Consider the following 57671-nt stretch of genomic DNA (forward strand, 5'->3'; position numbering starts at 1 on the left):
CGACTTTCATAATACTTCTAAAGGACAAAAGTGAACCGATCCATGCCATGACCAAAATCAATCCGCTGTTTAACAGGATCATGCCAGAGGATAATTCAAACGGGACGCCTCCGGGAATGAGTTGTGTCAATCCATACGTAAGGGTATTCCCTGCCAGGATCCCAAGTACGGCAAGAATGGATATCTGAAGGAACAGGGCTCGTAGAAGAATGCCTGCCTTTGCTCCGATTGCTTTCAGTACACCGTATTGATGAAGCTTTTGCAGGGTCATGACATAGAAGAACGTTGCCAGGACAATCGCCGAAATGATGAGCAGAAAGATGACCATCATCTTTAAAGAGCCCTGTTCCGCCGAATAACCCGGTACGTTTGACAGAATGTCCTCTTTTGGTGCTGCTTCCAGTTTGGAAGGAATGTCCACTCCACCCTTATTTGTGAAGAGGAGTGCCTGGTACGTAATATCATCTCCATGGAGATCTTTCCACGTTTCCATCGATGTGAACATGGCCGGGGTATGGCCGTAACTGAAACGTTTTTTTGTAAAACCCTTAATGATCCATGTTTTCCCTTGGTACGTGAAAGAGTCTCCGGACTGATATCCTTCTTTTAGTAAGCCGGGATCCGCAAGTACCTCGTAAGGCGCGAGTTTCACACTTTCTTCTGCGTCCGGCATGAAAGTGCTGGTTGGATCTAAGGCAAATAGGCTGATATTCACGGCTTCTCCTTCATGAGTCATTTCGACCATCTTCAATGCCAGTGGAGAGCCTCCTTTTACGGTGGATCTATCAGCAGCTGTCATATTTGATCGCTCAAGCTGATGCGAGTCGCTTTTTTCAACAATATATGTTTCTGCAGACAAATTTTTAATAGCAGAGGCATTATCAACGGATAAGCCGTTGGCAAGCCCGGATATTGACAAGACGAGACTTGTGATCAGTGTGATGATGCCTGTGATCAGTATGAATTTCATTTTGGCATAGCGGATTTCTTTCCATGCGAGAAACAAAAAAATCACCTTCCCTTTCATAACTTCTCTTTCATGATAAAAGGGAAGTATGAACGGAAGATGAACAACGGATTAAGGAAGGGTCACCTTGAAAGTGGTTCCTTCATTTGGATCACTCTCCACATGGATTTCCCCATGATGGAGGCTGATGATCTTTTGGACGATGGATAGACCAAGGCCGCTGCTGTCCCGTTCGTGACTCCGGGACTCGTCCACTTTGTAGAATCGGTCGAAGATCTTCTCCATATGCTCCGGTGGGATACCGATTCCAGTGTCCTGGATGGTAAACGTGATACCCTTTGATTCTGTAAGGAGGGTTATAATAATTTCCCCACCTCTGGGAGTATATTTAATGCTGTTGGATAATAGGTTCTCGAAAGCCTGGTACAGCAATTCCCCATGTCCGTTGTAGGTCACCTCATCCGCTTCAAAGGATAAAGAAAGATCTTTTCCTTCCCACAACCATCGGGTCTGACTGATGAGAACTTGCACCATCGATGTCAGTTCTACAGGTTCTAATTTGATCACCCCTTGATCCTTATCAAGGGAGGCAAGGGTCAATAGCTGTTTACTCAGCTTTGATAACCGCGTACTTTCGGATTCGATCACCTTTGTATAATATTCCTGATCTTCTTTGGATAAGGAAGGGGATCGTAACAGATTCGCATAGCCTTTCAAAGAAGAAAGTGGTGTTTGAATTTCATGTGAGACATTGGAAACGAACTCCTGACGCATATTTTCCACCTGCCTGAGCTGACGGCTCATGCTCGTAAATGATTTGGCAAGGGTCCCGATTTCATCCTTGCGATTTTCATGCAGCTGTATGGAAAAGTCTCCACCGGCTATCTTCTTCGTGGCAGCGGTAAGTTCCCTGATCGGCTTTACCAAGTACCGTGTACTGAAAAATACAATCATCATACTGAGCACAATCGTCAATAGGAGAAGGACGGACAGGAGAATATGTATTTCATTGAACTGCTGCTTGACGTTCGGCCTCATGAACAACGCATGTGGTTTCCCGTCGATTTCAATCGGGACACCGATAGAATTGGATAATTCATTAGAGAAAAACCCCGTCACAAACGTGGTGGAAGGATATTCAGCCATCCCGTGATACGTTGTCCCGTTCAGAACGCTTCGTATTACTTTGGGAGATAGAGTGCGATCACGAAATTCCTCCCCATAAAATGTCCCTGTTCCTTTTCCATCGGTCACATAAAACTGATAGCTTAACCTTGCCGTCTTTTCAAAAAAAGTGGATTCCTCCATGGAAGCTGCCTCATAAAGTTCCACAACGTCCCGGGCGATTTCGGTATTTTTTTCATCATTGGAAGGCTTTAAAATACTTTGATAATAAAGATTCGAACCGATAAAGGCGATCACACTGCTTACGATCATGATCAAGAGGGTGACGACGACGATCCGGATATAAAGGGTTTTCATTTATGTACCTCCAATTTGTAGCCGACTCCCCGTACGGTTGTGATCGTGAAGGTATTGGTGGAACCTCGAAACCGTTCACGCAGTCGTTTAATGTGCACATCGATGGTCCGGTCGTCCCCTACAAAGTCCATTCCCCATACATGCTGGATGAGTTCATCGCGCGTAAATGTCCTGTTCGTAAAGCTTGCAAGATAATAGAGCAGTTCGAATTCCTTGAGGGGAAGGATCATGGTCCTATTCCCGGCTTTCACCTCATAAGACCGTTTATCAAGAGTCATGTCTCCCAAGCGGATGGTTTGGGAACCTGCCCTGTCGAATCGTCTCAGGATTGCCTGTACCCGGAAAAGGAGTTCTTCTTTTTCAAAGGGTTTCACCATATAATCATCGGTTCCGGACTGAAATCCTTTCGCTTTATCCGTCATGCTGTCCCTCGCAGTCAGCATGATGATGGGGATATCATAGTCTTCCCTTATCTCACTTGCCAACTGAAATCCATCTTTATTCGGCATCATCAGGTCGATAATGGCAAGGTCGATGGTTTGATGGAGAAGAATGACGGAGGCAGCTTCGCCATCCGGTGCTTCTGTCACCAGGTATCCGTTCTGCTCCAAATATACGCGGACGAGCTTTCGCAGATGGGGGTCATCATCAACGACAAGAATTGATATCATAAGGGCACCTCATTTCAGTAAACGATTTTTTATGATTTTACTTTAGCACAAGTGACGGAGAGGAAACCAATTTATGACGAATACTCCTCTCCTTGGATATAATGAAAATAAAATATGCTTTTACCCATATCTTTTTCTGTTACTTATCCGTTATAGCCATGAGAGGATGCAAAGGAGTGAAGATAATGCAAATGAGATCGGTATTCAACCTGGACGAAGAAGGGATCGAAGAAATGGTTCCAAAACTGTTCCGGTATTGCTATTTTCTGACAAAGGACAAATGGGACGGGGAGGATCTTGCCCAGGAATCTGTTTATAAAGCCCTCACCCGCTACCCGGATCGTCAGGATTGGAGTCCTGCTTTACTGAAGAAAATGGCCTATCATCTGTGGATCGACAAGGGCCGGAAAGAGAGCAGGGAAACAATCGGATCTGTGCCTGACTCTTGTGAGGAAAATCATCCAAAAGAGTGGATAAGTCCTGAGATGATTGGCATGCTTTCTAACAGATTGACTCCCAAGCAACTGGTTGCCTTCGTATTAAAGGAAGCCTTTCAGTACAAAATTTCTGAAGTGGCCGTACAACTAAACCTGACAGAAACAGCTGTGAAGGCTTTATTGAACCGGTCCAGGGCCAAACTGAAAAAGATCTCCGTTGATGATGAATGGGGAGGAAGTGACACATTCGGGGATGAAAATCTCCAAAAAGAGCTGAACGCCATTTTATATCGGAGCCTGAAAGCACAGGATCCGAGTCTCCTCCTCGTCTACATCCCGACGCTGCTTGCCAATGGTACCACAGTCCACATGGTGGCACCTGCATCTCCATCGTCTTCAAACGTCCTCTCAATGGCAGCATAACGAATGAAGGAGGAAATATATATGAACGCAATACCTTATGTAATTGAACAATCAAGTAAAGGAGAACGTTCCTACGACATTTACTCACGGTTATTAAAGGATCGGATCATCATGGTGAGTGACGAAGTGAATGATCAGTTGGCCAATAGTATCGTGGCTCAATTGTTATTTCTCGCCGCGGATGATCCCGAAAAGGATATCTCTTTGTATATCAACAGTCCGGGGGGATCGACTTCCGCAGGGTTCGCCATCTTCGATACGATGGAGTACATCAGCCCCGATGTCCGGACGATCTGCACGGGCATGGCGGCATCATTCGGCGCGATGCTGCTCTTGGCAGGCACGAAAGGAAAGCGATTCGCCCTGCCTAATAGTGAAATCATGATCCATCAGCCGTTGGGTGGCGCCAGGGGGCAGGCGACAGACCTTGAGATATCAGCGAAACGCATCCTGAAGTTAAGGGAGCATATCAATGAAATCATTGCTGAGAAAACGGGGCAATCGGTTGAGAAAGTTGCATTTGATACGGACCGTGACTACTTCATGAGTGCCTATGAGGCAAAGGAATATGGGATCATTGATGAGATTATCGAGAAGAAGAAGTGATAGATGTGGGGACGGTCTTGATGGCCGTCTTCTTTTAATTCAGCTGCTGAATATTTGGATGATTTCAGCAGCTGAATTAAAAGAACGAATACAGGTGGATGATTGTATACCCCTACACTCATCACAAGATATATCAAAACAAGATAAGTATATGGTAAAATAAACCACAAATGACTGGGGGGTAACAAGTGACATTATTTTTCATTTTGGGTATTGTCGGACTTTTCTTTTTTTCGAAAATCCCGAGAGAGAGACTCAATATATTTAAGTGGATTCAATCTCTAAATAAGTTTAATTGGTTTCAGAATCCCTGGTTAGTCGGTGTATTCTTGTTTGGGATGAATCTATTATTATTCGGTGCAACCGGGCTGCTATTGTACGGTACGACTCTACTGATGATTCCATACGTTCACCTCATTATTATGGTGCTTGCCACTGTGTTGAGTCTTCTCGTATGGAGTTCACTTGTGCGCACAAAAGTGTGGGGGAATGGGGAACGATGGAAAGCAGGAACGGTTGGAAGCAGTTTTTATTTGGGTCTTTTTTTGTTTATCCTGTACCAATGGAACACGTATGTACCCCAGTATCCAGGTGAAGACGGATTTATGGCATTCATCGGTTTTTTCCTTGGGTTAGTGGTGACGGGTATGGCGTTCCTCATATGTTTTATGATGATTGTCTTTCTTCCAGTTGATAAGCGTGTATAAGGGATGCGATTGCTTTCCTTTTCCAATCCATTCTATTATCCTTGTAGAATAGATTCTGATGAAAATGAGGTTTTAGCATGAAAACAATACATAGCGATGTGATTCAATTTCGCGGTTCCCATTATGACTTCGGGTTTATGCAAGGGGAACGGATAAAGGATTCCATAACGGTTAGAAATCGGGAGAATCAGTGGAAGGTACGAAAACCAAGGTTTTCTATCAGTATTGAAGAAACAAAGACTGCGATCAGAAGATTTGCCCCAAGGGTCTGGGATGAACTCCTTGGGTTACAAGAAGCCCTCCAGTGGCCGATGGAGCGGGTGCTGAAGGAGTTTGGCGGCTACCGGGTGGATTATGTGAAGTCCGGCTGCTCGATCGTGACGGGTAAAGACTACTTGATCAGGAATTATGATTATCATCCGAAAACGTATGAGGGACGTTATACGTTCTTTCAGCCAACGGATACAGGATATGCGATCATCGGCCCTAGCCAGCGCGTGACGGGCAGGATGGACGGGATGAACGAACATGGCCTCTCATTGGGGTATAACTTCATGCACCGCAAGAATCCAGGAGATGGTTTCATTTGCTGCATGATTGGTCGGTTGATCCTTGAGTCCTGTAAAGATGTTACCGAGGCCGTAGACATGCTGAAGGAAATCCCTCATAGGCATTCGTTCAGTTATGTGGTGTATGATCGAAGTGGGGAGACGTATATCGTGGAAACCTCACCACGTGGAGTGGCGACTCGGCAAGCCAAGGCATGCACCAACCATTTTGAAATGATGACCGATGAGAACAGAAATCACCTGGTCGATTCCAAGCGGCGATTGAGCATCATCAAGGAAACGGGGGATCAAGACGCTCATAGTGCATTCCGATTAATGAATGATACGGGTAAAGGGGTGTTCTCGGATCTTTACGGCAGCTGGGCCGGCACGATTCATACATCGGCTTATTTTCCGAAAGAAATGAAAGCATGGTTTGCTCTTGGCGGAGACCGGGATCCTGTTATCTTCGATTTTGCCGAATGGTTAAAGGGAAAGGATGTTGAACAGGAAAAATTGTTGGGGAATGTGGATACTGATATTCCGTTTGTTCATATGGATGAGGGGGCGGATTGGTTCAGGAACTAAATATAGGACTTCAGGTTTACTCCTGGAGTTCTTTTTTTATGAATGGACGGGGACGGAAATTCCATTTTACTAGAAGAATTTTTCTGATTTTTCCTTAAATGTAGGGCTTTTAGTCGGTTTTACGATATTTTGCAATAGTGACAAAATAGTCACATAGTTTTTGAATATTGAATCAGTATAATAGAACTAGAAAGGTTTTGTAGGAGGGATGCGAATGAGTCATCAAAAGAGAAATTGGCTAGAGAGACTAAGAAAAATGAAGGGGTATAGCCAAGAAGACATTGCCTATTTAGTTCACATTGACAGATCTTATTATTCAAAGATTGAAAGTGGTGTAAGAATTCCAAGTAAGCGGCTTGCAGAGAACTTGGCAGACTTATTGAAATTTCATGTTTCCATCTTCGAATTAGAAGAAAGTCCCTTTTATTTTGCCCTCCAAGATTCTCCTATGGTGATTGCCCATTTTGATTTGGATCTAAGATATACGTGGATTTTCAACCCGAATCCTGAACTTGACCCCGTAACTGTGATTGGAAGAAACGATGTGGAATTAGGGGACAACCATGGTACGAGGGAATTAATGAAAGTAAAACAAGAAGTAATAAAGAACCGTACATCATTAAGAAAGGTTATCGTATTCCCGATAGCTGATCAATTGTATGAGTATGATGTAAACTGCCATCCGCTATTTAATCATAAAGGAGAGCTGATCGGGGGGAGTTCGGCCTCTACACAATTGATAAAAGAGGAAAATCGGATCTCTGATTATGAAATTCACTCCTGACAAAGGTTGCCGATTGAAATGAGGGAGGGGTGTTTATTTGCATGATTCTGTCTTAACGAACTTATTAATGAACTTTTTATTTATTCTAGTGGGACTACTCCTTTTCGCCCTTTATTATGACGCCACAAAGAAGCACCCTTCAAAAAAGATTGTCATCATCTTTTCCACTGTCACGATTCTATTATGTGTGATGTTCAGTCATAAGCTGGCAAATGGCGTCTATGTAGATTTGCGAAGGATCCCCTTTTTTCTGGCCAGTTTATATTTCGGCCCGGTCGTTTCCTTCGTTCTAATGGTCATGATCATAGCGCTACGGTATTTCATCATTGGGAGTGGTCTTATCCATTTAGTGATTCTCAACTATTTTGTCACTTTTTTAATTTTGGCAGCCTTTTCAAAAGGATTTCTGCGTGCTAAGAAAAAAGTGAAAGTATTCTTCATGATTATCATCTGTTTCAGTATGACGATATTTAACCTTCTGTTTGGGTATATTCATCAAGCTGAAATCACGATGGATGAGTATCTGTATCTCGTTTTCATTCCGCTGGCAGCGACTGTTATATCAGTGATGATCGCGGAAATGATACGGAAATTGATGGAGCTGAAAAAGACTTTGTCTCAACATGAGAAGCTTCAGCTTGTGAGCCGGTTGGCAGCGAGTCTTTCCCATGAAATCCGAAATCCATTGACTTCATCTAAAGGATTTCTGCAGCTTGTACAAGAAGAAAAAGACATAAAAACACAGAAAGAATTTATAGAGTTGTCTTTAAAAGGGATTGATCAGGCCACTCATGTTATAGAGGAATATTTGACGTTTACCAATTCAACGCCAGAAAGGTCGGAAAGTATCGATGTAAAGGATTCACTTATGGAGCTGATTGAAATCGTCAAACCAAAGGCTACACATATCTCCTTCCGATATCAACTTTTAGACGGTATTCATGTAGAAGGGCAACGCCATAATTTTATTAAATGCATGGGGAATATCATGACCAATGCTATAGAGTCCATGCCTCGGGGTGGACAGATATCGATTGGGATGGTTGAGAAGGAGAACGTAATCATTTCCATTTCTGATTCAGGTAAAGGAATGACCGATGAGCAGATTCGACGTTTCGGTGAACCGTTCTTTACAACAAAGAATGAAGGCACTGGCCTCGGAATGATGGCAGCCACGATCATTGTTCATTCCATGAAGGGGAAAATTGAAGTGGAAAGTGAACTGAACAAAGGGACAACGGTAATGATAGAATTGCAAAAAGCCATTAAGACAGAAGCAGGCTAACAAGAGAAAAAAAGGAATCCCGACGGACGCGGGATTCCTTTCATTTATTTATACGAACTTCACGATATCCTCAAATGGTCGACGGGATTTCGGTGCTGGATCCTTGACCCGGTAACCGAAAGCCACCATGACGGAAATACCGAAGTGACCGTCTTCAAGCAGGCCTTCTTCATTCAGTAATGTATTCATCTTCTCAACATCAAATCCTTCGATCGGGCAGGAATCTACACCAATCTGGGCAGCGGCGGTCATCATATTGCCAAGGGCAATATACGTCTGCTTTCCGGCCCAGTCGTATAGAGGACGGTCTCCTTCAAGTAAATCGAAATCAACCTTCTGGAACTGTTCGATCCGTTCTAAATACTTTGCCAAATGATCTTCAGGCATCTTCTTCTTATTTTTGAAATGATCCTGTAAATAGTCTGAATCGTACTTGGTATCTTTCTTGGTCCTTGCAAGGATCACGACGAAATGACTGGCTTCCGGAAGTTTTCCGTAGGCTCCCCACGCGGTGTTCTTGATCTTTTCCCTCAGTTCAGGATTTTGGATGACCACAAATCTCCAAGGTTCGAACCCGAATGAGCTCGGTGACAATCTCCCCGTTTCCATAATGAACCTGAAGTCGTCATCGGAAACCTTCTTGTCCGGATCGAATTCCTTGGTGGCATGTCTGAAATGGTAAGCATCAAGTATGTCTTGCTTGATCTGGTCTTTTGTAGACATTGAATATTCACTCCTTAATCCATAAATTCCAACATGTTTAATTTACCATAAGTTCAGGAGGTTAATCATGTGATGTGTTTGGTGGAACTTTTTTCGATATGGTGAAATAAATGGTTCATTGTATCCGTAAATAAGGAAAAGAGTTGATTATACATGGGAGGGAAGAGAGGTTGAATACTATTGAAATAAGAACAGTTTCAGAATTTGATCTAAACGGCAACATTCAAGATCACTTGCAACGGTTATTATGTGAGTGCTTCGGTGGGGATTATCCTGTGAACAGGATCTATTTCAAACAGAAACCTCACTTAAGATTTCTGGCATACAAAGAGGATCGTTTGGTTGGGCAGATTGCATGTGATTATCGGGTGATGAATCTGAATGGAAAGCCTATAAATGTGTTAAGCCTTATAGATGTGTGTGTTTCATCCAATATGCGTTCCAAGGGGATCGGATCTCACTTATTGAAAAAAACGGATGAATTTTGTCATGATCGGGACATTGACCATATTGTGTTATTCGCTGATGACCCTGATTTATATGAACGAAACGGGTTCCAAAGGGTACAGAATCGATGCAAGTGGTTAAAGATCAACGATAAGAATCAAACGACATACGGGATCGGACATGAAGTCATCAATGAACTCATGGTTAAAGCGGTTGGTGAGAAAGGTTGGGAAGAGGGAGAGCTTGATCTAATGGGGTATCTTGGTTAATAAGTGCTTTCCATATGTCTGTTTCAAAAAGGGGTATCTGGCTGCCAGATGCTTCTTTTTTTATGTCATAAATGGACGTCCACTTAAAAAATCTATAAAAATATGAAACTTTGTTTGACATTTTTGGGGTGAAGGGAATAAGATGAACATATAATTTGCACAAGGGAAACTTTTTAATATAAAGACAATATAATTTACCGGAGGAATGAAATATGTCCGAAGTCAAGAAGCTGCTTCTTTCAGAATGTAAACCAGGTGACCGCGTTCTTATAACATCACTATCATTAGAAGGTACCATGAGAAGAAGATTATTGGATTTAGGGTTTGTAAGGGGGTCCGAGGTAGCGGTCGTTCAAAAAAGTCCACTGGGAGATCCGATGGCTTTTCGAGTGAGTGACACCACGATTGCCCTTCGTAAAGAAGAAAGTTCAAGGATTCATGTTGAGAAAATAGGAGGTGCGTAAAGATGGAATCATACAGAATTGCTCTTGCAGGAAATCCGAATACAGGGAAAAGTACCTTATTCAATCTGTTGACAGGTTTAAGGCAGCACACAGGGAACTGGCCGGGGAAAACGGTCATTCACGCAGAAGGAGAGTTCAATCACAAGGATACGGATTTCACTATCGTCGATTTACCGGGGACGTACTCTCTTTATTCCAATTCAGCGGATGAAGAAGTGGCCCGGGATTATATCATTTTTGATAAACCTGATGTGACGCTGGTGGTACTGGACGCAACGTCCCTTGAGAGAAACATGAACCTCGCCCTTCAAGTGATGGAAATGACGGATCGAGTGATCGTAGCCCTCAATTTGATGGATGAAGCGAAGAAAAAAGGCATCGAAGTCAACAGTGAAGCACTAAGCAAAAAACTGGGCGTACCGGTTGTGAAGATATCGGCAAGAAATAAAACGGGCATCAAGGAGTTATTGGATATCGTACACGGAATGGCCCAAGGGAATGTACCGACCACTCCATACCGCATGACCTATTCAGAGGATATCGAAGCAAAAATAGAAGAGCTTTCTCCAAAAGTACGCCAAATGATCGGGGATGAGTTTCCGATTCGCTGGATTTCCCTGCGATTATTGGATGGAGACGAAAGCATACTCAACTCGTTGAATGATTATTTCCGGAGGGAACGAAAGAGAGGAGGAATTTCCAATGTCTCAGTCAATGCAACCACATAATGGTGATCAGGGCCTTGCGTTTTTATTCAATCAAGCGAAAGGGATGTCGAGTGACAACCTGCGGGATGAAATTGTAGAAAACATTTATTCGACGAGCAGAGGGATTTGCAAAGAAGTCGTAAAATACAAAAACAAAGAACGGATCCATTCTGAAAAGCTGGATAAAGTGCTGACTTCACCTATTTGGGGATTCCCCATCATGCTTGCCATGCTTGGAGCGGTTTTTTATCTGACGATTGCGGGGGCGAATATCCCATCCAGCATGCTTGCGGAAGGATTTGCCTGGATGGAAGGGAAGTTGACCCTGCTCTTTAACGCCATGAATGCACCAGCATGGCTTCACGGTGTGCTCGTTCTGGGATTTTTCAGGGGTACCGGATGGGTGATCAGCGTCATGCTTCCTCCGATGGCCATTTTCTTCCCGGCTTTTGCTCTTCTGGAGAATTACGGGTATTTACCCCGTGTCGCCTTCAATATGGATCGCCTGTTTAAGAAAGCGGGGGGCCACGGAAAGCAATCCTTGACGATGGCGATGGGCTTTGGATGTAATGCTGCTGCCATCATGTCGACGCGTATCATCGAATCACCGAGAGAACGGATGCTGGCCATCCTGACGAATAACTTTGTTCCTTGTAATGGTCGCTGGCCGACTCTGATCCTTCTTGCTTCCCTGTTCATGGCGGCCGGGTATGCCGGTGGAATGGCGTCCCTTGTGACGGCAGGAATGGTCATGACCATGGTATTGATCGGAATTGTCGTGACCATTACGGTTTCATGGGTGCTATCGAAAACAGCCCTTAGAGGCGTTCCGACTCATTACACGCTTGAGTTACCGCCATACCGCCGTCCGAAAATCTGGAGTACCGTATTGCGCTCGAGTAAAGATAAGTCCTGGTATGTGTTAAAAAGAGCGGTGATCGTTGCCGCACCAGCATCGATCATCACGTGGATCATTGCCAACATCAATATTGGTGACACGAGCATCCTCATGCATTTTGTTCAATTTCTGGATCCGTTCGGGCAGGCACTCGGTATGGATGGTTTCATCCTGGCCGCCTTCATCATCGGGCTGCCTGCCAACGAAATTGTGGTGCCGATCCTGATCATGGCCTATCTTTCTCAAGGGGCTATGCTTGAACTGGATGATCTGACCGAGTTAAAAGCTGTTTTCGTCAGTCATGGGTGGACGTGGTTAACGGCACTGAATATGATGCTCTTTTCACTGCTCCATTTCCCTTGCGGCACGACGCTTGTGAATATCTACAAGGAAACGAAAAGCAAGAAATGGACGTTCCTGTCCTTTGCGATTCCGACAGCGATTGCGATCGGGGTCACATTCCTGGTAGCAACGATTGTCAGGGCATTGGGCTGGGTATAAGACATATGAAAGCAAACCCTATTAAAGGGGTTTGCTTTTTTATGTCTGAAAGGAATCGTGGTACGATGGAAGAGCATATATATGGCAGGTTCAATAAGGAGAACAAAATGAACGAACATGATTACGATACATTACTGAATATCAAAACGGGCGATCGTCAAATTGGCTTCCACAGATCTTTTCACTATCATCGGTATGAACCGACTCCTTACGCGGCATTAGAGGAATTATTTCGGCAGTATGAACTGGAAAGCAGTGATCGGGTAGTGGATTTCGGATGTGGGAAAGGCCGCTTGAACTTCTTCGTTCATCATCTTTTTCAATCGACTGTCATCGGTGTCGAAATGAAGGACGAGTTTTACGGTGATTGTATGAGGAATCTTGCGACCTACCGCGAGAAAACAAAAATCAGGAACGATGCGATTTCCTTTCGCCATTGCCTGGCTGAGGACTATGAGATAAACCCGGCAGACAACCGTTTCTACTTTTTCAATCCCTTTTCAGTTCAAATTTTTATTAAAGTCATCAATCATATTCTATTATCAGTAGAATCCTTTCCACGTGATATCGAGATTCTTCTGTACTACAGCTCGGATGATTATGTTCATTTCCTGGAGGATCATCCATTATTTCAGCTGCGAAAAGAAGTTGTGTTAACAGGGGAGTTCGCGAAGAACGAATATGAGCGGTTTCTGGTTTATGGGTTAATGTACTGATCAGAACTTTTGATTTATCCGCTTTCATATTGGAGAATGTAATAGAAGATCTAACAGGAATGGAGGCGGATGGAATGAGAATATTGGTTGTAGGAGCAGGGGCCGTCGGAGGATACTTTGGAGGCAGATTGGCAGAGAAAGGTGAGGACGTCACGTTTCTCGTGCGGGATAAAAGGGAACATCAGCTGAAGGAACATGGACTTCATATCGAGAGCGTTCATGGCGATCATCACTTTCAGCCGAAGACCCTTAAGGCAGAAGAAAAAGCAGAACCCTTTGACGTCGTCCTATTATCCACCAAGGCGTATCACCTAGAAGGGGCCATCGATAGTCTACATCCGTTTGTAGGGGAGAACACCATGATTCTTCCATTGTTAAACGGCATGTCCCACGTCGAGGACTTGATCCAAGCGTTCGGGGAAGAAAAGGTGATAGGCGGCTTATGCTTTGTCGAGTCCACACTCGATGCTTCAGGTAAAGTCATTCAGACAAGCCCTATCCATGACCTGGTGTTTGGAGAGAGGAGTGGAAATCGGACGGAGCGAATCACCAGACTGGAAGAAGCTTTCTCTGGAACGAAAGCGAACTTCCGATTATCCGATGCCATCGAGCAGGAAATGTGGCATAAATATCTCTTCATCACCACCCTTTCAGGAGTTACATCCCTCTATCGTGCCCCGATCGGTCCGATCCGGGAGACCGCTGAAGGAGAGGGGCGGATCAAGACGGTCCTTTCTCAGGCAGCGATGGTCATGAGGAAGTTGGGGGCGCCACTTGCAGAAAAGATTGAAGACGCTCTTTACGATAAAATCAGCGGGATGGGCTACAGCATGAAATCTTCCCTGCAGCGTGATATGGAGAAGAGTCTATCAGTGGAGGCCGATCATTTATACGGTTACCTACTGGAGGCTGCCGAGAGTCAGGACGTAGAGGTCCCTGATGTACGGTTGATTTATGGGAATTTGAAGATTTATGAGATTGCGAGTCAGTGAGAATGGGAGACATCGGATGCCTGTTGGGGGTGTCCGGTGTTTTTTTGATGGGTGGGGGTGGGGTCAGCAGGTGAATAAATGGAAGAATTCAGTTGCTGAAAATTCTTGATCAGTCAGCAGCTGAATCCGAGGGGATATTCACCTGCTGATTTCGAAGAGATATTCAGCTGCTGAATATCAGAGTAAAATCAGCAGCTGAATCAAAACCTCAAAATCTCCTGCTCAAAAAACAAAAAAGAAACCTTCCCTCATCTCAATCGTATATACCAATAGAACCTACTCTACTCATAAAGGAGGCCTCCCATGAACAGGCTCATCACAATCAGTGCTGTACTCGTCGCCATAGCCACCATCATCATCTGGCTCACAACCAATGTCACCAATGCCCTCACACTGCTTGCAGCCTATGGAATCATCCTATCCTTTCTCGTCTACTTTTCTTTCTTTAAAATCAAAAAAAGATAAAAATCGAGGGACGGACCTCCAATCATTTCTTTTGCGGAAGCAAAAGGATGGTTGTGGAGGTCCGTCCCTCTCAGTCGACTGCTTCTAATAGGAAGTCGACGATGTGGATGGCTCGCATTTTATCTGATAGACCTTCCCGTTCGATGCCGAGTTTCATTTGGAGGAGGCAGCCCGGATTGGATGTGATGATGGTGGTGGCCCGGGTGTCTTCGACGTTTTCCATTTTGTGATCGAGGATCTTCATGGACATGTCGGATTCGACGATGTTGTATATCCCAGCTGAGCCGCAGCAGTGGTCGGCTTGTTTCATCTCAATGTAATCGGCACCTTCCACGGATTGGAGAAGTACCCTTGGTTCCAAGAAGGTTCTCTGAACGTTTCTTAAGTGACAGGAATCCTGGTACGTGATCCGTTGTGGTGCCACATTCAATGTCTTTTTATGAAACTCCAATTCTACCAGAATCGAAGAGATATCCTTGATCTTCTCTTTGAATATGACGGCGCGTTCTTTCCACTCGGGATCGTCTTTCAGCAGGTGATCATAATCAACTAGAAATGCTCCACATCCCCCTGCGTTGGTGATGATGTAATCGACGCCTTCATCTTCAAATGCCTCAATGTTCCGTTTGGCCAGCTCTTTCGCTGCATCCTTCTCTCCGCTGTGTCCATGCAAAGCCCCACAGCAGGTTTGCGTCTTCGGAATCACGATGTCACAGCCTGCCAGTTGAAGGAGTTTCGTTGTGGCCTTATTTGTTTCCAGAAACATCGTATCCATCAAGCAGCCGGAAAAGAAAGCGACTTTTTTACGGACCTCACCAATCGAGGAAAGGGAAGTCGGGCGTTCCTTCATCTCTTTCAATCTAGGAACTTGAGGAAGGACCCGTTCCATGGTTGCCAGGCTTTCAGGGAACAGCTTCATCACCCCTGTTGTATGAACAGCCTTCTGCAAACCCGAACGCTGATAGATTCCGAGAAGGTTCGTAACCATCCTCATTCTATCTGGGTGGGGAAATAATCCTTCAAAAACAGTCTTTCGGACAAGCCGGGCAGGAAGGGAGTGTTTTTTATTTTGATTGATGATATCCCGTGCTTCCTCGAGTAAGTGTCCATAATTGACGCCTGAAGGGCAGACGGGTTCACAAGCCCTGCATCCGAGACACAGGTCCAGAGTACGTTCGACTTCTTCGTCAGGTTCAATCACACCATCGACGACTGCCTTCATCAGGGCGATGCGCCCCCGGGGGGAGTGTGATTCCTTGAACCCCGATTCGATATAGGTAGGGCAGGAGGGAAGACAGAACCCGCATCTCATGCAATTTAATAGTTCATCTTCATTCATACGTGTTTTGAACTCTTGTTGTATCTTTTGCTTTTCCTGGACGGTCGTCATCTTGAAATCACCACACGTTTTCTCGTTTCTTTAGCAAATACCTTATTGGGATTCATAATGTTATTCGGATCGAATGACTGCTTGATCATCTTCATGGCGTTGATTCCTTCAGCACCAAGTTTCCATTCGAGGTAAGGGGCTTTCATCATGCCGACGCCGTGTTCTCCTGTAATGGTGCCGCCCAATTCAATGGCTTGAGCGAAGATTTCTTCAAATGCCGCTTCGACCCGCTCCATTTCATTGTGGTCCCTGGCATCTGTCGCGACGGTCGGGTGAAGGTTTCCGTCTCCTGCATGTCCAAAGGTGCAAATCTTCACCCCATGACGTTCGGCTATATCATTGATCGCTTTCACCATCTTGGCAATTTCGGAACGTGGTACCGTCGCATCTTCCAAGATTGTCGTCGGCTTTAGTCTGGCAAGAGCCGAGAGGGCAGAACGCCGGGCAGTGCGAAGGGCATCTGCTTCGATATCCGTTTTTGCGAGTTGGACGGATACGGCATCGTTTTCCACACACACTTCTTCGATGCGCTTCATATCTCGTGCCACCACTTCAGGAGGACCATCCTGTTCAATCAGCAGGACGGCTTTCACATCGGTAGGCAGGCCGATTTTGGCAAAATCCTCTACCACTTCCAATGTAGGCTGGTCCAGAAATTCCAAGGTAGTCGGAATGATCCGATTCGAGATGATGCTCGACACACTTTTAGCAGCTGCTTCTATGTCCTGATAAAGGGCAAGCATCGTCTGTTTCGTCTCTGGCATGGGAACGAGCTTTAATGTCGCTTCCGTGATGACACAAAGGGTTCCTTCCGACCCCACAAACAGGCGGGTCAAGTCATACCCGGCCACATCTTTTGCGAGTTTCCCGCCGGTACGGATGATATCACCATTTGGGAGCACCGCTTCAAGGGCTAGTACATAATCCCGGGTGACGCCATATTTCAACCCTCTCAAGCCACCGGAGTTTTCATTGATATTCCCTCCGATGGTGGAGATTTTCATGGAGCTCGGGTCTGGAGGATAGAAGAGTCCCTTGGCTTCAACGGCGTGAATCAAATCAAGTGTAACAACCCCAGGCTGGACGGTGATCGTTAAATTTTCTTCATCCAATTCGAGGATGTTGTTCATATGGGTGAAAAGTAGAACAAGTCCGCCTTCAGTTGGGCACGTACCCGCGCAAAGATTCGTGCCGGATCCCCGCGGGACAATGGGGATGCCGTGTTCATTGCAGATCTTCACGATTGCTGATACTTCCCCGGTTGACCTGGGAACGATAATGGCATCGGGCATGGATTGATAGTTGGGTGTTGCATCATAGGAATAGACAAGTTTTTCAGCAGGGGTATCACGGTAATTGTCTTCACCGACGATGCTGACGAGCTGATTCTTGATATCAGGGGTGATCATAGTGGTTTCCACCTTTATTAGCGATTTTTTTCAAAGTTGTTCATAAAATGACTAGAGAGACGGTACCCGACTGGGGTTAAGGTCCGTCCCTCCTGATACATTATGTTGTGATGATGGGGCTTGGTGTGATCGACCCGAGGATGACGGGTTTTTTCGCTCCGGTTGCCCCAGGGACGTTGCCTGGTTTGCCGTGCAGTGTTTCGTTGGCTAATAGTGCAAAGGCAATCGCTTCCTTGGCGTCGGAGGAGTAACCGATATCTTCCTGAATGAGGATTGTCACTTCAGGGAGTAGTTCCTTCATCATTTGGAGAAGGGTCCCGTTATAGCTTCCCCCGCCACCGATGATGACCTCATTGATCGGATGCCGAGGGAAGACGAATGTTTTATAAGCATCCGAAATGGAGAGGGCGGTAAAGTAGGTTGCCGTCGAAATCAAATCTTCTTTCGGGATATCGCTGTGTTCCCGAAGGATACGGTTCACGAACACTTCACCAAACAGTTCCCTGCCGGTGGACTTGGGAGGCGCTTTCTGAAAGAAATCCTTTTCCCACTCCATCCATTTCCGTGCTGCTTCAGGGTGAACCGTTCCCCTGGCGGCAATCGATCCATCCTCGTCATAAGACAAGCCGAATAACTTCCCGCACAGTCCATCGATCACCATATTCCCGGGACCTGTGTCAAAAGCAAACACCTCTTCAAGGGAGCAGTCTTTCGGCAGGACGGTCACATTCCCGATTCCCCCGATGTTCTGGAGGAGCCTGCCCCCATCCTTTTTCCGGTAGAGCAGGAACTCTGTATAAGGGACAAGGGGTGCCCCTTCTCCTCCTGCAGCCATATCCATGGAACGGAAATTGGATACCACCTGTGTGTGGGTCCTGTAGGCAATCACGCTCGGTTCTCCGATTTGAAGAGTGGAAGCAACCGAATCTTCCGTATGAAAGGGCTGATGATAGACCGTTTGTCCATGTGATCCGATAAAGCTGAGATCGTCAACAGAGATGCCTGCCTCCGCACATACTTTCTCTACGGCATCGGCGTATACGTCTCCAAGCTCAAAATGCAGGCTGGATAAAAGAGGGGTGGAAGAATGATCAAGACTCATGACATCAAAGATTTTCTTTTTCACCGGTTGTGAAAAAGGCGTAGTTGAATACTGGACAAGCTCCACCACGGTGTCCGTCCCTGCTCCTTCGATGGAAACAAGGGCGGCATCCACCGCGTCAACGGACGTACCGGACATCAGCCCGACTGCTAAACGTTTACTCATCATACATACCTCCCCAATTGGATTGCTTCAATGATATCCACTGCGCCTGTAGCAGGGGATATGGAATCGGTGATGAAAGTAGGTTGGTTAAATCGTTTTGAAACCGTTTCTTTAAAAATGGACTGAACAACCGGATTGTGTTCAAGCACACTGCCTTTTAATGCGATAACAGGATGTGATTCAAGGTGTAACTTCTCGATTAATGCGATAGTCTGCCCGGCAAGGAGTTCGCCTGCTCTCTTTAATAAATGAAGGGAATAGTCATCCCCGGCCTGTGCTTCCTCGTGAATCACTTTCGCAAGCCGGGCAATCTCCCCTTTGGAGGAAGAATAGATGAATCCTTTCAATCCTTGAGCGTCAGTAGCGTTGATGTTTTTCAGTATACTCTGGGAAAGGGGAGAGAGCGGGAGTCCTGAGTCCATTTCCCTGACGATCCTTTTGCTAGCTTCGATGGCAATATGGTAGGCACTGCCCTCGTCTCCAAGTAAGTGGCCCCAGCCCCCGGTCGTTCCTTCTCTTTTTCCGTTCCTTCCGTAACAAATCGATCCCGTGCCCGCGATCGTCATCACACCATTCCGGTTACCGATCAAACTGAAATAGGCAAGAGTGGCATCGTTTATAAGAATGATGGGAAGGGAAGTCATCCTGCTCAATTCTGACTGAATCCTTTGTGATAGATTTCCCGACCCTCCGCCTGCCATCCCGATCACAATATGTGTGGCCGCTTCTCTAGTATGGTTCAGGCATTGTTGAACGACAGATGAGAGGTTCTGCAATGCTTCCTCATACGAGACGGACGGATTCCCGTGTCCGGATAAACTTTGGAAAAGGATATTTTTCTCCATATCCATGACAAGTCCCTGAACCTTCGTTCCGCCTGCATCGATTCCTATTATTCTAGTCATCTCTTAAACCTTCTCACGTGGCTGGAAGGCAAATTTGCCCCAAGGGTTCAGATAATCCAACAGGAATATTTCTTCTTCACGGATCCTGCCCACCACGTTCGTCTTACCGGAGTTCTCCATATCCTTGAGGGCGATCTGAAGTTCTCCCGCGTATTGGGCATACAGGTCGTTTTCAATGATAATGTCTCCACGCTTGATGTCGACGTTGTTATGTGGCGCAAATTCTCTTCCTCTGTATTTGACGCGGCTTTGAGTGGAACGGATCATATAATCCGATACATCTCCACGGTAAAAATGAGGTTCTTCAAAGATGATCGTTTTCTCTAGGTCCGTTGTCGTGTCATGGGTTTCGACGCTGAAAGTGAGCTTCGATGTATTCAGTTCACTAAGCAGCTGCATCTCACGTTCCGATGCATAAGCATTGCTGATGATGACGTCGTCGATCAATCCAGTGGCAAACAGATGCTTCGCCTGCACATCAATAGGAAGGGATCGGTGCATCTCCAGTGTAGGCAATCCTTCTGTGACAGGCCATGGACCGAATGTGGCATCAGCGGAAGACACAAAGGCTGCCGTTCTCATGCCGAAATCTTTGAATTTCTGGCTGCAGTCGATAAAGAAAGGATAAGATAAGCCGGAGTAGCGGTGCGGATAGAAGTTATGGCACCCTAATAATTGATCCTTATTGGGCTGATACGTCATGATGTTATCGATGTATTTCGTGGCATTGCTCATGTTTAATTCAATTTTTAAATCATAGGAGTTGTACGACATCATAGATTCCTCATGACCGGTATATCCGAGGTCAAGGCGGATACCGTGAGCACCCAGGTCGGCAAAAAAGGATAGATCATCGTAAGAAATATCCAGCTCTTTGAAAATACGTGGGCTGATGTCTGCGATGACCTCCATATTTTTCTCACGGGCAAACTTGATCGTATCTTTGAAGTTCGCAATGATGCCTTCCTTGTCTCCTTCAACGGATAATAAGCAGGTAAACACACGTTGAAATCCGTAAGATGCGGCAAGGGCCAAATACTCTTTATCTTTTTCAGTTACAGAATGATTCGGATAGATTGAAACTCCCAGTCTTTTACTCATCGTGACTCCTCCTTAATTCGATTGGTTTTCGAGTGCATGGATTCTCTTTAACATAGGAATCATTTGTTCAATTAATGAGATTTCACTGATCGACGTCATCAAGTGATCCTGTGCATGAATCATAAGAAGTGATTTTTCAAATTCTTCCCCGTTGATTTCGGCCTGTATCAGGCTTGTTTGCGTCTTATGGGCTTTATTCAGTTCGTCATGGGCGTTCTTTATCATCTCTTCCGCCTCATCGAATTTTCCTTCATGGGCTTTAGCGAGGGCTTCATAAGCCGTACTCTTCGCATTCCCACCGTTTGATATGATCTCGAATATTTCCATTTCCACGTTGCGGATCTCTGCCATCGTGTATTCCTCCCTGAACCTTTTTAGAACTCTTTTCTACTAATTTTGTAAAATAAAAGTTTAAATATTTTAAAATAATATTGAAATTTAATTTCATTATCGCATATAATCATATTAAACTGAAAGCCTTTTCAAGACAATCATTTTTTGGAGGTGACCATGACAGAATTTCAGGTTTTAAAACACATCAAAAGTCAGATGGAGAGCTTTACCCCGTCTGAAATAGCAGTTGCTCAATATGTGCTCGAATTTCCGGAGAAAGTGATGGAGATGACCACAAAGCAACTATCACACTCATGCGGCAGCAGTGAAGCCGCCATCATCCGGTTCTGCAAACGGATCGGGATCAACAGTTTCAGCGGCTTGAAGATCGAGCTCGCAAAAAGCACGAACATCGAAGAAACGAAGAGTCATGACATCAATACGCTCCTTTCCTTTGAAGATAATCTTGAAACCGTCTTCAATAAAGTATTGGTCAATACCTATCAAGCCATCAAGAATACGGAAAAGCTTTTTTCCATCGATGAACTCGGCAGGGCGGTCAATGCGTTCCATGAAGCCGAAAGAGTCTATCTGTATGGAGTGGGGGGTTCCGCAGTGGTAGCGGAAGATTTCACCCAGAAGCTGTTGAGATTGAACTACCTGGCGTTTCAGGCAAGTGATATCCATGTCCAGATGATGATGGCAGCGAACTTAACAGAGAGAGACGTTCTCTTCGTCGTTTCAACATCCGGTCAGACAAAAGAAATTTTGAAGCTGATGAATGTCGCACAGGAAAAGGGAGCCACAATCGTACTCCTGACACAGCACGGTAAATCACCGGCAAGAAAGCTCGCCGATATCGTACTGACGATTTCTGAGGAGGAACATAATATCCGAATCGGTACCATGACGGCAAGAATTGCTCAACTCGTCGTGATCGACGCTTTATTCGTGGCATTATGCATGAAAAAAGGACATGGCGTTTACGAGCAAATTATTCATACACATGAAGTGGTCCAGCGAATGAAAGAGGAGGAGGAATAGGGATGAAAGTATTATTCGTATGCTCTGGAGGAATGTCCAGTGCGATCGTCGTCAATGCCCTGAAAAAAGAAGGAACAAAAGAGGGGATTGAAATGGAAGTCCATGCTATCGGAACAGGGGAAGTATCCGAGGAAATTTTTAAGGGGTGGGATGTATGCATGGTAGCACCACAGATCAGACATCGATTTGATCAAGTGAAGAAAGCCGCCGATGAGGCCAATGTTCCATGCGGGCCGATTCCGCCACAGGCTTACACGCCACTGGGCGGGCCGACTTTACTGAAAACGGTAAAAGAATTAACAAACTAATTTAATAGGAAACAAGGGGGTAGTAACATGCAAACGTTTGTGAACTTTCTGGAGAATAATTTGTCAGGTCCAATGGCCAGACTCTCTGAACAAAGGCATTTGCAAGCAATCCGGGATGGGGTTATTTCAGCACTGCCATTTATTATCGTCGGTTCATTCTTTCTGATCTTAGCGTTTCCGCCACTGCCTGACGCATGGATATTCGGGGACATCAAACAGTGGGCAGCAGACAATATTGTCGATATCCTGATTCCGTACCGTCTGACCATGTTCATCATGTCACTCTATGTGGCATTCGGGATTGGATACAATCTCTCGAAAAGCTATAAGCTGGATCCATTATCCGGCGCACAGATCTCAGTCGCGGCACTTCTATTGACCATCACACCGAAAGTAATGGACGGAGAAGGTTGGGTCCTTCCAATGACGAACCTCGGTGGGCAGGGATTATTCGTTTCCATGGTCGTCTCAATCCTGGCCGTTGAAATCCTGCGTTTCTGTAAGACGAAGAACATCACGATCAAAATGCCAGAGCAAGTACCGGCATCCGTTTCACGAAGCTTTGAAGCACTTATACCTGTAGCAATCGTTATTTTATTGATATCATCCGTTACTGTCTTAGCAGGGGTCGATCTGCATAAGTTGGTCGGTGTCGCGGTCGCACCATTGGTCACTGCCGGCGACAGCATATTCGGGGTATTGGTTCCGGTATTCCTGATCGATTTCTTCTGGTCATTCGGGATCCACGGAGTATCCGTTGTCGGAACCGTGGCCCGTCCACTATGGGAAGTATTCCTTGTGAACAACGCTGACGCGGTTGCAAGCGGGCAAGCGATCCCGCATATCGCCCCGGAAACGTTCTACCAATGGTTCATCTGGATCGGTGGATCAGGAGCCACGCTTGGATTGGTCCTGGCAATGGTCTTCTTCTCCCGTTCAAAATATTTAAAAGCACTAGGGAAAACATGTCTTGTACCGGGTCTTTTTAATATCAACGAGCCTGTCATCTTCGGTGCTCCAATCGTATTGAACCCGATCTTGATCATCCCATTCATCACTGTACCTTTGATCACAGCAACCATTTCCTATGTGGCCACCACTGTCGGTTTGGTATCTCCAACCTACATCATGCCGCCATGGACACTGCCTGCACCAATCGGCGCGTACCTTGCAACGGGTGGTGACTGGAGAGCGATCGTCATGGTTCTGATCAATATCGGAATCTCATTTGCTATCTATTTCCCATTCTTGAAAATGTACGACAAGAAAATGTTGAAGATGGAAGAGAGCGAGCAACAAGCGGCATAGAAAAGCGGAAGGGGCTCGCCCTGAGGCGACAAGCATAAGACGAGTCATCCGGAAAGGCGTCCTTTGCCTTTTGGGATGAATTGGCTTATGACCTCGAGCCTCAAGCCCCTGGAGCTGGACAAACGTTAGCCTTTTTATAAGAAACCAGAAGTGGGAGTCCTAGGATTCCCACTTCTTTACTAGCATAAGGAGTGATGGACATGACAGAAACCGTTGTGCCAAAGAGAATAGGTTTTAAAAGTGTGTTTGTATTATTAATCTCTGTATCTATTGGACTTTTAATTCTTTCAAAACCATTGATGAGCACGGGCCTGGCAAAGGAATGGAGTCTGTTTTTGGCTACGGGCATTTCAGCTTCCGTCGGGCTTTCATACATTTTATTGAAAATTGAAGGGCCGGTCGAAGACGCTTCCGTTAAAAAGAAGCGGATGCTACTGGCAATCGTGGTCAGTTTCGTCATAAGTTTTATTTTGGCTTTCGTGGCCAGGTAACAGGAGGCACTTGCAATGAGAAAAGGAATCAAGATCGTCACGATCGGCGGGGGCTCGAGCTATACCCCTGAGTTTGTTGAAGGATTGATCAAGAGGTATGATGAACTTCCGGTTCGTGAATTATGGCTTGTGGATATTGAAGCTGGAAGAGAGAAGCTGAATATTGTCGGGAATTTAGCGAAGCGGATGGTGGGGAAATCGGGGGTCCCGATGGAAGTCCACCTTACACTGGACCGGAAAGAGGCGTTGAAGGGCGCGGACTTTGTCACGACCCAGATGAGGGTAGGGCAGCTGAAAGCCCGGATTCAGGACGAGCGGCTGCCGATCAAGTATGGGATGATCGGGCAGGAAACGAATGGAGCCGGCGGACTCTTCAAGGGTATGAGGACAATCCCTGTTCTTTTGGAAATTTCAAAAGAAATGCAGGAACTGTGTCCTGATGCATGGCTGATCAATTTTACGAACCCGGCAGGTATGGTAACGGAGGCGCTGCTGCGCTACGGTTCGCATCAGAAGGTCGTGGGTGTTTGTAATCTTCCCATCAATACGAGAATGACGCTTGCACAACTCCTCGACGTAGATGTGGAACGTGTGCATATCGAATTTGCGGGACTCAATCATATGGTTTATGGATTGGACGTACAGGTAGACGGAGAATCTGTATTGGGGGAAGTACTCGACATCATGAGCGATCCGGAGAGGCAGGTCAGCATGAGGAATATTGCACCACTGCCCTGGGAACCGGAATTCATCAGGAGTCTGGGAGTAGTCCCTTGTCCGTATCACCGCTATTACTACAAAACGGGTGATATTTTAGAAAAGCAGCTTGAGGAATTCAAGACGGGTACGACTCGTGCGGAGGTCGTCCAGCAGTTGGAGAATGAGCTGTTGGTTTTGTATAAGGATGAAGGCTTAGCGGTTAAGCCTCCGCAGCTTGAAGAGCGGGGAGGGGCCTATTACAGTGATGCAGCATGCAATCTCATATCGTCCATCTATAACGACCGCGGGGATATCCAGACATTGAATGTACGCAATGATGGAGCAATCAGTGATTTGCCAAGGGAGTCTGCCGTGGAAGTGAACTGCGTCGTGACGAAAGCGGGACCTCGACCGATTGCTGTCGGGGAACTGCCCGTTTCTGTGAATGGGCTGGTGCAGCAAATCAAGTCATTTGAACAGGTGGCTGCAGAAGCATCCGTAACCGGTTCCTATGAAAAGGCACTGCTTGCCATGACCATCAATCCGTTGGTGACGAGTGATGTGAAAGCGAAACAGCTGCTGGATGAAATGCTTGAGGTTCATAAAGAGTATTTGCCTCAGTTTGGTGAGCGGATGACCCAAAATTAAAGATAAAAAAACGTCCCGAATCATGATTTGGGTCGTTTTTTTTGTGGAGAGGGGAGTGAAGGAAAGGATTTATTATCGAGTTTGGACATTTTATTATCGACCTTCTGGATATATTATCGAGTTCGGGCTTTTTATTATCGACTTTTCGAATATATTATCGACTTCAACGCTTTTATTATCAACAGCTTATGAGAACTCATGACCCGTGATGGAACGGCTCCCCGGTTTTATTTTCATAACCAATCAATCCCCTGCACATTTTTCCCATGGACGAGCATACCTTGATAAAAAGAACACGAGCTAAGAAAGGATGCACCGTCCATGATTCCGATGAAAACAAAGGCTGCCGCCTCATTATATGCCACGATGTCCATCAGTTTCTGGGGGATATCCTTCGTATCCACCAAAGCGGTGCTGGGTACGCTTGATCCCTATACCCTCCTCGTCCTCCGCTTTGGGATCGGAGCTCTGTTTCTCCTCATGCTTCTGTTGCTAAAAGGATACAGGCTCCCCATCCCTCTGAAGTATGTCCCTCACTTGATCGTTCTTGGGGTCCTCGGAGTCTTCATTCATCAAGTCATCCAGGCGACGGCACTCCTGAACATTGATGCATCGTCGGCAGGATGGATGATTTCATTTTCCCCGGTGTTCACCGTGATCCTCTCCATGATGTTCCTGCATGAAAAAATGACCATCTCCAAAGCGCTGGGCATGATCATTGCGATTACGGGTGTGCTGATGGTAACGACTGCTGGGAGCGGACAATCGATCGGATTTACTGTCAACATTGGGTATTTCCTCATGATTCTCAGTACATTGAACTGGGCGGTATACTCCGTGCTTCTGAAAAAGCTTCGCATTGAGCTTCCATCTCTCGTGATTACCTTCTATATGAGCCTGCTGGGATTCAGTCTGACCATCCCGTTTCTCATTCGCAACCGCGGCTGGGAAGGAATTTCCCAATTATCGAATGTAGAGTGGGCACACTTGATATTCCTCGGTGTATTCGTCTCGGGGATCGCGTATTGGTACTGGGCGAAGGCATTGGAAGTATTGGATGCGTCAAAGGTGTCGATGTTTCTTTACTTGGAGCCTGTCACCACTCTCATTGCAGCCATTCTTCTCCTGCACGAGAAAATTTTTCTCATAAGCATCCTGGGTGGAGTCATAATTATTATAGGAGTTGTCATTGTCAATGGTCAGATGATTTCTGTCCTTCATCGGTTTCTATGGAGGAAACGATAACATCAGGGGGGATCCGCATTGACCTTAAAGGAACGGATAATGAATCAATTGGATGGATTATCACATCCTTCTACGAAAGAACTGAAAGAAGTCTTGCAGTCTCTGAATATATCTCTTGAGGATTTACAGCCTTACCTGGAATCTCCGGAAGGGAAACCTTATTACCGAAAGCTCCTTTATCAAAATGAAGCAGTGGAGCTCCTTGTCATGAATTGGTCGGATATGGAATGTGCCCCGCATGACCACGGAGATTCGAAAGGATGGATCCAGGTGATGGATGGGACTTCCGTCAACACGATCTTTGAAGTGAGGGATAACAAGCTTCCTCAGGAGTTATTTGACCGGGAGTATAGAGAAGGTTCTTTCTTTTTCGCACCGAAGAAAGCAGTTCACAAAATGAAGAAGGGGAGTGCAGGGGATCTAGTGACTCTCCACCTCTATTCACCGCCCATTCAAGGGATGATGGTATACGATTTGGAGAAATGTGCGGCCTGTGTAGTATCCGATGAATGTGGGGCATGGTGGCCGGATCATATGAGGGAAAAGGTAAAGGACATACAGTTAAAATAAGAAGAAGCGTTTCTCCAATACGGAGAAACGCTTCTGTCTATGATTATCGTACTCTCACTGTTTTTGCATCCTTGCTTTCCACACCTGTCGGAGATACGGAGGTAACACCATATGTGTACATTCCACCTTCTTCAGCAGACGTGTCTTTATACGTCGCGACTCCTTCTTGAGAGTACACGACATCCACGATATTCGCAGGATTCTTGTAGTCTCCTTCTTTCACGCCGTCAAAGCGATAGATGACATATTTCCTGGCGTCAGAATGTTTCTTGTCATCAATGCTCAAGGTGATACCGTTTTCCTGCTTATCCGCTTTTACCGTATTCGGTTTCTTCGGAAGGTCATCATTGTTCCAAGGAGTGGCAGGGGTCAAGGCCTTTTCCGTATACACTTCATTGCGTAAAATATCAGCGTATCCAAGTGGGTTCTCGAAAATTTGTCTTAAGGAAAAATGCATTTGGCCAAGGGCCGTACCGTTAGCCCGGTTGTCCATGATTTGCCCCGGCAGTTCATAAGGATTGAACCATTCCTGGTCAAAGTTGTCCCCGACCTTATAATCGGCCATCCCAATGTACAGATTCACCGGATGTTCATAGGAATACTCGTTCACTTCCCGGCTCCACCAATCGAGTAGGACGGAGTAGTTGGCGACGGCAAGTTTTCTTGACCAGTAGATTTGCGGGGTGATGTAGTCGATGCTTCCATCCTTGATCCATTGGCGGGTATCGGCATACAGGTCATCGAAATTCGTTTGTCCCGCTTCTGTCTCGCTTCCAGTCGGATCATCGGCGATATTTCTCCACACGCCAAATGGGGAAATCCCGAATTGGACATAATCTTTGATACCTTTGATTTCAGTGTTGATATCAGCGACCAGTTCATCGACGTTGTTGCGTCTCCAGTCATCGATATTGTCGAATGTGCTGCCATATTTCTCGTATGTATCTTGATCTGGGAAGCTTTCTCCTGCAATTTTATAAGGATAGAAATAATCATCCATGTGAACGGCTTCTATGTCGTAGTTGCTTACTAGTTCTTTCACTGTATCAATCAAGTAATCTTGTACTTCTGGAATTCCGGGGTTGAGATAATATTGCTTGCCATATTTCAGTACCCACTCCGGGTGAAGCTTGGCCACGTTGTCATCCGCGAGGGACTCGATCGTTTGATTCGGCATCGTGATCCGGTAAGGGTTGACCCATGCGTGTACTTCGATTCCTCGTTTATGAGATTCGTCTAACATGATGGCAAGTGGGTCATAGCCCGGATCGGTTCCCTGCTCATCACCTGTAATATACTGGGACCATGGGGCAAGTTCGGAAGGATACAAGGCATCGGCAGTCGGCTTGACTTGATAAATCACCGTATTGAAGTTCAATTCTTTCAAATCGTCCAGGGTGTTCACCACCCAATCCGTAAATTCCTGCTTGTCCATTCCAGGCGCCATGTCAATATTCGTCACGGTCGCAATCCACGCAGCCCGCATCTCATGCTTCGGTTCAGACGTCCCGGAGGCCTTCGCTTTCCCGGTAGAAAAGGGAAGAGCCAGTGAGAACAACATCACGGCCATAATCATGTACTTTACTGCTTTCATTTCTCTACTCCTCTCTTGCGGTCACAAAGAAACCGCTTTCATTTTATTGAAATAATACTTCATAAAATTTAATAAAAACATGAAATATTATTTCTCCTTTTCATTATAAGGGGTTCCATTACTCTGGTATATAGTACCAATGAGGTGAAAAATCTGAATATTCAGCCGGTAAACAGGAGGAAAGGACTAAGTGAATACTTCTAAAAAGAATAAAAAGGGAAAGAATGAATACGGAAGTGGTGTAAAATAGAAGAGAAATGTAAAAAGGGAGAGGATGACATGTTCAAAGATCTACCGATCAATCAATGCGATTTAGATAAGTATACATTTGTGGACGTACGATCTCCTTCTGAGTACAGGGAAATGACGATTCCGGGCAGTCTGAATATACCCGTTTTCAATGATGAGGAAAGAGCGGAAGTAGGGACATTATATAAGCAGGTAAGTAAGGAAGTGGCGACGGACCGGGGACTGGAGATTTTTTCAGGTAAACTTCCCCGATTCATGAATGAGTTCAAGAAACTTGAGGGTGAAATCGTCGTGTTTTGCTGGCGGGGTGGTATGAGAAGTAAAGCAGCCGCTACTTTCCTTGACCTGATGGGGATCAGGACTTCCCGGATTCTCGGAGGGGTCAGGGCTTATCGCCACTGGGTGTTGAAGGGGCTTGAAGATATTGACATGAAGCCTGCTTCTTTTGTACTGAACGGCGGGACAGGCGCGGGGAAGACCGCGGTTTTGAAGAAACTTCAGGAAGAAGGATATCCGGTTCTTGATATAGAAGGCCTAGCCAACCATAGAGGGTCCATATTCGGGGAAATCGGACTGACTGCCAATAACCAGAAAACATTCGATTCCCTACTCCTTCGGGAACTGATGAAGAAGCAGGATTCTCCTTTTCTTTTATTTGAAGCAGAAAGTAAGCGAATTGGAAAGGTTCTCCTTCCTGATTTCCTCATTCAGGAGAAGGAGGAGGCATTTCATATCTTCATCGAAATGCCCATGAAAGAAAGAGTGAGGCATATATTAGACGAGTACCGTCTTCACGAACATCACGAAGAGTTTGTGAAAGCATTCAGGTCCATCAAGCGAAGGATTCACAGTCCGATTGCCAATGAAATCGAGGCTGAGCTGCAGAAGGGAAACTATGAACGGATATTGGAACTGCTCATCGAATATTATTACGATCCGAGGTACTTACATATGTGGAATCAATATCCAGAGGATCGAAAGACCACGGTTAAGGTGAATTCAATCGAAGAGGCATACCAAGAAATCAAGAAGCTCCTTCCTGAGAAAAGCCCCTTGGTTTCCAATCACTGAGACCTTTGCCCGTTAGGATGGGTGAGGTCTTTATTTTTTGATGATTTTTTATCGAAGGGTTGACCGTGTAGTGCACCACACGGTTTATGATGTAAGTGCGAGGTGATGGGGGTGTACAAGGTAAGCGAGTTTTCCAAGATGACAGGACTGAGTAAGGAAACATTGCGGTACTATGCAGAGATCAAGCTCCTTGAACCAGTGTATATCAACCCTGCAAACAACTATCGCTATTATGATAATGGATCTTATCTTGTAGGGCGATTACTGGTTTACTTGAGGAGATTTAACTTTACCATTCAGGAGATGCTCGCTGTCGTGAATGATGAATCCTTTGAAAACCTGGAGGAGTTGATCCAGGCGAAAAAGCGCGGTCTTGAAGCGGAAATAGAACGTATACAAACCGTTATTCAGGAAATGGACGATTTCTTTGAAATGGGAATGGAGGATGAATGGGATGATTAGGTGGCATGAAGAACGGACGATACCAGTCAATATCGAAACGATTTGGCATTTATTCGAGCTTGAGAATATTCAACGGATTATGCCGAACGTGATTGAAAACAAGGTGATCGAACAGAAAGAAGGAGTGGTGGGCTCGACCTACCAACAGAAATACAAAGAGGGGAAAAGAATTGAAACGTATATAGTGGAGGACTTGGAGTACGAAAATACCCCAGAAAAGAAGCATAATAAAATCGGCTTCACACTGGCCAAGGCATTTGAAATCGAGGCCGCATTCACCCTATATAAAATCGATGAGAATCAGACGAAATTCATTTATCAAGGTGAAAACAAAGGCTTGAACTTCCTTGGAAAAGTACTACTGAAACTTGGCGGGGAGAAAAACAATAACAAAGTCGTCACAGATTTCATGAACCTCGTAGAAAGTGAAGCGATGAAAGAGGCGTGAAGAAAGAGGGACGGACCTTCGAATGTTCGAAGGTCCGTCCCTCTTTCTTTTAGTTTGAATCGGAGAAGGGCGGGGAATAGAAAAGGAGTTTCAGAAGCGGAATGATGAGAAAATATTCTTTACATACTTAGAGGTCCGTCCCTCCTCCAATAGACCCGAATTCATGACATATTTTTGTTTGAGAAAAAAATTTTTTAGTAATGTTTTTGTATGAAAATTCATGGGGGATTTTGATGGAATATGCTTAGGGACACGAATTATTGTAAGCGATTTCTTTGTGTTTGTATCAAGCTTTTAAAGATTCTGAATATTAAGTTAAAGACATTGTTGATAAATCAATGTTCTTCTTGTGATTTGCACATATATTTGGAAAATATACATATTTACCATTAACAAAATTTTTCGTTTTTTCTAAATTTCATGATATACTAACGAAAATTAAGAAAATTTAATCAATCGGTTATTTATTCAAAAAATATACAACTTTAGTAGAGGAGGACATTGGATGAAAACGAATCTTCCTGTAGCGCAAGGCATGTATGATCCTGCGCAAGAACATGAAGCATGTGGAATTGGAATGATTGCAAATATAGATGGGACGAAGAGTCACAGCATCGTACAGAATGCCATCAATATCCTATGTAATTTAGAGCACCGCGGAGGACAATCCGCCGATACAAGTACGGGGGACGGTGCAGGTATCCTGACCCAGATCCCTCATCACTTCTTTAAGAAGCAATGTGAAAAAGAAGACATCATCCTTCCGAGGAAAGGTGAATATGGAATCGGGATGGTGTTCCTTCCAGAAAACTATGACAAGCGCCAGAAAAGTAAAGAAATCTTTGAACGCATCATTGCGGAAGAGGGTCAAAAGACACTTGGCTGGAGGCCTGTTCCGCTCAATGATTCCTTTGTTGGAAAAGTGGCATCGAAGTCGAAACCGTTCATCCGACAAGTGTTCATCGGGGCATCGGAAAACTTAAAGTCACGGATGGATTTCGAACGCAAGTTGTATGTGATACGGAAGCGAATTGAAAAAGAAGTGGCAACCGTCGAGGGGCAAGAGGACGTTTATCTTTGCAGTCTGTCTTCCACGACCATCGTCTACAAAGGGATGCTCATCCCGGAACAGCTCGATTCCTTTTATATTGACCTCAACCACCCTGAGTTCCGTTCAGCTTTAGCTCTTGTACATTCCCGCTTTAGTACAAACACTTTCCCAAGCTGGCAGCGGTCTCATCCGAACAGATATACCATCCATAATGGAGAATTCAATACATTGCGAGGGAACGTGAACTGGATGCGTGCACGTGAAAAGCTGTGCAGCTCAAGTGCCTTCAAAGATGAAGACCTGGAAAAAATCCTACCCGTTATCGATGAGACAGGCAGTGATTCCTCCATGTTCGATAACTGCTTTGAATTCCTTCACCTATCCGGAAGATCCCTTGCACATACGGCCATGATGATGGTTCCTGAACCATGGGAGAATGATGACACCATCCATCCAAAGAAAAAAGATTTCTACGAATACCACAGCTGTTTAATGGAGCCTTGGGATGGACCTGCAGCCCTCGTGTTCACGGATGGGACGCAGATCGGTGCGTGTCTAGACCGTAATGGACTCAGACCTGCAAGGTATTACGTAACCAAGGGAGGCATGATTGTTCTCGGTTCCGAAGTCGGCGCCCTTGATATTTTTGCCGATGACATCGTGTACAAGGATCGTCTCCAGCCTGGAAAGATGCTTCTTGTCGATCTGGAAAAAGGGCGGATCATCCCCGATGAAGAGATCAAGCTCCGTGTTGCGTCCGAGCATCCGTACAGGCACTGGCTCGATAATAATAAGTTTGAACTTGAGGACCTTCCGGAAACGACCCAGGAAGTGGCCCGATTGGATTCAGATGAAGTACTCCTGCAACAGCAGGCATTCGGTTACACCACAGAGGAATTGAATAAGATCATCAAGCCGATGGTGACCGATGGAAAAGATCCGGTCGGTTCCATGGGATACGATTCACCTCTTGCCGTTTTATCGAAGAAGCCTCAGCTTCTATATAACTATTTCAAGCAATTGTTTGCCCAAGTGACAAATCCACCGATCGATGCGATCCGGGAGCAGATCATCACATCTGTCGGCACAACGATCGGAGCTGAAGGAAACCTGGTGAATCCTGGTCCTGAGAGCTGCAGGCATATCCATTTAAAGACACCGATCATTACAGGGGAAGAGCTTGAGAAGCTTCGTCATCAGAAAGAAAAAGGATTCAAGGCAGTCACTTTATCGATTTTATTTGATGTGACCGAAGAAGAAGATCAGCTTGAACGGACCCTGGATGCTCTTTACGAAAAAGCTGACCAGGCCGTTGCTGACGGGGCGACACTCCTCATTCTTTCCGACCGCGGGGTGGTGAGGGAGAAGGCGGCCATTCCGTCACTCCTTGCCGTATCCGGTCTGCATCATCACTTAATCCGTCAGGGGACGCGCACAACCGTGAGTATCCTCCTGGAATCAGGGGAACCAAGGGAAGTGCATCACTTTGCCACCCTGCTCGGATATGGTGCAGAAGCCATCAATCCGTATCTGTCCTATGAAACGTTGCGTGATTTGATTGAAAAAGGCGAGCTTCAAGACACCACTTATGAAAAAGCGGTACAGCGATTTGTGAAAGCGGGAACCGATGGGGTCATCAAGGTTCTATCGAAAATGGGGATTTCAACGATCCAAAGTTACCGTGGAGCCCAAATCTTTGAAGCAGTCGGCATTCATCAGGATGTCATCGATAAATATTTCACCCGTACCGCATCAAGACTCGGCGGAATCGGGATGGATATCATTGAAAAAGAAGTTCTTTTAAGACATAGAAAGGCATTCAACGACCGGAAAGATAACCAGCGTACATTAGAATCCGGGGACGAATTTCAATATCGTAAAAATGGGGAGGACCATGCGTACAATCCAAGTACGATTCACACTCTTCAACATGCATGCAGGACGAATAATTATGAATTATTTAAGAAATATTCCACTATGCTGACAGATGAAAAGCAGAATCTTCAATCCCTGCGCGGCCTTCTTTCCTTTAAAGAAACGAAGCCCGTGCCGATTGAAGAGGTGGAATCAGTCGAAGAAATCTGCCGCCGCTTCAAGACCGGTGCCATGTCATTCGGTTCCATCAGTCAGGAAGCCCATGAAGCGTTGGCGATCGCCATGAATAAAATCGGCGGACGGAGCAATTCAGGAGAAGGCGGGGAACACCCTAGCCGCTTCATTCCAGATGAGAATGGAGATTCGCGCCGCAGTTCGATTAAGCAAGTAGCCTCAGGCCGCTTCGGCGTAACGAGTCACTACCTTGTGAATGCCGATGAGATTCAAATCAAGGTCGCTCAAGGGGCCAAACCTGGTGAAGGGGGACATCTCCCTGGTAAAAAGGTTTATCCTTGGGTTGCTGAAGTAAGGGGATCGACACCGGGGGTAGAGTTGATTTCACCACCGCCTCACCACGATATCTATTCGATAGAGGATCTGGCCGAATTGATTTACAACCTGAAAAATGCGAACCCGCAGGCCAGGATCAGCGTCAAGCTGGTATCCGCCGTAGGTGTCGGAACGATTGCAGCAGGTGTGGCAAAAGGAAGGGCCGACGTTGTGTTGATCAGTGGATATGACGGAGGGACCGGTGCGGCACCGAGAACCAGCCTGAAACATACGGGACTGCCGTGGGAAATCGGTCTTGCCGAAGCCCATCAGACCTTACTGTTAAATCGACTGCGTGACAGGATTGTCGTTGAGACGGACGGCAAGATGATGACGGGCCGGGATGTGGTCGTCGCATCCCTTCTTGGAGCAGAGGAATACGGGTTTTCGACTGCGCCACTTGTGGTCCTTGGCTGTGTCATGATGCGCGTCTGTCATATGAATACATGCCCTGTCGGAATTGCGACACAGGACCCTGAACTTCGTAAAAAGTATACTGGGGACCCGGAACATGTGGCGAACTTCATGCGTTTCGTTGCTCAGGAAACAAGGGAGCTCATGGCTCAGCTTGGTTTCAGGACGATCAATGAAATGATCGGAAGAACCGATATTCTAGAAGCGAACGAAGCAATCGATCATTGGAAAGGCAAAGGAATAGACCTGTCAGCCCTTCTTTATCAACCGGATGTACCAGAGAAAGTCGGCAGATATGCGACCCGTAAGCAGGATCATGAGCTTGAGAAGACATTGGATTTCCAAGAACTGATTCCACGCTGCCGCAAAGCGATTGAAACAGGGGAACCGGTTGAATGGACGACGGCGATCCGGAATATTCACCGGGTGACCGGGACGATGCTCGGCAGTGAAATCACCAAGCGATATGGAGCTGAAGGATTACCTGAAGACACGATCCGTCTGACCTTCAAGGGTTCTGCGGGGCAAAGCTTCGGTGCATATATTCCTAAAGGATTGACTCTGAGACTTGTCGGGGATTCCAACGATTTCGTCGGAAAAGGATTGTCAGGCGGGAAAATCATCGTCCATCCGGATCCGACCGCTACATTCATCCCTGAACGGAACACGATCATCGGAAACGTTTCTTTCTACGGGGCGTCCGGTGGGGAAGCTTATATTTACGGAGTGGCAGGAGAGCGTTTCTGTGTCCGTAACAGTGGGGCCCAGGTAGTCGTGGAAAGCGTCGGGGATCACGGATGTGAATACATGACTGGAGGCAAAGTCGTCGTCCTTGGTTTGACCGGACGGAACTTCGCTGCCGGTATGTCCGGTGGGGTCGCGTATGTCCTGGATGAAGATGAAACCTTCCGTTCAAGATGTAATCAGGAGCTTGTCCTCGTTCAGCCATTGTTTGATCCGGAAGAGATGCAGGACGTCTACGATATGATCGAGCGTTACGTTCACTATACAAGCAGCAATAATGGAAAGAAGATTTTGGCGAACTGGGAATCATACGTGTCCAAATTTGTGCGCGTGATTCCGAAATCTTATCTCAAGATGAGAGAACGGATCAGTGAACTTGAGAATAGTGGATTAGAGAAATTCGATGCGGAAATGGCCGCATTTGAAGAAGGTACAAAAGAAGAGAAAAAAGTACTGGAGCCTGCGAATTAATCAGGGAGGGGGATATGATGGGAAAAGCAACTGGATTTATGGAATATTCGAGACAGACAACAGCTGAGAGACATCCAGCAGAACGGACGAAAGATTGGAACGATTACACCACTCCTCTTTCGGAAGAAGAAATCAAGAAACAAGGGGCACGCTGCATGGACTGCGGCGTTCCTACTTGTCAGTCCGGAGTGGAGATCAACGGGTCGACATCGGGCTGCCCTGTGTATCACCTGATACCCGAATGGAATGATCTTGTGTATCAGGGGCAATGGAAAGAGGCGTTGAAGCGGGAGCATCAGATGAATAACTTCCCGGAGTTCACCGGCTTTGCCTGTCCGGCTCCTTGTGAAGGGGCGTGTGTACTTGGAATCAATGAGCCGCCTGTTGCCATCAAGACCGTGGAACGCTCGATCATTGAGAAGGGGTTTGAGGAAGGCTGGGTCATTCCGGAACCGCCTCAGTTCCGGACCGGTAAGCGCGTGGCCATCGTCGGGTCAGGTCCAGCTGGATTGGCTTCCGCTGCGCAGCTGAATAAAGCAGGTCACCTTGTAACCGTTTTTGAAAAAAATGATCGGGTGGGCGGCCTTTTGACGTATGGGATTCCTGAAATGAAGCTTCCATACTCGGTCGTGAAGCGCCGTGTGGATATTTTAGAAGAAGAGGGCATTGAATTTGTAACGAATACGGAAGTCGGGAAAGACTACACGGTGGAAAATCTTCGGGAGAACTTTGATGCCGTCATCCTTTGCGGGGGAGCAGCCGTTCACCGTGACATCCAAGTCGATGGCCGTGATCTGAAAGGCGTTCATTATGCCATGGAATTCCTTCACGCTAATACGAAAAGCTTATTGGATTCGAACCTGGAAGATGGGAACTATATTTCTGCTGAAGGGAAGAATGTCATCGTCATCGGTGGAGGGGACACAGGTACAGACTGCCTGGCCACTTCTGTGAGGCATAATTGTAAAAGCCTGACTCAGTTCGATATATATGATAAAAAAGGTGCGATTCGGGATGAAGTGGGCAATCCTTGGCCTCAGTATCCAGTCATTCACCGTGTGGAATACGGTCAAAAAGAAGCGGCTGAAGTCCTTGGCGATGATCCACGTGCCTACGCTGTCATGACGAAGAAGTTTGTCGGTGATGAACATGGCCATATCAAGGAAGTTCATACGGTCAATGTGAAACTCCGCTATGATGAAAAAGGAAACAAGATCCGTGATGAAATCCCGGGAACTGAAAAAATATGGCCGGCGGACCTTGTCCTTCTGGCTATCGGATTCAGCGGACCCGAACAGGATCTGATTAAAGAGCTTGAAGTCGAAACAAACAGCAACTCCACGGTGAAAGCGGAGTACGGAAACTACATGACAAACGTCGATGGTGTCTTCGCTGCAGGAGACATGCGTCGTGGCCAAAGCCTCATCGTCTGGGCAATCAACGAAGGCCGGGAAGCAGCCCGCGAATGCGACCGCTACCTCATGGGCACAACTGAATTACCTTAATTTTTGAGGGACGGACCTCCGTCGGGCTAGATGCCTGATGGGGGTTTTTGTGTGTTTTGAGGGACGGACCTTTCATGGTTAGGTAGCCTGTTGGCAGGGAGCTGGTTTTGGGGGAATTGGATCGAATAATCTTTGAAAAGAGAGGGAAATCGGCCACTTTTAGAGGGGTGGTGAAACATCTATAGAAAGGTCTTCCAGTGGGTACTTAAATACTATAAAAAGGTATCTTATGGTTCCTGTAAAGGGGTCTTGGAATAGCTTTCTCAAGGAGGCTAGGGAATAATTGCGTCATTTTCGTAGGTGATTGCGTCATTATTAAATTTATTGCGTCATTTCCGTCTTAATTGCGTCGTTTTAAGTAGTAATTGCGCATTTTTCTATATTATGGAAAATCCTAATCCCAAACCTACATAATCCCCCTTGAAGGTCCGTCCCTCATCTCAATCATTAAAAGTAATCCTATCAATCTATCCCAATACACACCGGCATCCACTTCTAAACAACTAAATGCCGGAATATTTTTTAAAGAAGGGCTTTGTCCTCATGAAAGAGACAAGGCATCTTTCAAAAACAGACTGATAGGGGGAAAACAAAATGATGAAATACTTGCAGCGCATTGGTCGTTCGTTGATGCTTCCCGTTGCCGTGTTACCTGCTGCCGCGATCCTGATGGGGATCGGGTATTGGATCGATCCTTCGGGATGGGGGGCGGACAGTCCGATTGCCGCTTTCCTGATCAAGGCAGGGGCATCGATCATTGATAATATGGCGATTCTATTTGCTGTCGGGGTCGCACTCGGGATGGCAAAAGCACGGGATGGATCGGCGGCACTGAGCGGACTGGTCGCCTACCTTGTCATTACCACATTGCTGTCGACGGATTCCGTTGCTTTATTACAAGGCATTGAAAAAGAGGCAGTGAACCCTGCTTTTGATAAGATAGGAAATCAATTTGTCGGGATTCTGTCCGGGATTGTTGCGGCAAGTATGTACAATCGCTTCAGTTCAGTGAAGCTTCCGGATGCTCTTGCCTTTTTCAGCGGTAAGCGTTTGGTGCCAATCATGTCGGCCATAGCGATGCTCGTCGTTTCAGGTGTGATGCTGTTTGTGTGGCCGGTTATTTACACGGCGCTTGTTTCCTTTGGGAAGGAAATCAGCGGCCTCGGGTTTACGGGAGCCGGTATATACGGTTTCTTTAATCGTTTATTGATTCCCACCGGATTGCATCATGCGTTGAATTCCGTATTCTGGTTCGATGTTGCGGGAATCAATGATATCGGGAACTTCTGGTCGGGGACAGGGGAAAAAGGCGTGACGGGGATGTACCAGGCCGGATTCTTCCCTGTGATGATGTTCGGACTCCCTGCAGCAGGGCTTGCCATTTATCATGCGGCAAAACCAGGTAAGAAAAAACAGGTTGCCTCACTGATGCTTGCAGCCGGATTTGCTTCCTTTTTTACAGGGGTGACGGAACCTCTTGAATTTGCGTTTATGTTCGTGGCGCCGGCTTTATATGTAGCTCATGCAGTGCTTACGGGATTATCCCTTGCGATCGCTTCCTTCTTCCACTGGACGGCAGGCTTTGGTTTCAGCGCGGGCTTCGTCGATTTTGTCCTGAGCTCACGGCTCCCACTGGCGAATCTGCCGTATATGCTCCTCATTCAAGGGTTGGTATTTGCTCTTCTCTATTATTTCTTGTTCCGCTTTATGATTGCGAAATTCAATTTAATGACACCGGGTCGTGAAGAAGATAGTGAGGAGGTGGAGGCGGCGACAGTCCTCACCCAAGGAGATAGGTTCAGTTCCATGGCAGCAGAAATCTATGCCGGCCTCGGCGGAGATGAAAATGTCACCTCGGTTGAGAATTGCATTACCAGATTGAGAGTGGAAGTGAAGGACATGGAGGTTGTGGACCAGGAACGGATCAAAGCAACGGGGGTTCCGGGGATCCATGTGGTGGGGGAAAATAGCATTCATGTGATTGTCGGGACATCGGTGCAGTTTGTGGCAGACGAGATCGAGAGGATTCGGGGGTAAGGTCTTTCTTTCTCGGAATCTGCAAAAATCTCTCCAATAGTCTATACTTTATTTATAGAATTTTTTCCCGGAAAGGTTTTTTACCCATGACGAAATTGAAAGAATCGGATCTTTATCAGCCGATCCAGAAACATTTTCATAAACAGGGATATCAGGTGAACGGTGAAGTGAATGACTGTGATCTGACGGCGATGAAAGAGGGGGAGCTTGTGATCGTGGAGTTGAAGCTTTCCTTGAATGTCGAGCTCCTCATTCAGGCAACGAAGCGGCAGCGGCTGACGGATCTTGTGTATATTGCGATTCCTAAACCGAAGCGCACCCGGTCGAAGCGGTGGAATGATATACGTCATTTGGTCAGGCGTCTTGAACTTGGTCTGATCACGGTTTCCTTTACGACAAAGACGCCCAAGCTTGATTTTGTCATTCATCCGGAAGCCTTTGACAGAAAGACGGTTATGAGAAATAGTAAAAAGAAGCGGGCGGCCCTGGTGAAGGAAATCGAAGGCCGGAGCGCGGATTACAATGTAGGGGGCACCAATAAAACGAAGATTATGACCGCCTATAAGGAAAGTTGCATTCACATCGCCTGCTGCCTGGAAAAACACGGACCCATGTCCCCGAAGAATTTAACAAAGATGGGGACGGGTGACAAAACACCGTCCATCCTCCAGAAGAACTATTACCGATGGTTCGAGAGGGTGAAAAGGGGCGTGTATCAAATCACGGATACCGGCAGAGAGGAAATGCAGAGATATCCTGAACTTGTAAGCTATTACTCACAGAAAATAGAAGAAAACCAGTAAGAGCCTGCCTCCCGGGAAACCGGTGGCAGGCTCTTCTTTGCTTCCCACTACTAGTACCCCCATCCTTCACATATACATAACAACAGAGAAGGTAGCCGGGAGGACGAATGATGAAAAAGAAGATAGAGAGCACGATCCGGAATATGATAAGTGATCTACAGAAGATGCAAAGGGAAGATGGACACTGGTCGTTTTGTTTTGAAAATGTCGTGATGACCGATGCGTATATGATCATCCTTCTGCGAACGCTCTCAGGGGATGAGGATGAACTGGTTGGACAGCTGGTTGACCGCCTCTGGAAATGCCAGTCAAGGGAGGGAACGTGGAAGCTCTTTGAAGATGAAAAGGAAGGGAACCTGTCTTCAACCATTGAAGCATACTTTGCTCTGAGATTCAGTGGCATGGTCGACGAGGAGGATAAAAGACTTCTGAAAGCCAAACGGTTCATAGAGAAAAAAGGCGGTTTTCACAAGGCTCATACGATGACGAAATTCATGCTGGCCGTGCATGGTCAATATGAATGGAAGCATCTCCTGCCGATCCCCATTGAATTCCTGTTGCTTCCGAAGACATTTCCCCTGAATTTTTGGGACTTGAGCAGTTATGCAAGGGTGCATTTGGCTCCGATGATACTGTTGAAAGATCATAAATTTAAGATCCAAACAAGCAGTACCCCACACGTACAGGATTTGTCCCGTGCTGTAAAGGAAGAGAGGTACAGCGAACGGGAATGGAGATTGTTTTCGAAAATAAGTGAAGGCATACAGGCACTCGCAGGCCTGCCTTCCCAACTTCATCAGCAGGCAAGGCAGTTTGCCCTAGAGTACATGTTGCAGCGGATGGAGCGTGACGGGACCTATCTCAGTTATTTCAGCGCGACTTTTTATATGATTTATGCCATGTTGGCACTGGGATATAAGAAGAATGACCCTATCATCGTAAAGGCATTACAGGGGTTGAAGGACATGACATGCGAAACGAAGAAGGGCATCCATATCCAAAACTCTCCTTCTTCCGTGTGGGACACAGCTTTAATCAGCCATGCCCTTCAGGAAGCGGGGGTGGATACAGATGAAGCTGTCATACACAAATCAGTGGATTACCTTCTGAAGAAGCAGCACTTCAAATATGGGGACTGGGCGATAGAGACCGGGGTGAAACCCGGGGGATGGGGCTTTTCAGAGAGCAATAGCATTCACCCTGATGTGGACGATACAACGGCTGCTCTCAGGGCCCTTACGTATTCAGCTGCAGGTAACCCCCTTATCAGACAGTCATGGGACCGTGGGATTGAATGGGTGTTCGGTATGCAAAATCGTGACGGAGGATGGCCGGCTTTTGAAAAAAACAAGACAAAATCGATCCTTACTTCTTTTCCGGTGGACGGGGCAGAGGCGGCAGCCATCGACCCTTCCACTCCTGATTTAACCGGAAGAGCGCTTGAATTTCTGGGCAGCCGGGCAGGGTTGACCGCGGAACATCCAGAGGTAAAAAAAGGGGTTGAGTGGCTGAAACTGATGCAAAAAGAGGAGGGGTCCTGGTACGGTCGCTGGGGCGTCTGCTACATCTATGGAACATGGGCGGCCATCACCGGAATGAAAGCCGTGGGGGTATCTTCTTCTGATAAACATTTACAAAAAGCAAAAACGTGGCTGGAAAGCATTCAACGAAAAGACGGGGGGTGGGGGGAGTCCTGCTACAGCGATCAGGAAAAGACGTTCGTATCCCTTCCCTTCAGTACCCCTTCACAAACGGCATGGGCCCTGGAGTCGCTCATCTGTATCGAAGACAAACCGACACCTGCCATCGATCTGGGTATCATGGCGCTTCTCGAATTAAAGAACGGCGCAGACAATGAGACATCCAAAGCATATCCCACAGGCATCGGTCTTCCAGGAAACTTCTATATACACTACCACAGCTACCAATGGATATGGCCGCTGATCACACTCAGCCGGTACAATGAGAAATTCGGGTGAGGGACGGACCTCTTGAGGTCCGTCCCTCTATACGATAAGATGAAAGTGAGAATTTTCTGAAAAAAAGGTGGTTGTATGATGAGAGTGGATTCGTTCCCTTATCCCTTTAAGGGGGATGTGTATCGTTATTCTAATAATTCGGTTCCATTGGAAGAGCCAGGTTGTGTGGAGGTAACCACTTCGTATTCAAGTGAGGTCAGGCTGAAACGGAACCTGCTTACCGAACATCCTGAGAGGTGTTTCCAGTCCCGGTCGCATACCTTGAAAGCTCAATGGGAAATAGCCGAAATGGTGATGACACATCTGACAACCTATTATCCTCAGCAATTTTCCCTGGAAAGAAGTGAAGGGGAATGGACGTTTCACAATCACATCTTAGAAGAACACACAACGTTTACATTTGGGGATGAAGCCACGCTATCCTCAGAGCCCCTCGATTTCATCGGTCGTCATGTACAGGAGGATTTGATTTTTATGATGCAGCGTGATGGGGATTTATATATGGATGCGGGACAGTTATGTTTTCCGGCCAACTGGTCCCTTGCATTTACTATCGGAATGAGCTTCAAGGAGGTACACGGACCGATTCCGGGATTTAAGGAAGAGGGATTGGATCAGCGGATCCTGACGTTCTTGATGAGGATGCAAGCGGGAGATCCCTGGGTAAGGCGGAACTGGTCGCTAATGGCGGGAAATCGTCTGGATACTTCCCTGGAAACCTTTGATGAGTGGGGAAAAGGAAGAAGAAAGGTTTCAAAGGAAAACGTCGGGGAATACGTTCATTTTCGTGTAGAGGTGCAAAAGCTGTTCCGTTTGCCAGGTTCGAATGGGCTGCTCTTTACCATCCATACCCATCTTCTACCACTTGAAGAATTTGCGAAGAATCATGAATGGACGAATGAGTTTTATCATATTCTCCAGGATCTTCCCGACCATATAGCCGATTATAAGGGGATCACCTTATATAAAGAAGAGGTCGTCGGGTACTTGAATGAAAAGAAGGTGGGGATGTGAAGACACTCCTGCAGCCTTTGTTCGTACCGGGCAAACGAAAATATATATTTCTTGGTTATGAAGGAGGAATGAAGCGACTGTCTCCTATCATCCAAAGAGTAAAAAAGGATGATTATCCTAATCAATCGGTGTTGCTGGATGATAAGGAAGAAACGGATATTTCTCATTGGCTGGAAGATCAGAAAATGGGGAGTTATCTATACATAGCGATGGGATGGAACAAGCTCTCCTATTTTAAAAAAATGGCAGAGGCTCATGGTTTTTCAGCAGAAGAGACACAATATATCGGTCACGGAGTCAGGTGCATCCATGTATTCTGTTCTAAATGCCATCAGAAAATGGAAGTGGATGGTGAGCCAATCAGTCAAATTACGACCTGTCCTCATTGTCACTTGACCTTATCCATTTCCGATCATTATTCTCCTTTACATGAAGCCTATCTCGGGTATGCAGCATGTACAGAAACAGGGAGTGATCAGTAGTGAATCAGGCTAAAACCATAAACGTCACTGTCCAATCGATCCATCAGGAAACACCTTATGTCAAACGTTTTTCACTAATTCAAGCCGGGAATGAACTTCTCCCTCCTTTTAGCGGGGGTTCCCACATCACGACGTATATTAAGACAGGAGGGGAGACGATTGCACGATCCTATTCTCTTACGAACCCACCCGGTCAAAGGGACACCTATCACATCGCCATTCGGCTGAATGCACAATCTACAGGCGGGTCCCGTTATTGGCATGAGCAGATGAAAGCAGGAGACACCCTCTGCATCAGTCCTCCACAGAATCATTTCCCATTGAGCTTCCGTGCGAAGCACCATGTTTTCTATGCAGCGGGAATCGGGATCACGCCTTTCCTGTCCATGATGGCAGAACTTAAAAAGGAGGGACGCTCCTTTGAACTTCATTATGCGGCAAAGTCCGAGGAAGACTGCCCGTTTTTTACGTATTTAATGAAAGTGTATCCCAATGAGAGTCATTTTTATTTTTCAAGAGAAAGGAGATTGACTGATCAAAGCCTCTGGGAACATAGAATCGGAACTCATGTGTATTTCTGCGGTCCAACTTCTTTTATCGAAGGATTTACTGCAAGTGCCCTGAAAATTGGATATCCCCGATCAAGCATTCACTTTGAACGTTTTACTCCACTGCAGATAATGAAACGTCAGGACTTTTTGGTAGAAGTAGAAAATGGCCCGACCATTAAAGTGCCAAAGGATATGACATTATTAGAAGCCCTTCTCAAGGGTGGGGTCAATGCGCCATATTCCTGCCGGGTCGGTCGTTGCGGAACCTGTGAGGTGAACGTATTGGAGGGTGAAGTCGAGCACGGTGATTCTTTCTTAAGTGACAGTGAGAGGAGTGAACATCACTCGATATTAACATGTGTATCCAGGGCGAAAGCCGAGAAACTGCGGATTAAGCTTTAGTGCATTTTGACCGAAATCAAGGAGATTTAGCACCTTAATCCCAAAATGAATGTCAGGCGATCATGTCTTTCCTTGAAAACGTCTATGAGAAGCAGGTAAACTTTAAAGACTAGCTTCAAAGAAAGGATGTGCCCGCCATCAACAGTCTAGACAAACTATTCCGCAAAAGGATTCAATATTCAAGTCCAGATCCCGTAAGCTTTCAGGATCTGGATATCATATTAGAAAAAATGGCGCTTTATATTCCATTTGAAAATGTATGCATTATTGAAGAAAGATCCCGTATTCTGACCAAAGAGCATCTGGTGAATAAAATGCTCATTTTGAATGAGGGAGGTCTCTGTTATGAACTAAATTCACTCCTTTATTTATTCCTGATAGAAAACGGATTCGAAGCTTCCTTAATACAGGGAGCGGTCTATGATCATGCTTCAGGAGCGTTCGGTCGCATCGGAAGGACACATGTTGCCGTTAAGGTGTGTCACGAAAAACAGGATTATATTCTGGATGGGGGCTTCGGAGGGAATATTCCGATGAAACCCGTACCATTATCGGGGGAGACGGTCTCTTCGGGCAATGGGGAATTCAGGATACGTGCAGGTGAAACAGCTTATGGGGATTATAGATTAGAAATGAAATTGAAGCATAAAGACACCGATTGGAGAATCGGGTATGCATTTGATTCTAAACGAACGATCAGGGATGTGCGTTTCCTTGACGACGTCCGAGTCACAGTGGAAGAGCATCCCGCCTCACCCTTTAATAAACATCGGTTACTGACAAAACGAACGGATGACGGAAGTGTGACCTTGACGGAGACTTCCTTTACTCAATGGAAGAAAGGGAATGTAAAGAAAAGTGAAATAAATTCAGAGGAGTACCAGGAACTTTTGAACCTTTGGTTTTCTCAAACAGATAAAAGAGACCCGGAATGAATCCGGGTCTCTTCATTTACTTACCGAGCATCGCCATAATCCCTTTATAGATTAAGAAGAGTGAGAATACGAGAATAGCTAAAATACCGATGATGTCTGTTACAGGTGACACGCTTTCTAAAAATGTTCCGTTAAGTGGTGCCCTTAACAATGCGAAACCGGAAAGAATACCTGCTACTAATAAAAGAATGAATCGATCCATTCTGATCGCCTCCTTTCACGATAGTATATGAAGGAGGGATTGGGAAGTTGAACCCAATAATGGGAAGTGTTTTTATTCATGCATCTTTAGGGATCATTCCAATTCATAGTAACTGATTTCATTCGTCATCTTTTCGGATGCGAGCTCGAACCCTTTTTCGGTCTGTCCGGTTTTAACATAATATAAAAAGAGTTGCCTTTCATAATGCTGGTACATCAACTGACTGCCCGTCCTTTTAAAGTGGGGGAGGGCGGTTTTTTCCATATACTCATAGAGTTCTTCTTCATTTGTTTTCAAGGTGAGCAGATAGATTTCAAAGAACACAAAGGTGGGATCCTGGTGCTCCCTGGCTTTCTTCAGTCCACTGTTTGCCAGATGGTTGAGCTCTTCTTCAGAAAGAAGGTTTCCTTTCATACAGGAAAGGATGTATCCACTGAGTGTGACTAAATAAGAAGAAGCAGGGGTGTTCTCTGTAGTGAGCTCCAGAGCCCTTTCATACGATGTTTTCGATTCCTTATATCGCTTTCTCCGGAAATATTCGAATCCCAGGTTATTATGGATTTTATGTGCCCTTTCCATGGAGTTGACAGATTCACAGACTCTAAGGAGTTTATCATACTGTTGTTTGGTCTGTTCCATATCGAAAGGTTCCTTCGCGTTCAATTGAATTAATATGAGAATTTCAGAATCGATGACTCTGAGGATATTTAATGATTTTTGAAAAAACTGCAGGGCCCTTTGGCCGTAATAATAGGCGAACGTATTGGAATGGATGGAATGATAGGCTGTTGCCAGATGAAAATAATATTCAGCATTCGGGTATTCATCATCAATCTGTTTTAAGGACTGGATGCAGCAGTCAAATTTTCTTATTGAGTAAAAATAGATTCCTCTCACATGGAGTAATAAATTGGACTCATAAGGGGAAAGAGAGTCCTGTTTCGATTTGATCATGGTCAGGATTTCGTTTGCTCTTGGAGGGTTATCCAAGAACAGATGATACCTTGCTAATAATAAGTGATATTGAAAAAAGAAATCGGATAAAAATCGTAAAGGCTCTTGTTCGATTTCTGATTTAAGTTGGTGGATTTCATGGGTCCGGATCATGATGATCGCATCGTTCCATTTGGCCAATGCATGTTGCAAGGATTCATATCGCGAACGCTCCGCTATCATATCGACTCCGAGCCTTTTAGCAAGTAGATCGGTGATTTCACTTGAGTATTCTGTGATTCCCCTTTCGATTTTACTTAGATGTGTAGTGGAACAGATCCCCTGTGCAAGCTGCTCCTGGGTCAATCCTGATTCTTCCCGATGAAATTTAATCAATTTACCTTCAATCATAGTACACCTCGGAGTGAACATTTTATTATCCATTATAGGAAAAATATTCACATTGTTCTATAGGATTGGGACAAGACGGAGGTCTGAAGGCAGAAACATCCAATAGGCTAAATGGCCTTTTCTTCTTCAAGCTCATCCTGCACTTCCTTCACCAAATGAGGGGAATCGTTGATGATCTTCCCGATATAGAAGAATCCGGCAACGGTGATACCCGTCATGATCCAGCTGAACGCCTGTCGCAGGATGATCCCTTTATCAAATGCCTCTACACCATACTCCAAAATGAGCCATGCTTTCACGACAGCGAGAATCCCACTCCTCAGTGCGAAGCAAAGCGTGATCAACTGAAATAAGGTGTACAGAGGTTTCTTATAGAAAAGTCTCTTACTAAACGTACGGTCATGACCCTGGAGCTCTGCGAAATCAAGACCAAAGTATAAGGTGATGGGCCTTCTGATGATCATGGTCATGAGGAAAAATAAGCTGATCCCGGCAGCGTAATAGACATTATTCCAAAGAAGCTGTAAAGACGAACCTGCCAGTACGTCTATCAGGGTACCGACAATCAAAGTGAACAGAATGAACAGGCCGAATGTATTCACTTTCTTCATCTCGATGAATCGGTAGACGGTATAAATGATTCCTGGAACAGAGGAAAGGAGCATGGCGTAATAATCTCCGGTGTAATCCCTCATGATATTCCATACAAACAGAGGGAGGGCAACATAAATCATCAGATCGAATAGTACAATATTTTTCTTCACTTTTATCACTCTTTCTTTTTTTCCTTATATAAAGAGTACGGTTCTGAAAAGGACAAAGTTTCAAATTAATGGATAATGATTTTAAAAAATGAAATCGATTTCTTTTTTATGAAAAATCTTATTGAGATTCTTTCTCAATTAAACTATACTAATAAACAGTAATGAGAATCATTCTCGAGTGATTCGTGATCGTTGAGAGGGGTTACATAGAATGAACAGACCATGGAAAGTATTATCCGCGTCCGTTTTGGCATCTTCACTTTTACTTGCCGGATGTGTCAGTGATAAGGAAGAAGCGTCAAAATCAGACGGAGAAAAGAAAACGGGAGCAAGCAAGGTGAACGTCTCTGATTATACGTTCGATACTGCCGGGAATATGTTTGCGTATGCAGAATTTGAATTATCCGGCGAGCCGCTGGCAGAAAGCCTTGGCCTGGATTTAGATATATTAGATATCAATAAATTGGATCAGCCAACAAAATTTGATTATACAGCCGGCGTTGAATCCTATGAGTACTCTGAGGAAGCCATGTATGAAGTTGTCGAAAAATCGGGTCTCGGATTACATTTAATCAATGGCCCAGCTGTAGAAACCCTTCAAAATGGAAAAACAGCTGATGAAAAATTGGGAAGCCGCTTTTATGAATTGGCGGGTGCCGTCGGATATCCAGAAGATGAAATTTTCAGGAATATGTATCCGACGTTCATTGAATACTCTGCCGGCGATCCCCATTATAAGGGCAAAGTAGATACAAGTGAGTATGCAGCGAATGATGATGGAAGCTATGTACCTATGTATCAAGTAAACTTCGAATCACTCCGCTGGGACCGTAACAAGATGGAGAAGACCCTTGTCCCTTCCGCTTATGGGGCAACGTTCTTGAAGCAGGCGCTATGGGCAGGGGATTTCATGGGCGGCTTCCATACGATTGATGCTGATGAAGAATTGGCAGGAGAAACGTCCAAGGATGACGATGATCAGAATATTGCACTGGGAGTCAGCTCAGCAGATGGTTTCCAGGGAGCGGTTCTGACGGAAGAAATGTGGAATAAAGTGAATTATATTTCGAATGAATTGTTTGTGGATGGCACGACAGGGAAATTGACGGCTGCCGGCCTCGGAAGCCAGTATGATCCTTCAGAAGGATTCGTTTACTTACCACATAGTGTAGAAGTCACCGAAGATGGTAAACAGGCACCAAACGCAAAGTCACTTTCTATCAAAGATTCAAACAGTGTCCTTCAGGACCAGTGGATGATGCTTTGGCCGACTTCGGAATTCTATGGGATGACGGACCAAAGGGAAAGCAACCCGAACAAGACACCATCGTTCCAGGCGTTGTTTGACGGTGCACCGTATCCTTCTGCACCTAAAGAGAATACGGATGACTCGCCTGATAACGATGTGAAAGGAACAGATCCGTTCACAGCCAATCAAAACGTGATGCTGCATGTATTCAAGAATATTGATGCCATGCATTTCAATGATGATAAAGGAATGTTCATAACTGAAAATGATGGAAAAGAACAAGGGACGTATATGGATACGTTTCAGGCTGGTTACACGATGGAATCGATGAGGATCTTTCAGCGTGCCATCGATGGGCTCCCTGTCGGGTACGCTTCAGGGGAGTCTGCTGATGGATTAAAAACCGCTGAAGGCAAGCGTGCACTCGAAATGATCCGTAAGCAGGCAGACTTCATGATAGACAACCTGGTCATGGATTCAGGTCTTGTAGCAAAAGGTTTTGATACCAAAAAAGGTGCAGATAAGGATGTAACATTGGATGCTCAACTAGGTGCGATTAGAGGCTTGACAGCAGCTTATTTAGCCACCGATGATGAGAAATATCGCGAGGCAGCCCGCTCTATTTATGAAGCTTTGGATTCCGGGCTTTGGGATGACGAATTGAATGCATATGAAACATCGGAAGGGAAAATGGAGTATACCCCGTATACAGCAGGCGCATTGTCTGCCACCTACCGTGTCGCCCTGCAAAACTTAAGCAATCGGGAATCGGATTCTGAAACACCTGAAAGCCTTGAAATCGATATGATCACCTCACGCTACAGTGATTTCTATGATACGGTCATCGATGGTCCGTCCCTTGAAGAAGGAATGCAGGCAAGTGAATTCTGGGATACCGGGGATTATTACAACAGCAAGGATTCATCTGGAAATACCGATGGGGACAATGTTCCACAAGTTCAAGCCGGACATGGCAAAAATGGGATCGCGCCCGTATTGCTTCCTGTTACGGTCGAAAAACGATAAAGAAGGGATCCTATGAAGAAGATAATAGGATATGCGACGGCGTTTCTCTTAGCAGGAACGCTTGTTGCATGTTCGATTCAAACGACAACCAAAGACACCCCGAGCTTCGATACAGTTCGGAAAGAAGCAGTCAATAGCGATAACATCCTCCAAAACAAAGAAGGAACCGAGCTTTACATTGCCAATCTTGATGCCAATACGGTTTCCATTGTGAATGAGAAAACACAGAAGGTTGAAGAAGAAATTCCTGTCGGGAAAGAGCCGGTTCAATTGGCTTTATCACCGGATGAAGATCGCCTGTATGTATCGTGCAGGTATGATAATAAGATTGATGTCATCTCACTGGAAGAAGGGAAAGTAGTAGATTCCTATGAAGTGGGAAAGGAACCTTTTGGACTCCTGACAAGCCAAAATGGTAAGACCCTGTATGTAGCCAATTATCGGGAAAGCACGATCATGATGGTTGACGTGAAGAGTGGGGACGTAACTGAGACGATCCCAGTGCACGATCGACCAAGAACGTTGGCTGAAACAGCGGATGGGAAGAAGATATACATCCCTCATTATTTATCCGGTGAAATATCCGTGCTGGATGCAGAAAAGAAAAAGGTTGCAAAAACCTTTAAACTGGCAGACTCGCCTGATGTTTCTGACCGGAAAAAGAGCCAGGGTATCCCGAATACCCTTGAGCAATTTGTGATTGCACCCGATGGGAAAACAGCATGGATCCCCCACTTGGTGACCAATGTCGATACGCCCATTCAATTTGAGGAAACAATTTTCCCTGCCATTTCTATCATAGATGTGGAAAAAGATGAAGAATTGGTCAATGAGAGAAAAGAATTGTTTGATGAAATCAACGTGCTGGATTCAAAAAATGAGACGATGATCGTATCAAATCCTTATGATGTCGCCTTCCAAAAAGATGGATCGAAAGCATATGTGGTGATGTCGGGAAGTGAAGACTTAGTTGTTTTTGATCTGAAGCGCGGTGGGAATGCCACCCAGATTCTAAGAAGGATCGAAGGGGACAATCCCCGTGGGATCCTATTGAATAAGGATGGTGAAACCCTCTACGTCCATAATGCCATGAGTCACGACCTTGCAACCATTGACTCTGGAGGTGAATCTGTACATTCGAGGGCGAAGAAGCTCAATGACAATATTTCCTTGATTAAAAAGGATCCGTTAGATCCGCAAATCCGTAAGGGGAAAACGATATTTTACAGCGCCAACAGTGAAGAATTTGAAGCAGATATTACCGGCAACAACTGGATGAGCTGTGCGTCCTGTCACAGTGATGGGGAGATCAATGGCCTGACTCTCATGACTGGAAAGGGGCAAAGGAATGTCCCGACCAATGTGCAAACGTCAGAAAATGGTCTCTTCCTTTGGGACGGCAGCCGGGATGACTTTACGGATTATCTCCTGACGGTCCAGGGTGAAATGGGCGGCATGATGAAATATGAGCCTGGTGAAGAACTGCCGGCGAATGTTGAGAAGATGTATGATGATTTATTCGCCTTTCTGAAGGAACCGCAATCTTTCCCCGTTCCACAGAGTCCTTATAAGGAAAATGGGGAATTAACCAGCTCGGCGAAAGAGGGAAAGGCTCTCTTTGAAGGAAAAGCATCCTGCATCTCCTGTCATAGCGGAAGTCAGTTTACGGATAGTGTGAAAGCAACAGGTGAGGATGGGAAGCTGACAACGGATGTGACAGACTATCTACATGATATCGGGACAGCCAACCGGTATGACATGTCAACGAAAGGTGATCCACGGGCGAAATTCACAAATCCTCGTGATGGAAAAAGTTTTGATACACCAAGTCTGGTGGGAGTATGGGCGACTGGCCCATATCTTCATGATGGTAGTGCCGGGACCATTGAGGAATCCATCCTGGGCCATCAATATGAGGGGAAATCGGAGCTGAGTCAAATCGAAATGTCCAAGATTGCCGATTATGTAAGGTCCCTTGACTAATGCGATGAAAAAGCTTGAGGAAACCGTTCCTCAAGCTTTTTTATGGTGTGCTATGTTTCGGAATGAAATCCATCGTACCTCCAATCACTTCGTCTTCCTTTAAAACATTGACGTACAATAGAAGTCCGGTAAGTGTTTTTCCATTTTCAGAGATTTCTATATAGTCTTCATTGGTTATTAGGTTTTCTCCGAGCTTGATGTCCTCAGGCTGGTTATCCGGAATGAACATAAGATCCAGGCGGTACCTTTTATTGGGATCGGGCCATTTCAAAACGGTTAATTCAATCGATCCTTCCTTACCCACTTTCGCAGTTGAAGCAAGGGCGATATCTTCAGGTTCAACCTGATAGGTCTGGATTTCTTCAAGTGACACAGTTTCGTCATAGGGTTTGAGCATAATATACAAAACAGAGCCCTGCGGCAGGTCGGTGTCACCTCTTATAATGATCTGATGTGGTTTAAACGAGACGGATGCATCCATCATAATATTTTGAGGTTTGTGGGGCTGATTTTCCTTGGCGGCAGTGAAACTAATTCGGCAACCAGATAATAGACTAAGTAAGACCAGCATTGCAAGACTCAGTAGTACCCATTTTCCCTTCATATTGGAGTCCCCTTCATCTCTTCATTTTCAGAATTGTGTTTACAATTATATTACAGTATTGTAACATAAATATAGAAAAAATGTATCAATTTGGAAGTTGTATGGAGGGATGTTATGAAAAGGGTGTTTGAGATTCCCTTTCATTTTTTGGTTGTCGTGTTGGGTTTATATTTACTTAGCGGGATCGGTTCGCTACTCGCATATGATACAGAGCTTTTGATTAACCTGGCAGCATATGGGCACAGACTGCAACAGACCTGGATTGACATCATGCATCCCTCATCGATCTACATTTATTGGGGAGAGGGAAATAAGCAATACAGCATCACTGAAGTCTTTTCCAAGACGTATTTTTACTCGTTTTTGATTCTTTTCAGTTCGTTCTTCTTAGCGGTCTGCCTGTCAGTGCTATTCAGCTATTCTCTCATGTTATTACCCCGGAAAGCATATCGTTTCTCTACTAAGATTATCAATGGACTGGATGCTTTGCCGGATGTGTTCATTGTCGTTCTATTTCAACTTTTTATCATCTGGTTATTCAAAAAGACGAATCTGTTGGTGTTCGATATTTATGCCCTGGGTGAAGAGCGGATCTACTTTTTACCTATTCTTTGCTTGTCGGTGATTCCGGCCGTGTTCTTATTAAAACAGTTTTTGTTTCAGTTAAAAGAAGAAGAAAATAAACCCTATGTGGAGTTTTCGTATTCAAAAGGATTCAGGAGGGCCTATACGGTTTGGCATCATCTGTTCCGGAATGTATGGGTACACTTCTTCTTTCATCTGAAGCCGATCTTTCTACTGATGCTTTCAAACCTATTAATCATTGAACTTCTATTTAACATCAATGGATTCATGCAGGTGCTGCTGCGAACGGCGACCAGTTCACCGGCTGCATTCTTCCTTGGGATGCTTCTCATTTTTGTCCCGTTCTTTATCGTCTTTACGATAGGTTCTAACATTCTATCAAAATGGTTGAAAGGAGGGGAACAGAATAGTGAATAGCTGGATGGCCAAACGATTGGCATTTCCGTTCCTGATCCTGATAGCCTTTATTGCTGTCAGCTTCCTGGTACCCGTACTGAATCCCGGTTATGATGAGGTTGTGGACTATCTCTCGGATGAGAATGGGAGAGTGATAGCAGCACCGCCGTTCACCCCGAGTGAAATGCCTCCTTTAGGGAGTGATAAACTGGGGAGGAACTTTCTGTTGCTCTTATTAGTCGGAGCGAAATATACCATTTTTGCTTCTCTAGCCATCGCCTTATTACGTATGGTTTTAGGGTTTTTCTTTGCTGTACTGTATACCTTCCTTCCTGCATTTCTGGGAAGGTTTATTAAAGGGCTGGGAGAGTCGTTCCAATATATTCCTCTCGCCATTATCGTATTTGCGTTACTCGTTCCCCTCGAAGGAGCCTTTCATTCCGAGGTCCTGCCGTCCAACCGGTACTTCGTCATTCAGGTGGTTGCGATTGCCGCTGTGACGATCCCGTCTCTCGGAATCTATTTAGGAGAAGAGATGAAGCTCTTTATGAAGAGCGAATTCATACAGGTATCACGAACGATGGGGGCAGGAAGATTCCATCTGATCAAGCAGCACCTGCTTCCACAGTTCAGAAGACACTCAATCGTGTTATTTTCAGAGCAGGTTTCCCAGACCCTTGCTCTGCTCATACAGCTCGGAATTCTTCATATGTGTCTTGGTGGCCTTAAGATCGCCAACTTTGGCATCATGGAAAGCATCCCGGTTTACTTTTCCGAAACAAACGAATGGGCAGCGACGATCGCCATCAACATCCAGCAGATCTTCCTGCGCCCGATGCTTGTCGTCGTCCCACTGACGCTATTCGCCATCTTGATCTTGTGTGTGAACTGGATTAGTTCGATCCTTAGGAGGTCCTTGATTGAAGGGGAAGGTGGGAAGGTGAAGAAAAAGGCGGAAGAAAAACATCATGAAAGAACAGTAGCTGTATCGAAGGACCTTTTCACTTTGAAACAGTAGGAGGAAGTAGGTTGAATTAGGATGAAGGAAAAACAAGGTGGAAAGATTTTTTTGGTTGTATCTATCCTATTCTTATTATTTGGTGGAGTGGTTACCGTTTACGCTGGGTTTGAACCGGACCCAGATCGTTCCTTATGGTTTCCGCTAATTTTCCTGGCCACTATGATCATCAATGTATACATTTCAATGAAAGAAAGCCGTCCCTACTATACAATGGGATTTAGTCTGATGGCTGTCTCTTCTCTTTTATACATGGTCATTCCGTACCTGATATAGAAAACACTCAGAAATCTTCAATGATTTCTGAGTGTTCTTTTTTTACAGTATCAAGGCACAGTTCTTTCTGTGTTCTTTTCTTTTGTAAAGGAAGACTTTTTATAAGTTCCTTATCAAGTAATGAGTATGATATATTAATATAATAGAAAATTCAGTATAATCAGGGGTATTTGGATGAATAGACTTCTTAAGGTGCCGCTTCAGATCAAAATATTGGGCTTGGTCATTTCGCTTCTGCTGATCGTGATCGGGCTGCTTACATGGATGTTTGCATACAGGGAATCACAGGAAGACGTTGCTCAGGCAGAAGATCTGGCGATGCAAACAGCCAAGACACTTTCGTATATGCCGGTGATTCAGGATTCTTTTAAGAATGAAGAGCCAGTTGAAGATCTAAGTGTGGTCACGGAACAAATCCGTGACCAGGTGGATGCTTCTGCTGTCCTGATTGAAAACAGGGACGGACAGATATTCAGTTTTGTCGGACAAGCGATTGGGGATGGGGATCCAGAAGACCGTTATCGTGCACTGGTATTCGGAAGTAATAATCTGATTCATACCGGGGATGGCGACGAAGAAGTGTTAAAGGGGATTGTCCCGGTCATGATCCGGTATGACAACTACAAAAAAGTCGAAGGCACCGTAACGGTGGAGTTTGATATGAAAACCATTCGGAATAAGATTGCCTATGAAATCCGCACAATGCTTGCTCTTTCAGGGGGTGTCCTGATCCTCGGGGTGTTCGGCAGTCTGTTTTTGGCCAGGAGTATCAGAAGGGATACACTCGGTCTGGAACCGTATCAGATCAGTGCACTCTTCAGAGAAAGAAATGCGGTTCTGCAATCTGTAAAGGAAGGGATTTTAGCCATCGACACACAAGGTGTGATTACGATGATGAATCAATCTGCCCGTGAGTTACTTGATATTAAGCAAAATGTTGAGGGTAAATTCGTTACAGAAGTCATTTCTTCTCAAACGATGCCCGACATGCTGGCTTCTTCTTTGCATATTTCCAACATCGAACTTCAATATAAAGAAAAGACGATGATCGTCAATGCCCAGCCTATCATCGAAAATAATCAGAAGGCAGGAACTGTGTTCAGCTTTAGGGACCGGACAGAAATTAAACAAATGGTGGATGCCCTTTCGGAAGTTCAGCAATATTCTCAGGACTTACGGGCACAAACGCACGAATTTAAAAACAAACTGCATGTACTTCTCGGGTTGCTTCAGCTCCATAAATATGAAGAAGCCATCACATTCCTCACCGAGGAATCGGATCTGCAGGAGTATCATTCGACCATATTCTTTCAGAGTATCCTGGATGAGAAAGTTCAGGCCATTCTATTAGGGAAGATTGCAAAGGCATCAGAAAAGAAAATAGATTTCCAAATCGACAGTGAAAGTTCGCTTTCCCCGCTTCCTGTATTCATCGGTCTTTCACCCCTTATCGTTATATTAGGGAATCTGATTGATAATGCATTCGAAGCGGTGATGGACCAAAACCAAAAGATCAAAGTCGTTTCTTTTTTCGTTACCGACATTGGCAACGATATCATCTTTGAAATCGCTGATAACGGAAAAGGGATATCTGAAGAAGAAGAGGGACGTATTCTTCAGAAAGGAGTCTCATCCAAGGGTGACCACCGGGGGTATGGACTTGCAAACGTCCAGGAAGAACTGTCCCTGCTCGGGGGTACAATCGAATGGGATTCCAAAAAGGATAAAGGGACGGTTTTCACTGTCATCCTGCCGAAATCACACACAAAAGGGGAATAGGTATGATTAAAGTGGTCATTGCCGAAGATGATTTTCGCATTGCACAAATACATGAAGAATTTCTGGCGAAGAATGAGCAGCTGACATTAGTCGGTAAAGCGATGAATGCTAAGGAAACATTGACGATTCTTGATGAACAATATGTTGATTTGCTTCTACTTGATGTATATATGCCTGATCAGCTTGGTACTGAATTACTGCATAAAATCCGCTCTGATTATCCTTCCGTTGATGTCATCATGATCACAGCTGCGAAAGATAAGGCTTTTTTAGAAAAGGCACTCCGGTACGGTGTCGAACATTATTTGATCAAACCGGTGACACTGGAGAAATTCCAAGAAGCCATCACGTCTTATCTCCAGAAAAAAGTGATGCTTGATTCTGCTGAAGAGGTCAATCAGCAAATCTTGG

54 protein-coding genes (2 of these 54 only partly in view) are annotated in these 57671 nt (G+C 45.5%); 39 read left to right on the forward strand and 15 right to left on the reverse strand.

What is annotated here, in order from left to right; genetic code table 11:
* The 3 genes from M1J35_RS08525 to M1J35_RS08535 all read right to left on the reverse strand — a co-directional run.
* Positions 1 to 1006 carry the 5' portion of an ABC transporter permease gene (locus M1J35_RS08525; protein WP_254653405.1) on the reverse strand. It extends 32 nt beyond the left edge of the window, so only the first 1006 of its 1038 coding nucleotides appear in the window; the start codon lies at positions 1004 to 1006; its stop codon lies beyond the left edge, outside the window.
* A 72-nt stretch (positions 1007 to 1078) separates the two neighbouring features.
* Positions 1079 to 2449, reverse strand: coding sequence for a HAMP domain-containing sensor histidine kinase (locus M1J35_RS08530; RefSeq protein WP_254653406.1), 1371 nt, complete (start codon positions 2447 to 2449; stop codon positions 1079 to 1081).
* Complete coding sequence (locus M1J35_RS08535; protein WP_254653407.1) at positions 2446 to 3120, reverse strand: response regulator transcription factor; 675 nt, start codon at positions 3118 to 3120, stop codon at positions 2446 to 2448. Before M1J35_RS08535 ends, M1J35_RS08530 begins: the two co-directional genes overlap by 4 nt.
* A 185-nt stretch (positions 3121 to 3305) precedes the next feature.
* Here M1J35_RS08535 and M1J35_RS08540 point away from each other — a divergent pair, with 185 nt between their 5' ends.
* The 6 genes from M1J35_RS08540 (at position 3306) to M1J35_RS08565 (ending at position 8498) form a co-directional block, all read left to right on the forward strand.
* On the forward strand, positions 3306 to 3980 hold the full coding sequence (locus tag M1J35_RS08540; RefSeq protein WP_254653408.1) for a sigma factor-like helix-turn-helix DNA-binding protein: 675 nt from the start codon (positions 3306 to 3308) through the stop codon (positions 3978 to 3980).
* A gap of 21 nt (positions 3981 to 4001) precedes the next feature.
* Positions 4002 to 4586, forward strand: a complete 585-nt coding sequence (gene clpP, locus M1J35_RS08545) for an ATP-dependent Clp endopeptidase proteolytic subunit ClpP (RefSeq protein ID WP_254653409.1) — start codon at positions 4002 to 4004, stop codon at positions 4584 to 4586.
* 188 nt (positions 4587 to 4774) lie between these two features.
* Positions 4775 to 5293, forward strand: a complete 519-nt coding sequence (locus tag M1J35_RS08550) for a hypothetical protein (RefSeq protein WP_254653410.1) — start codon at positions 4775 to 4777, stop codon at positions 5291 to 5293.
* A 77-nt stretch (positions 5294 to 5370) separates the two neighbouring features.
* Positions 5371 to 6429: a C45 family autoproteolytic acyltransferase/hydrolase gene (locus M1J35_RS08555; RefSeq protein ID WP_254653411.1), complete on the forward strand. Its 1059-nt coding sequence runs from the start codon at positions 5371 to 5373 to the stop codon at positions 6427 to 6429.
* A gap of 214 nt (positions 6430 to 6643) precedes the next feature.
* On the forward strand, positions 6644 to 7213 hold the full coding sequence (locus M1J35_RS08560; RefSeq protein ID WP_079531157.1) for a helix-turn-helix domain-containing protein: 570 nt from the start codon (positions 6644 to 6646) through the stop codon (positions 7211 to 7213).
* Positions 7214 to 7250: 37 nt separating this feature from the next.
* Entirely contained in the window at positions 7251 to 8498 is a 1248-nt protein-coding gene (locus M1J35_RS08565) for an ATP-binding protein (protein ID WP_254653412.1), read from the forward strand.
* Between the two features lie 48 nt (positions 8499 to 8546).
* Here M1J35_RS08565 and M1J35_RS08570 read toward each other — a convergent pair whose 3' ends face one another.
* A complete protein-coding gene (locus tag M1J35_RS08570) occupies positions 8547 to 9221 on the reverse strand; it encodes an NAD(P)H-dependent oxidoreductase (RefSeq protein WP_224520728.1) in 675 nt (224 codons plus the stop codon).
* Positions 9222 to 9391: 170 nt separating this feature from the next.
* Here M1J35_RS08570 and M1J35_RS08575 point away from each other — a divergent pair, with 170 nt between their 5' ends.
* The 7 genes from M1J35_RS08575 (at position 9392) to M1J35_RS08605 (ending at position 14680) form a co-directional block, all read left to right on the forward strand.
* Positions 9392 to 9937 carry a GNAT family N-acetyltransferase gene (locus M1J35_RS08575; protein WP_224520727.1) on the forward strand — a complete coding sequence of 182 codons (546 nt, stop codon included), beginning with the start codon at positions 9392 to 9394 and terminating at the stop codon, positions 9935 to 9937.
* A gap of 212 nt (positions 9938 to 10149) precedes the next feature.
* Positions 10150 to 10401 carry a FeoA family protein gene (locus M1J35_RS08580; protein WP_034762401.1) on the forward strand — a complete coding sequence of 84 codons (252 nt, stop codon included), beginning with the start codon at positions 10150 to 10152 and terminating at the stop codon, positions 10399 to 10401.
* A 2-nt stretch (positions 10402 to 10403) separates the two neighbouring features.
* A complete protein-coding gene (locus M1J35_RS08585) occupies positions 10404 to 11129 on the forward strand; it encodes a FeoB small GTPase domain-containing protein (protein WP_254653413.1) in 726 nt (241 codons plus the stop codon).
* A gap of 43 nt (positions 11130 to 11172) precedes the next feature.
* Entirely contained in the window at positions 11173 to 12507 is a 1335-nt protein-coding gene (locus M1J35_RS08590; protein WP_371928749.1) for a nucleoside recognition domain-containing protein, read from the forward strand.
* A 107-nt stretch (positions 12508 to 12614) separates the two neighbouring features.
* Positions 12615 to 13223 (forward strand): class I SAM-dependent methyltransferase, encoded by a 609-nt coding sequence (locus tag M1J35_RS08595; protein ID WP_254653714.1) that lies wholly within the window; start codon positions 12615 to 12617, stop codon positions 13221 to 13223.
* 74 nt (positions 13224 to 13297) lie between these two features.
* A complete protein-coding gene (locus tag M1J35_RS08600; protein ID WP_254653414.1) occupies positions 13298 to 14215 on the forward strand; it encodes a ketopantoate reductase family protein in 918 nt (305 codons plus the stop codon).
* A gap of 303 nt (positions 14216 to 14518) precedes the next feature.
* A complete protein-coding gene (locus M1J35_RS08605; RefSeq protein WP_156030121.1) occupies positions 14519 to 14680 on the forward strand; it encodes a hypothetical protein in 162 nt (53 codons plus the stop codon).
* Between the two features lie 70 nt (positions 14681 to 14750).
* Here the strand turns inward: M1J35_RS08605 and M1J35_RS08610 are convergent, their stop codons facing one another.
* The 6 genes from M1J35_RS08610 to M1J35_RS08635 all read right to left on the reverse strand — a co-directional run bounded on the left by M1J35_RS08610 (position 14751) and on the right by M1J35_RS08635 (position 21103).
* Positions 14751 to 16070, reverse strand: coding sequence for a (Fe-S)-binding protein (locus M1J35_RS08610; RefSeq protein WP_254653415.1), 1320 nt, complete (start codon positions 16068 to 16070; stop codon positions 14751 to 14753).
* On the reverse strand, positions 16067 to 17479 hold the full coding sequence (gene glcD / locus M1J35_RS08615) for a glycolate oxidase subunit GlcD (protein ID WP_254653416.1): 1413 nt from the start codon (positions 17477 to 17479) through the stop codon (positions 16067 to 16069). Before glcD ends, M1J35_RS08610 begins: the two co-directional genes overlap by 4 nt.
* Positions 17480 to 17579: 100 nt before the next feature.
* The gene (gene anmK / locus M1J35_RS08620) at positions 17580 to 18746 is read right to left on the reverse strand and encodes an anhydro-N-acetylmuramic acid kinase AnmK (RefSeq protein WP_254653715.1); all 1167 of its coding nucleotides are present in this window, start codon (positions 18744 to 18746) and stop codon (positions 17580 to 17582) included.
* Positions 18746 to 19651, reverse strand: a complete 906-nt coding sequence (locus M1J35_RS08625; protein ID WP_254653417.1) for a BadF/BadG/BcrA/BcrD ATPase family protein — start codon at positions 19649 to 19651, stop codon at positions 18746 to 18748. Before M1J35_RS08625 ends, anmK begins: the two co-directional genes overlap by 1 nt.
* Positions 19652 to 19654: 3 nt before the next feature.
* Complete coding sequence (locus tag M1J35_RS08630) at positions 19655 to 20752, reverse strand: DUF871 domain-containing protein (protein WP_254653418.1); 1098 nt, start codon at positions 20750 to 20752, stop codon at positions 19655 to 19657.
* Between the two features lie 12 nt (positions 20753 to 20764).
* Positions 20765 to 21103 carry a PTS lactose/cellobiose transporter subunit IIA gene (locus tag M1J35_RS08635; RefSeq protein WP_061809518.1) on the reverse strand — a complete coding sequence of 113 codons (339 nt, stop codon included), beginning with the start codon at positions 21101 to 21103 and terminating at the stop codon, positions 20765 to 20767.
* A 159-nt stretch (positions 21104 to 21262) separates the two neighbouring features.
* Here M1J35_RS08635 and M1J35_RS08640 point away from each other — a divergent pair, with 159 nt between their 5' ends.
* From M1J35_RS08640 to M1J35_RS08670, 7 genes are all read left to right on the forward strand, one after another.
* The gene (locus M1J35_RS08640; RefSeq protein ID WP_159361600.1) at positions 21263 to 22129 is read left to right on the forward strand and encodes a MurR/RpiR family transcriptional regulator; all 867 of its coding nucleotides are present in this window, start codon (positions 21263 to 21265) and stop codon (positions 22127 to 22129) included.
* A gap of 2 nt (positions 22130 to 22131) precedes the next feature.
* Positions 22132 to 22437, forward strand: a complete 306-nt coding sequence (locus M1J35_RS08645; RefSeq protein WP_254653419.1) for a PTS sugar transporter subunit IIB — start codon at positions 22132 to 22134, stop codon at positions 22435 to 22437.
* Positions 22438 to 22464: 27 nt separating this feature from the next.
* Positions 22465 to 23745, forward strand: coding sequence for a PTS sugar transporter subunit IIC (locus tag M1J35_RS08650; protein ID WP_079531141.1), 1281 nt, complete (start codon positions 22465 to 22467; stop codon positions 23743 to 23745).
* A 200-nt stretch (positions 23746 to 23945) separates the two neighbouring features.
* Positions 23946 to 24236, forward strand: a complete 291-nt coding sequence (locus tag M1J35_RS08655; protein ID WP_254653420.1) for a hypothetical protein — start codon at positions 23946 to 23948, stop codon at positions 24234 to 24236.
* Between the two features lie 15 nt (positions 24237 to 24251).
* The gene (locus tag M1J35_RS08660) at positions 24252 to 25583 is read left to right on the forward strand and encodes a 6-phospho-beta-glucosidase (protein WP_254653421.1); all 1332 of its coding nucleotides are present in this window, start codon (positions 24252 to 24254) and stop codon (positions 25581 to 25583) included.
* A gap of 330 nt (positions 25584 to 25913) precedes the next feature.
* Positions 25914 to 26828 (forward strand): DMT family transporter, encoded by a 915-nt coding sequence (locus M1J35_RS08665; protein ID WP_254653716.1) that lies wholly within the window; start codon positions 25914 to 25916, stop codon positions 26826 to 26828.
* Positions 26829 to 26867: 39 nt separating this feature from the next.
* Positions 26868 to 27398 (forward strand): cysteine dioxygenase, encoded by a 531-nt coding sequence (locus M1J35_RS08670; RefSeq protein WP_254653422.1) that lies wholly within the window; start codon positions 26868 to 26870, stop codon positions 27396 to 27398.
* 43 nt (positions 27399 to 27441) lie between these two features.
* On the opposite strand, the gene M1J35_RS08675 is transcribed toward M1J35_RS08670, so the two are convergent.
* Positions 27442 to 28992: a glycoside hydrolase family 10-like protein gene (locus tag M1J35_RS08675; RefSeq protein ID WP_254653423.1), complete on the reverse strand. Its 1551-nt coding sequence runs from the start codon at positions 28990 to 28992 to the stop codon at positions 27442 to 27444.
* Between the two features lie 279 nt (positions 28993 to 29271).
* Between M1J35_RS08675 and mnmH the strand changes: the two genes are divergently transcribed.
* From mnmH to M1J35_RS08735, 12 genes are all read left to right on the forward strand, one after another.
* Positions 29272 to 30312 carry a tRNA 2-selenouridine(34) synthase MnmH gene (gene mnmH / locus M1J35_RS08680; protein WP_254653424.1) on the forward strand — a complete coding sequence of 347 codons (1041 nt, stop codon included), beginning with the start codon at positions 29272 to 29274 and terminating at the stop codon, positions 30310 to 30312.
* A gap of 138 nt (positions 30313 to 30450) precedes the next feature.
* The gene (locus tag M1J35_RS08685) at positions 30451 to 30774 is read left to right on the forward strand and encodes a MerR family DNA-binding transcriptional regulator (protein ID WP_254653425.1); all 324 of its coding nucleotides are present in this window, start codon (positions 30451 to 30453) and stop codon (positions 30772 to 30774) included.
* Positions 30767 to 31222, forward strand: a complete 456-nt coding sequence (locus tag M1J35_RS08690; protein WP_229593476.1) for an SRPBCC family protein — start codon at positions 30767 to 30769, stop codon at positions 31220 to 31222. Before M1J35_RS08685 ends, M1J35_RS08690 begins: the two co-directional genes overlap by 8 nt.
* 505 nt (positions 31223 to 31727) lie before the next feature.
* Positions 31728 to 36326, forward strand: a complete 4599-nt coding sequence (gltB, locus tag M1J35_RS08695; RefSeq protein ID WP_254653426.1) for a glutamate synthase large subunit — start codon at positions 31728 to 31730, stop codon at positions 36324 to 36326.
* 17 nt (positions 36327 to 36343) lie between these two features.
* The gene (locus M1J35_RS08700) at positions 36344 to 37831 is read left to right on the forward strand and encodes a glutamate synthase subunit beta (RefSeq protein ID WP_254653717.1); all 1488 of its coding nucleotides are present in this window, start codon (positions 36344 to 36346) and stop codon (positions 37829 to 37831) included.
* Between the two features lie 594 nt (positions 37832 to 38425).
* Positions 38426 to 39868 carry an N-acetylglucosamine-specific PTS transporter subunit IIBC gene (nagE, locus tag M1J35_RS08705; RefSeq protein ID WP_254653427.1) on the forward strand — a complete coding sequence of 481 codons (1443 nt, stop codon included), beginning with the start codon at positions 38426 to 38428 and terminating at the stop codon, positions 39866 to 39868.
* Positions 39869 to 39954: 86 nt separating this feature from the next.
* Positions 39955 to 40671, forward strand: coding sequence for a DUF2161 domain-containing phosphodiesterase (locus M1J35_RS08710; RefSeq protein WP_224520705.1), 717 nt, complete (start codon positions 39955 to 39957; stop codon positions 40669 to 40671).
* 107 nt (positions 40672 to 40778) lie between these two features.
* Positions 40779 to 42650 (forward strand): squalene--hopene cyclase, encoded by a 1872-nt coding sequence (gene shc / locus M1J35_RS08715; protein ID WP_371928719.1) that lies wholly within the window; start codon positions 40779 to 40781, stop codon positions 42648 to 42650.
* Positions 42651 to 42725: 75 nt separating this feature from the next.
* The gene (locus tag M1J35_RS08720; protein ID WP_254653428.1) at positions 42726 to 43664 is read left to right on the forward strand and encodes a heme-dependent oxidative N-demethylase family protein; all 939 of its coding nucleotides are present in this window, start codon (positions 42726 to 42728) and stop codon (positions 43662 to 43664) included.
* Positions 43661 to 44146 carry a dimethylamine monooxygenase subunit DmmA family protein gene (locus M1J35_RS08725; RefSeq protein ID WP_254653429.1) on the forward strand — a complete coding sequence of 162 codons (486 nt, stop codon included), beginning with the start codon at positions 43661 to 43663 and terminating at the stop codon, positions 44144 to 44146. The genes M1J35_RS08720 and M1J35_RS08725 overlap by 4 nt, the downstream gene beginning before the upstream one ends.
* On the forward strand, positions 44146 to 45099 hold the full coding sequence (locus tag M1J35_RS08730) for a PDR/VanB family oxidoreductase (RefSeq protein ID WP_254653430.1): 954 nt from the start codon (positions 44146 to 44148) through the stop codon (positions 45097 to 45099). Before M1J35_RS08725 ends, M1J35_RS08730 begins: the two co-directional genes overlap by 1 nt.
* Positions 45100 to 45329: 230 nt before the next feature.
* Entirely contained in the window at positions 45330 to 46034 is a 705-nt protein-coding gene (locus tag M1J35_RS08735; protein WP_371928720.1) for an arylamine N-acetyltransferase family protein, read from the forward strand.
* A 16-nt stretch (positions 46035 to 46050) separates the two neighbouring features.
* On the opposite strand, the gene M1J35_RS08740 is transcribed toward M1J35_RS08735, so the two are convergent.
* The 3 genes from M1J35_RS08740 to M1J35_RS08750 all read right to left on the reverse strand — a co-directional run bounded on the left by M1J35_RS08740 (position 46051) and on the right by M1J35_RS08750 (position 48344).
* Positions 46051 to 46236: a hypothetical protein gene (locus M1J35_RS08740; protein WP_034762451.1), complete on the reverse strand. Its 186-nt coding sequence runs from the start codon at positions 46234 to 46236 to the stop codon at positions 46051 to 46053.
* Positions 46237 to 46329: 93 nt separating this feature from the next.
* Positions 46330 to 47580 (reverse strand): helix-turn-helix domain-containing protein, encoded by a 1251-nt coding sequence (locus tag M1J35_RS08745; RefSeq protein WP_254653431.1) that lies wholly within the window; start codon positions 47578 to 47580, stop codon positions 46330 to 46332.
* Positions 47581 to 47687: 107 nt separating this feature from the next.
* A complete protein-coding gene (locus M1J35_RS08750; RefSeq protein WP_254653432.1) occupies positions 47688 to 48344 on the reverse strand; it encodes a VC0807 family protein in 657 nt (218 codons plus the stop codon).
* A gap of 211 nt (positions 48345 to 48555) precedes the next feature.
* On the opposite strand from M1J35_RS08750, the gene M1J35_RS08755 reads away from it, so the two are divergent.
* Positions 48556 to 50619: a hypothetical protein gene (locus M1J35_RS08755; protein WP_254653433.1), complete on the forward strand. Its 2064-nt coding sequence runs from the start codon at positions 48556 to 48558 to the stop codon at positions 50617 to 50619.
* A 12-nt stretch (positions 50620 to 50631) separates the two neighbouring features.
* A complete protein-coding gene (locus tag M1J35_RS08760) occupies positions 50632 to 52602 on the forward strand; it encodes a beta-propeller fold lactonase family protein (RefSeq protein ID WP_254653434.1) in 1971 nt (656 codons plus the stop codon).
* 40 nt (positions 52603 to 52642) lie between these two features.
* Here M1J35_RS08760 and M1J35_RS08765 read toward each other — a convergent pair whose 3' ends face one another.
* Positions 52643 to 53206 carry a hypothetical protein gene (locus M1J35_RS08765; protein WP_224520696.1) on the reverse strand — a complete coding sequence of 188 codons (564 nt, stop codon included), beginning with the start codon at positions 53204 to 53206 and terminating at the stop codon, positions 52643 to 52645.
* A 114-nt stretch (positions 53207 to 53320) separates the two neighbouring features.
* Here M1J35_RS08765 and M1J35_RS08770 point away from each other — a divergent pair, with 114 nt between their 5' ends.
* From M1J35_RS08770 to M1J35_RS08790, 5 genes are all read left to right on the forward strand, one after another.
* Positions 53321 to 54208 (forward strand): ABC transporter permease subunit, encoded by an 888-nt coding sequence (locus tag M1J35_RS08770; protein ID WP_254653435.1) that lies wholly within the window; start codon positions 53321 to 53323, stop codon positions 54206 to 54208.
* Positions 54201 to 55205, forward strand: coding sequence for a hypothetical protein (locus M1J35_RS08775; protein WP_254653436.1), 1005 nt, complete (start codon positions 54201 to 54203; stop codon positions 55203 to 55205). Before M1J35_RS08770 ends, M1J35_RS08775 begins: the two co-directional genes overlap by 8 nt.
* A gap of 21 nt (positions 55206 to 55226) precedes the next feature.
* Positions 55227 to 55481, forward strand: a complete 255-nt coding sequence (locus M1J35_RS08780) for a hypothetical protein (protein WP_224520693.1) — start codon at positions 55227 to 55229, stop codon at positions 55479 to 55481.
* A 174-nt stretch (positions 55482 to 55655) separates the two neighbouring features.
* Positions 55656 to 57260, forward strand: a complete 1605-nt coding sequence (locus M1J35_RS08785) for a sensor histidine kinase (protein ID WP_254653437.1) — start codon at positions 55656 to 55658, stop codon at positions 57258 to 57260.
* 2 nt (positions 57261 to 57262) lie between these two features.
* Positions 57263 to 57671, forward strand: partial view of a response regulator gene (locus tag M1J35_RS08790; RefSeq protein WP_254653438.1) — the 5' portion only. The gene runs 287 nt beyond the window's last position; 409 of the gene's 696 nt are visible here — the first part of the coding sequence; its start codon is at positions 57263 to 57265; the stop codon falls past the right edge of the window.

Source organism: Rossellomorea sp. KS-H15a (assembly GCF_024195245.1).
Classification (GTDB): Bacteria; Bacillota; Bacilli; order Bacillales; family Bacillaceae_B; genus Rossellomorea; species Rossellomorea vietnamensis.

Bases quoted from the DNA above. Each gene is read 5' to 3' on its own strand.
- M1J35_RS08670 (WP_254653422.1), top strand. From the start codon at position 26,868: ATGAATCAATTGGATGGATTATCACATCCTTCTACGAAAGAACTGAAA.
- M1J35_RS08765 (WP_224520696.1), bottom strand. From the start codon at position 53,206: ATGAAGGGAAAATGGGTACTACTGAGTCTTGCAATGCTGGTCTTACTT.
- mnmH (WP_254653424.1), top strand. From the start codon at position 29,272: ATGTTCAAAGATCTACCGATCAATCAATGCGATTTAGATAAGTATACA.
- M1J35_RS08745 (WP_254653431.1), bottom strand. From the start codon at position 47,580: ATGATTGAAGGTAAATTGATTAAATTTCATCGGGAAGAATCAGGATTG.
- nagE (WP_254653427.1), top strand. From the start codon at position 38,426: ATGATGAAATACTTGCAGCGCATTGGTCGTTCGTTGATGCTTCCCGTT.
- M1J35_RS08645 (WP_254653419.1), top strand. From the start codon at position 22,132: ATGAAAGTATTATTCGTATGCTCTGGAGGAATGTCCAGTGCGATCGTC.
- M1J35_RS08640 (WP_159361600.1), top strand. From the start codon at position 21,263: ATGACAGAATTTCAGGTTTTAAAACACATCAAAAGTCAGATGGAGAGC.
- M1J35_RS08540 (WP_254653408.1), top strand. From the start codon at position 3,306: ATGCAAATGAGATCGGTATTCAACCTGGACGAAGAAGGGATCGAAGAA.
- M1J35_RS08555 (WP_254653411.1), top strand. From the start codon at position 5,371: ATGAAAACAATACATAGCGATGTGATTCAATTTCGCGGTTCCCATTAT.
- M1J35_RS08605 (WP_156030121.1), top strand. From the start codon at position 14,519: ATGAACAGGCTCATCACAATCAGTGCTGTACTCGTCGCCATAGCCACC.
- M1J35_RS08785 (WP_254653437.1), top strand. From the start codon at position 55,656: ATGAATAGACTTCTTAAGGTGCCGCTTCAGATCAAAATATTGGGCTTG.
- M1J35_RS08735 (WP_371928720.1), top strand. From the start codon at position 45,330: ATGGCGCTTTATATTCCATTTGAAAATGTATGCATTATTGAAGAAAGA.
- M1J35_RS08770 (WP_254653435.1), top strand. From the start codon at position 53,321: ATGAAAAGGGTGTTTGAGATTCCCTTTCATTTTTTGGTTGTCGTGTTG.
- M1J35_RS08570 (WP_224520728.1), bottom strand. From the start codon at position 9,221: ATGTCTACAAAAGACCAGATCAAGCAAGACATACTTGATGCTTACCAT.
- M1J35_RS08760 (WP_254653434.1), top strand. From the start codon at position 50,632: ATGAAGAAGATAATAGGATATGCGACGGCGTTTCTCTTAGCAGGAACG.
- M1J35_RS08700 (WP_254653717.1), top strand. From the start codon at position 36,344: ATGGGAAAAGCAACTGGATTTATGGAATATTCGAGACAGACAACAGCT.
- shc (WP_371928719.1), top strand. From the start codon at position 40,779: ATGATGAAAAAGAAGATAGAGAGCACGATCCGGAATATGATAAGTGAT.
- M1J35_RS08625 (WP_254653417.1), bottom strand. From the start codon at position 19,651: ATGACTAGAATAATAGGAATCGATGCAGGCGGAACGAAGGTTCAGGGA.
- M1J35_RS08665 (WP_254653716.1), top strand. From the start codon at position 25,914: ATGAAAACAAAGGCTGCCGCCTCATTATATGCCACGATGTCCATCAGT.
- M1J35_RS08585 (WP_254653413.1), top strand. From the start codon at position 10,404: ATGGAATCATACAGAATTGCTCTTGCAGGAAATCCGAATACAGGGAAA.
- gltB (WP_254653426.1), top strand. From the start codon at position 31,728: ATGAAAACGAATCTTCCTGTAGCGCAAGGCATGTATGATCCTGCGCAA.
- M1J35_RS08660 (WP_254653421.1), top strand. From the start codon at position 24,252: ATGAGAAAAGGAATCAAGATCGTCACGATCGGCGGGGGCTCGAGCTAT.
- M1J35_RS08685 (WP_254653425.1), top strand. From the start codon at position 30,451: ATGACAGGACTGAGTAAGGAAACATTGCGGTACTATGCAGAGATCAAG.
- M1J35_RS08560 (WP_079531157.1), top strand. From the start codon at position 6,644: ATGAGTCATCAAAAGAGAAATTGGCTAGAGAGACTAAGAAAAATGAAG.
- M1J35_RS08535 (WP_254653407.1), bottom strand. From the start codon at position 3,120: ATGATATCAATTCTTGTCGTTGATGATGACCCCCATCTGCGAAAGCTC.
- M1J35_RS08590 (WP_371928749.1), top strand. From the start codon at position 11,173: ATGTCGAGTGACAACCTGCGGGATGAAATTGTAGAAAACATTTATTCG.
- M1J35_RS08710 (WP_224520705.1), top strand. From the start codon at position 39,955: ATGACGAAATTGAAAGAATCGGATCTTTATCAGCCGATCCAGAAACAT.
- M1J35_RS08650 (WP_079531141.1), top strand. From the start codon at position 22,465: ATGCAAACGTTTGTGAACTTTCTGGAGAATAATTTGTCAGGTCCAATG.
- M1J35_RS08595 (WP_254653714.1), top strand. From the start codon at position 12,615: ATGAACGAACATGATTACGATACATTACTGAATATCAAAACGGGCGAT.
- M1J35_RS08630 (WP_254653418.1), bottom strand. From the start codon at position 20,752: ATGAGTAAAAGACTGGGAGTTTCAATCTATCCGAATCATTCTGTAACT.
- M1J35_RS08755 (WP_254653433.1), top strand. From the start codon at position 48,556: ATGAACAGACCATGGAAAGTATTATCCGCGTCCGTTTTGGCATCTTCA.
- M1J35_RS08780 (WP_224520693.1), top strand. From the start codon at position 55,227: ATGAAGGAAAAACAAGGTGGAAAGATTTTTTTGGTTGTATCTATCCTA.
- M1J35_RS08635 (WP_061809518.1), bottom strand. From the start codon at position 21,103: ATGGCAGAGATCCGCAACGTGGAAATGGAAATATTCGAGATCATATCA.
- M1J35_RS08610 (WP_254653415.1), bottom strand. From the start codon at position 16,070: ATGACGACCGTCCAGGAAAAGCAAAAGATACAACAAGAGTTCAAAACA.
- M1J35_RS08740 (WP_034762451.1), bottom strand. From the start codon at position 46,236: ATGGATCGATTCATTCTTTTATTAGTAGCAGGTATTCTTTCCGGTTTC.
- M1J35_RS08655 (WP_254653420.1), top strand. From the start codon at position 23,946: ATGACAGAAACCGTTGTGCCAAAGAGAATAGGTTTTAAAAGTGTGTTT.
- M1J35_RS08580 (WP_034762401.1), top strand. From the start codon at position 10,150: ATGTCCGAAGTCAAGAAGCTGCTTCTTTCAGAATGTAAACCAGGTGAC.
- glcD (WP_254653416.1), bottom strand. From the start codon at position 17,479: ATGATCACCCCTGATATCAAGAATCAGCTCGTCAGCATCGTCGGTGAA.
- clpP (WP_254653409.1), top strand. From the start codon at position 4,002: ATGAACGCAATACCTTATGTAATTGAACAATCAAGTAAAGGAGAACGT.
- M1J35_RS08530 (WP_254653406.1), bottom strand. From the start codon at position 2,449: ATGAAAACCCTTTATATCCGGATCGTCGTCGTCACCCTCTTGATCATG.
- M1J35_RS08600 (WP_254653414.1), top strand. From the start codon at position 13,298: ATGAGAATATTGGTTGTAGGAGCAGGGGCCGTCGGAGGATACTTTGGA.
- M1J35_RS08690 (WP_229593476.1), top strand. From the start codon at position 30,767: ATGATTAGGTGGCATGAAGAACGGACGATACCAGTCAATATCGAAACG.
- M1J35_RS08720 (WP_254653428.1), top strand. From the start codon at position 42,726: ATGATGAGAGTGGATTCGTTCCCTTATCCCTTTAAGGGGGATGTGTAT.
- M1J35_RS08675 (WP_254653423.1), bottom strand. From the start codon at position 28,992: ATGAAAGCAGTAAAGTACATGATTATGGCCGTGATGTTGTTCTCACTG.
- anmK (WP_254653715.1), bottom strand. From the start codon at position 18,746: ATGAGTAAACGTTTAGCAGTCGGGCTGATGTCCGGTACGTCCGTTGAC.